General features: G+C 63.6%; 37 protein-coding genes and 1 pseudogene. 17 read left to right on the forward strand and 21 right to left on the reverse strand.

Going from position 1 to position 43,085, the window contains the following annotated elements; all coding sequences use genetic code 11:
- The first annotated feature begins 147 nt into the window (after window positions 1–147).
- The 7 genes from tla1 (at window position 148) to ACWKV7_RS22920 (ending at window position 6,169) form a co-directional block, all read left to right on the forward strand.
- Complete coding sequence (gene tla1, locus ACWKV7_RS22890; RefSeq protein WP_483860014.1) at window positions 148–963, forward strand: toxin Tle1 chaperone Tla1; 816 nt, start codon at window positions 148–150, stop codon at window positions 961–963.
- An 85-nt stretch (window positions 964–1,048) separates the two neighbouring features.
- Window positions 1,049–1,387, forward strand: coding sequence for a putative periplasmic lipoprotein (locus ACWKV7_RS22895; RefSeq protein ID WP_483860015.1), 339 nt, complete (start codon window positions 1,049–1,051; stop codon window positions 1,385–1,387).
- Between the two features lie 501 nt (window positions 1,388–1,888).
- Window positions 1,889–2,275, forward strand: coding sequence for a Tli1a family immunity protein (tli1a, locus tag ACWKV7_RS22900; protein WP_483860016.1), 387 nt, complete (start codon window positions 1,889–1,891; stop codon window positions 2,273–2,275).
- On the forward strand, window positions 2,260–2,403 hold the full coding sequence (locus ACWKV7_RS22905; RefSeq protein ID WP_483860017.1) for a hypothetical protein: 144 nt from the start codon (window positions 2,260–2,262) through the stop codon (window positions 2,401–2,403). The genes tli1a (ACWKV7_RS22900) and ACWKV7_RS22905 overlap by 16 nt, the downstream gene beginning before the upstream one ends.
- Window positions 2,400–2,927: a Tli1a family immunity protein gene (gene tli1a / locus ACWKV7_RS22910; RefSeq protein ID WP_483860018.1), complete on the forward strand. Its 528-nt coding sequence runs from the start codon at window positions 2,400–2,402 to the stop codon at window positions 2,925–2,927. The genes ACWKV7_RS22905 and tli1a (ACWKV7_RS22910) overlap by 4 nt, the downstream gene beginning before the upstream one ends.
- Window positions 2,912–5,542, forward strand: coding sequence for a T6SS phospholipase effector Tle1-like catalytic domain-containing protein (locus ACWKV7_RS22915; protein ID WP_483860019.1), 2,631 nt, complete (start codon window positions 2,912–2,914; stop codon window positions 5,540–5,542). The genes tli1a (ACWKV7_RS22910) and ACWKV7_RS22915 overlap by 16 nt, the downstream gene beginning before the upstream one ends.
- A gap of 81 nt (window positions 5,543–5,623) precedes the next feature.
- The gene (locus ACWKV7_RS22920) at window positions 5,624–6,169 is read left to right on the forward strand and encodes a hypothetical protein (RefSeq protein ID WP_483860020.1); all 546 of its coding nucleotides are present in this window, start codon (window positions 5,624–5,626) and stop codon (window positions 6,167–6,169) included.
- A gap of 48 nt (window positions 6,170–6,217) precedes the next feature.
- Here ACWKV7_RS22920 and ACWKV7_RS22925 read toward each other — a convergent pair whose 3' ends face one another.
- The 11 genes from ACWKV7_RS22925 to ACWKV7_RS22975 form a co-directional block, all read right to left on the reverse strand.
- Entirely contained in the window at window positions 6,218–6,754 is a 537-nt protein-coding gene (locus ACWKV7_RS22925; RefSeq protein WP_483860021.1) for a hypothetical protein, read from the reverse strand.
- A 36-nt stretch (window positions 6,755–6,790) separates the two neighbouring features.
- On the reverse strand, window positions 6,791–7,204 hold the full coding sequence (locus ACWKV7_RS22930) for a hypothetical protein (RefSeq protein WP_483860022.1): 414 nt from the start codon (window positions 7,202–7,204) through the stop codon (window positions 6,791–6,793).
- Between the two features lie 146 nt (window positions 7,205–7,350).
- Entirely contained in the window at window positions 7,351–9,507 is a 2,157-nt protein-coding gene (glgX, locus tag ACWKV7_RS22935; RefSeq protein WP_483860023.1) for a glycogen debranching protein GlgX, read from the reverse strand.
- A gap of 138 nt (window positions 9,508–9,645) precedes the next feature.
- Entirely contained in the window at window positions 9,646–9,915 is a 270-nt protein-coding gene (locus tag ACWKV7_RS22940) for a DUF2934 domain-containing protein (protein ID WP_483860024.1), read from the reverse strand.
- 5 nt (window positions 9,916–9,920) lie between these two features.
- Window positions 9,921–12,725 carry a malto-oligosyltrehalose synthase gene (locus ACWKV7_RS22945; protein ID WP_483860025.1) on the reverse strand — a complete coding sequence of 935 codons (2,805 nt, stop codon included), beginning with the start codon at window positions 12,723–12,725 and terminating at the stop codon, window positions 9,921–9,923.
- A 3-nt stretch (window positions 12,726–12,728) separates the two neighbouring features.
- Window positions 12,729–14,795, reverse strand: coding sequence for a 4-alpha-glucanotransferase (malQ, locus tag ACWKV7_RS22950; protein ID WP_483860026.1), 2,067 nt, complete (start codon window positions 14,793–14,795; stop codon window positions 12,729–12,731).
- Window positions 14,792–16,564 (reverse strand): malto-oligosyltrehalose trehalohydrolase, encoded by a 1,773-nt coding sequence (gene treZ, locus ACWKV7_RS22955; RefSeq protein ID WP_483860027.1) that lies wholly within the window; start codon window positions 16,562–16,564, stop codon window positions 14,792–14,794. Before treZ ends, malQ begins: the two co-directional genes overlap by 4 nt.
- Before the next feature lie 15 nt (window positions 16,565–16,579).
- The gene (gene glgA, locus ACWKV7_RS22960) at window positions 16,580–18,133 is read right to left on the reverse strand and encodes a glycogen synthase GlgA (RefSeq protein ID WP_483860028.1); all 1,554 of its coding nucleotides are present in this window, start codon (window positions 18,131–18,133) and stop codon (window positions 16,580–16,582) included.
- Between the two features lie 313 nt (window positions 18,134–18,446).
- Window positions 18,447–19,172 carry a DUF892 family protein gene (locus ACWKV7_RS22965; RefSeq protein ID WP_483860029.1) on the reverse strand — a complete coding sequence of 242 codons (726 nt, stop codon included), beginning with the start codon at window positions 19,170–19,172 and terminating at the stop codon, window positions 18,447–18,449.
- A 27-nt stretch (window positions 19,173–19,199) separates the two neighbouring features.
- Entirely contained in the window at window positions 19,200–20,369 is a 1,170-nt protein-coding gene (locus ACWKV7_RS22970) for a hypothetical protein (protein WP_483860030.1), read from the reverse strand.
- Between the two features lie 35 nt (window positions 20,370–20,404).
- Window positions 20,405–20,872, reverse strand: coding sequence for a PA2171 family ribosome-binding persister protein (locus ACWKV7_RS22975; protein WP_483860031.1), 468 nt, complete (start codon window positions 20,870–20,872; stop codon window positions 20,405–20,407).
- Between the two features lie 257 nt (window positions 20,873–21,129).
- On the opposite strand from ACWKV7_RS22975, the gene ACWKV7_RS22980 reads away from it, so the two are divergent.
- The 4 genes from ACWKV7_RS22980 to ACWKV7_RS22995 all read left to right on the forward strand — a co-directional run bounded on the left by ACWKV7_RS22980 (window position 21,130) and on the right by ACWKV7_RS22995 (window position 24,301).
- Window positions 21,130–21,642 carry a ferritin-like domain-containing protein gene (locus ACWKV7_RS22980; protein ID WP_483860032.1) on the forward strand — a complete coding sequence of 171 codons (513 nt, stop codon included), beginning with the start codon at window positions 21,130–21,132 and terminating at the stop codon, window positions 21,640–21,642.
- A 138-nt stretch (window positions 21,643–21,780) separates the two neighbouring features.
- Window positions 21,781–23,199: a cytochrome ubiquinol oxidase subunit I gene (locus tag ACWKV7_RS22985; protein ID WP_483860033.1), complete on the forward strand. Its 1,419-nt coding sequence runs from the start codon at window positions 21,781–21,783 to the stop codon at window positions 23,197–23,199.
- Complete coding sequence (gene cydB / locus ACWKV7_RS22990) at window positions 23,196–24,200, forward strand: cytochrome d ubiquinol oxidase subunit II (RefSeq protein ID WP_483860034.1); 1,005 nt, start codon at window positions 23,196–23,198, stop codon at window positions 24,198–24,200. Before ACWKV7_RS22985 ends, cydB begins: the two co-directional genes overlap by 4 nt.
- Window positions 24,200–24,301, forward strand: coding sequence for a DUF2474 domain-containing protein (locus tag ACWKV7_RS22995; protein ID WP_483860035.1), 102 nt, complete (start codon window positions 24,200–24,202; stop codon window positions 24,299–24,301). The genes cydB and ACWKV7_RS22995 overlap by 1 nt, the downstream gene beginning before the upstream one ends.
- A 224-nt stretch (window positions 24,302–24,525) precedes the next feature.
- Here the strand turns inward: ACWKV7_RS22995 and ACWKV7_RS23000 are convergent, their stop codons facing one another.
- The 3 genes from ACWKV7_RS23000 to ftsH form a co-directional block, all read right to left on the reverse strand.
- Window positions 24,526–24,699: a con-10 family general stress protein gene (locus ACWKV7_RS23000; RefSeq protein ID WP_483860036.1), complete on the reverse strand. Its 174-nt coding sequence runs from the start codon at window positions 24,697–24,699 to the stop codon at window positions 24,526–24,528.
- 227 nt (window positions 24,700–24,926) lie between these two features.
- Entirely contained in the window at window positions 24,927–25,253 is a 327-nt protein-coding gene (locus ACWKV7_RS23005; protein ID WP_483860037.1) for a four-helix bundle copper-binding protein, read from the reverse strand.
- 107 nt (window positions 25,254–25,360) lie between these two features.
- Entirely contained in the window at window positions 25,361–27,205 is a 1,845-nt protein-coding gene (gene ftsH / locus ACWKV7_RS23010) for an ATP-dependent zinc metalloprotease FtsH (RefSeq protein WP_483860038.1), read from the reverse strand.
- A 250-nt stretch (window positions 27,206–27,455) separates the two neighbouring features.
- Here ftsH and ACWKV7_RS23015 point away from each other — a divergent pair, with 250 nt between their 5' ends.
- Complete coding sequence (locus ACWKV7_RS23015; RefSeq protein ID WP_483860039.1) at window positions 27,456–28,151, forward strand: phosphoribosyltransferase; 696 nt, start codon at window positions 27,456–27,458, stop codon at window positions 28,149–28,151.
- A gap of 141 nt (window positions 28,152–28,292) precedes the next feature.
- Here ACWKV7_RS23015 and csrA read toward each other — a convergent pair whose 3' ends face one another.
- From csrA to ACWKV7_RS23030, 3 genes and pseudogenes are all read right to left on the reverse strand, one after another.
- Entirely contained in the window at window positions 28,293–28,484 is a 192-nt protein-coding gene (csrA, locus tag ACWKV7_RS23020; RefSeq protein ID WP_483860040.1) for a carbon storage regulator CsrA, read from the reverse strand.
- A gap of 126 nt (window positions 28,485–28,610) precedes the next feature.
- Window positions 28,611–29,175: pseudogene (locus ACWKV7_RS23025) on the reverse strand (phosphoribosyltransferase family protein).
- Between the two features lie 95 nt (window positions 29,176–29,270).
- Entirely contained in the window at window positions 29,271–30,248 is a 978-nt protein-coding gene (locus ACWKV7_RS23030; RefSeq protein ID WP_483860041.1) for a ribose-phosphate diphosphokinase, read from the reverse strand.
- Between the two features lie 233 nt (window positions 30,249–30,481).
- Between ACWKV7_RS23030 and ACWKV7_RS23035 the strand changes: the two genes are divergently transcribed.
- Window positions 30,482–31,387: a universal stress protein gene (locus tag ACWKV7_RS23035; RefSeq protein WP_483860042.1), complete on the forward strand. Its 906-nt coding sequence runs from the start codon at window positions 30,482–30,484 to the stop codon at window positions 31,385–31,387.
- 139 nt (window positions 31,388–31,526) lie between these two features.
- Here ACWKV7_RS23035 and ACWKV7_RS23040 read toward each other — a convergent pair whose 3' ends face one another.
- Window positions 31,527–31,757 (reverse strand): hypothetical protein, encoded by a 231-nt coding sequence (locus ACWKV7_RS23040; RefSeq protein ID WP_483860043.1) that lies wholly within the window; start codon window positions 31,755–31,757, stop codon window positions 31,527–31,529.
- A gap of 113 nt (window positions 31,758–31,870) precedes the next feature.
- Here ACWKV7_RS23040 and ACWKV7_RS23045 point away from each other — a divergent pair, with 113 nt between their 5' ends.
- Complete coding sequence (locus tag ACWKV7_RS23045) at window positions 31,871–33,511, forward strand: SulP family inorganic anion transporter (protein ID WP_483860044.1); 1,641 nt, start codon at window positions 31,871–31,873, stop codon at window positions 33,509–33,511.
- Window positions 33,512–33,556: 45 nt separating this feature from the next.
- Here ACWKV7_RS23045 and ACWKV7_RS23050 read toward each other — a convergent pair whose 3' ends face one another.
- Both ACWKV7_RS23050 and ACWKV7_RS23055 read right to left on the reverse strand, forming a co-directional pair.
- Entirely contained in the window at window positions 33,557–33,742 is a 186-nt protein-coding gene (locus ACWKV7_RS23050; RefSeq protein WP_483860045.1) for a CopG family transcriptional regulator, read from the reverse strand.
- A gap of 434 nt (window positions 33,743–34,176) precedes the next feature.
- Entirely contained in the window at window positions 34,177–36,261 is a 2,085-nt protein-coding gene (locus ACWKV7_RS23055; protein ID WP_483860046.1) for a M14 family zinc carboxypeptidase, read from the reverse strand.
- Window positions 36,262–36,894: 633 nt separating this feature from the next.
- Between ACWKV7_RS23055 and ACWKV7_RS23060 the strand changes: the two genes are divergently transcribed.
- Both ACWKV7_RS23060 and ACWKV7_RS23065 read left to right on the forward strand, forming a co-directional pair.
- Window positions 36,895–37,278: a hypothetical protein gene (locus ACWKV7_RS23060; RefSeq protein ID WP_483860047.1), complete on the forward strand. Its 384-nt coding sequence runs from the start codon at window positions 36,895–36,897 to the stop codon at window positions 37,276–37,278.
- Between the two features lie 74 nt (window positions 37,279–37,352).
- A complete protein-coding gene (locus tag ACWKV7_RS23065; protein WP_483860048.1) occupies window positions 37,353–39,287 on the forward strand; it encodes a glycoside hydrolase family 15 protein in 1,935 nt (644 codons plus the stop codon).
- Here ACWKV7_RS23065 and ACWKV7_RS23070 read toward each other — a convergent pair.
- Window positions 39,187–40,626 carry an SPW repeat domain-containing protein gene (locus ACWKV7_RS23070; RefSeq protein WP_483860049.1) on the reverse strand — a complete coding sequence of 480 codons (1,440 nt, stop codon included), beginning with the start codon at window positions 40,624–40,626 and terminating at the stop codon, window positions 39,187–39,189. The two genes, ACWKV7_RS23065 and ACWKV7_RS23070, sit on opposite strands and share 101 nt — an antisense overlap.
- A 1,686-nt stretch (window positions 40,627–42,312) precedes the next feature.
- On the opposite strand from ACWKV7_RS23070, the gene ACWKV7_RS23075 reads away from it, so the two are divergent.
- Window positions 42,313–42,795, forward strand: coding sequence for a YcxB family protein (locus ACWKV7_RS23075; protein ID WP_483860050.1), 483 nt, complete (start codon window positions 42,313–42,315; stop codon window positions 42,793–42,795).
- Window positions 42,796–43,085: the final 290 nt, after the last annotated feature.

Genomic DNA, 43,085 nt, shown 5'->3' on the forward strand with positions numbered 1-43,085 from the left:
GACAAGGACAAGGCGGGGGAGGTGCTGGAGCAGGCCCTGGCCAACTGCACGGACAAGCCGCAACCGGCGGTCTGCGAGGAGTGTTTGCGCCGTGCGCAGAATGCTACCCAGAGCGTCGTTGCTCGCTAACTCAAGGAAGAAACCGAAATGAGCACCCCCATCGACCACTGGCTGGTCCAGCTTCACGAACAGGCGGAAAACGCCAGCCTGCCATACCTCGACCTGCTGATCGACGCCACCAACCTCGGCTACCCGCTGCTGCCCAGCCTGGCCGCGCTGGAGCCTTCGGCGCTGCTGGCCAAGCTGTTCGACGGCACGCCGGAAGCCGCCCTGGCGGATATCGGCCCCATGCTGCTGCGGCTGGACCGTCAGGCGCATACCCATCAGGACTGGCTGGTCGCCCTGCTGGCCACCGCCGACTGCCGCAACCACCTGCTAGCCCTGACCAGCCCCTGGGAATTCCAGGCCCTGGCCGCACACCTGCGCCATGCCACCCAGGCCGAATGGAACGACGGCAAGGCCAGCGGCCTGCTGCGCTACTACGACACGCGCCTGTTCGAAGGCGCCAGTGACGTGCTCGACCCCACGCAGAGCCACTGGTTTCACGCCCCGGTGATCGCCTGGCACTGGCTGGACCGCGACCACCAGGCTCGCAGCCTGGCCGGCCTCTGGTCGCGACATGCACAGGTGCCACAGCCGCCGCTCATGCGCCTGAGCCATGAACAGCTCGCCGGCCTGCAAGCCTGGAGCGCCGCCGAGGACTACCGCAGCCGGTGGCACGTCTGCCCCCAGCACTACGGCCTGGCCCAAGAGGAAACACTGGTACGCCACCTGTTGCATGCCCAATTGGCGGCCAATCGCGCCGGACTGCGGGAGATAGGGGGGCGGGATGACTTCGTGCGCGAATGGCTGGCGGCCAACTCGCCGGTGGTCAACCCTGCCGAGCCCGAAGCGCTGATATGAAGGCAATGTCCCGGTGTCAATTGGCCATGCGCGGCCGACAACGCCCCATGGGGCCCCCAATCTTTCCCCCAATCAGGGCTTCGAAATGAAAAAGATAGTCATTGCACTGCTTGCCTGTGTCGCTCTCGCCGGATGTAAGCGAGAAGGAGAAGACTTCATTGGTACTTGGGTCAATTCAGAACAAATCTCGAGCTCCCAAGTGATGACGGAAACCATAACCGTCACCAAGAGCAATGGCGGATATCGGGTGACTTCAAGAACCGATCCGGATATTTGGGGAGCGCTTGAATTCATGCTCGCCGCCGAATCCGACAATCTTCTGGTCGAGAGCGACAGCAAGAAAAAGAGGCTGGAACTTTCAGCCGCAAACCAACTGATCAGTTATTTGCGGAATAAGCCAGTGAAACTCTCGAGGGTCGAGTGAACCCGGCTTTCTCGCATCCGACTGATCTCAATATGTAGAAAGGAATGGCTTTGAACGGATTACTACGGATGGGCTTCCTCTGGTTGTTTATGTGCAGCATGACAGGCTGCGGCTCTCTGGGAAGCCGAGCAATGGAAGGCCCTCGGCACTTTTCCTCTTCGGTGTATCGAGGAACGCAATATGATTTTCAGCTGTTGTTGTTTAGCGACAAGATGAACCGTGGATATGTACCGTTTAGTCTGTGGTGCTGGATGTCAGTGATCTGTCCGGTCGCCACCATTTACTCGGTGCCTGTGGATTTAGCGGTAGATACCGTTCTACTTCCTTACGATATATACGAGAGCTATTAGGGCAGCGCAGGTATGAACTACGTTCGTCCGTTCGCCCTGCTGTTCGGCAGCCTGTTGCTTGGCGGCTGCTCGGCGCGGGAATCGGAAATGCTGGCCGCGCCAATCGGCGGTTATAACCACACCTCGGCTGCCATCAACCACTTCACCGTCAATGGCGCCGGCGGACCGAATATCGGGCCGCATCAGGGGGGGCTCGCAGGTTTGCTGCGGCGCGCTACCGCTTCACTGGCGCCCCGGTCTTCGGGCCATCGTCGAGTGGGAAAAAGACCCCAACGTCGGCGCATCCAAGGACTGGCCTGAGCCCTTGTTTTCCGATGCCTGGCACGAGCAAATGGAGGAACATCGCCGCAAATACACTCGGCATAGCGCCACGGTGGAGATTCCGCAGTACGGCGAGGACGTCTGTTCACTGAAGGTTCATTTTTTACCTTGCGATGAAGTCAAGATTTCTACCACCTGCTTTGCCCCCTCGCATCCCGACTATCCCGACAAAGCCTATTTCGCCACCCAGGAGACCAAGGAATGTCCGAAACCCTGACCCAGCCGAGCAACAATGAGAGTGCGCTGATTCCCAAGGCATTTCCCGCCGGCGGCCGGCTGCCGCGCAGCCCGGCGCAGTTGGCGAAGAATATCCGCCGGCAGCAGCGCGCCGAGGTGCGGGCATGAACCTTCACCATCTATTCGTCTTGCTGTTCGGCAGCCTGTTGCTTGGCGGCTGCTCGGCGCGGGAATCGGAAATGCTGGCCGCGCCAGTGGAGGGCTATAACCATACCTCGGCAGGCATCAATCACTTCACCGTCAATGGCGCCGGCGGGCCAAATATCGGCCCGCATCAGGGAGGAGGGAAGCAAGTGTGCTGCGGCGCACTACCCATCCACTGGCGCCCCGGCCTGCGGGCCATCGTCGAGTGGGAAAAAGACCCCAACGTCGGCGCATCCAAGGACTGGCCTGAGCCCTTGTTTTCCGATGCCTGGCACGAGCGAATGGAGGAACATCGCCGCAAATACACTCGGCATAGCGCCACGGTGGAGATTCCGCGCTACGGCGAGAAGGTCTGTGCCCTCCAGGTGCACTTCCTGCCCTGCGATCAGGTGCGGGTATCCACCACCTGCTTTGCCCCCTCGCATCCCGACTATCCCGATAAAGCCTATTTCGCCACCCAGGAGACCAAGGAATGTCTGAAACCCTGACCCCGCCCAGCAATAACGAGAGTGCATTGATTCCTAAGTTTTTTCCTGTCGGCGGTCGGCTGCCGCGCAGCCCGGCACAGTTGGCGAAGAATATCCGCCAACAGCAGCGCGACGAACTGGTCGCCTGGAGCGCCGCCAATCTCGCGGCGGCGGCCAGGGCAGAGGCCGAACCCGGCAAGCCCTGCTGCAAGGTGCTGCACCTCTCTCTGTTCTTCGATGGCACCAACAACCACGAGCCTTCGGACAGTACGGCCGACCCGCGCTGTACCAGCAATGTGGCGCGGCTGTTCCATGCCAGCATCGGTCATGCGGAGCAACAGGACGCCATCGACAAGGGCTTTCATGCCTATTACAGCCCCGGCGTGGGAACGGTCTTTCCGGATATCGAAGAGTACGCCCCCAGCCAGTTCGGCCTGATCGGCGCCAAGGGTGGGGAGGATCGCATCAACTGGATGCTGACCCGTTTGCTCGACGCCTTGCGCTTCACCTTGACCCAGCAGAGGCTGGAGCTGCCTGAAACTCGCACTCTGGTAAAGGCCATGAGCACCAGTTGGACGACCAACGTGCTGAGCGGCGGCCTGCTGGAGGATGGGGCGCGCAAGCGCGAGGCGGCGCTGCGGCCGAAGCTCGCGGAGCTGGAAACCACCCTGGCACAACGCCGGGAGGCCGGGCAGAAGCCGGAGATTCTCGCCCTGCGCCTGTATGTATACGGCTTTTCCCGTGGCGCGGCGGAGGCCCGCGCCTTCGCCAACTGGTTGCTGGCGCTGACCCGCATCCAGAGCACGGAGGGCGGGATCGACTACCGCTTCGCCGGCTTGCCGCTGTCCATCGAGTTCCTCGGTCTGTTCGATACCGTGGCGGCGGTGGGCCTGGCGGACAGCGCACCCTTCGCCGCCGGCCATATGAGCTGGGCCGACGGCAGCATGCGCCTGCCGGACCTGGACACGACGCTGCCCGAGGACCGGCGCTTTCTCAAGCGCTGCGTGCACCTGGTGTCCGCCCACGAGCAACGCGCCAGCTTTCCGCTGGACTCGATCCGCCGCCGGGAGAAGGATGCCGAGGGCCGGCGCGACAGCCAGCGCCCGTCCAGCTACCGGCAGGACAGCGTGGAGTACGTCTATCCAGGCATGCACTCCGACGTCGGCGGCGGCTACCCGCCGAGGGACCAGGGCAAGGCCCAGGGCGGGCAGGGGGAGCTGCTGTCGCAAATTCCGCTGCACCATATGTATGCGGAAGCCTTCGAGGCCGGCGCGCCCCTGCAGGTGCCGCCGCTAGCGGTGGGCAACTACGAGGAGTGGCGAGGGATGGGGGAAGATACCCTCGCAGAGTTTGGAATAAAGGACCTGCTCATCACCCGATTCAACGCCTGGCAAGCCCAGGCCAAGGCCGGGCCGCTGGAGCATATCGTCGAGCGGGAAACCGCGCTGATCACCGGCTGGCGCATCGACCGCTATGCCGAGAACCTGTACAAGCAGCGCTTCTACGCCGAGGTGCGCGGCAAGGATATGAGCAAGGATGAGCGCAAGGCTCGAGAGCGTTTGCATGAGCGCAAACTGGAGGAGTACCAGGCCGCCCAGCAGGGCCAGCCGCCGCACGAGCTGAGCGCCGGCGAGCAGGCGCAGCGCGAGCAGGACCTGGCGCTGATCGGTGAGCAGGAACACGCCAAACTCAATACCAACAAGTGCTTCGAACCGAGCCTGGACGACCGGCAACTGCGCCGCGCCGCCGCCGAATTCCGCCGCGATTACACGCGGAGCTGGGAGATTGGCGAAGACACCTTCGAGTGGGGTGGCATCGTCAATATCCTGCTGGGCGGCACCGTCTATTTGATCAACGAAGAGGACGAGGCCAAGGAGTATGGCTTCCTGTATACCGAGGGCACCCGGCTCTACCAGCGGCTGTTCAGCTCCTCCAACATGCCGGCTGCCGGCCAGGAAGAGCTGGTACGGCTTTTCGACGACCACGTGCACGATTCCCGCGCCTGGTTCATGAACTCGTCGGGCCTTGAAGAACGCGAGCCGTTCACCGATTACTTCCGCATCCGCCTGGTGCACTTCGACAATGAGTCGAACAAGGACCTGTCGGTGCTGGCCACCGCCGGACGGGTAATTGGCGTCGGCATCGCCCTGGCCAGCGTTGGCCTACTCATCAAGAAGGGCGACCCGCGCTACCTGCTGGGGCTGATCCTGCCATCCCTGGGCACGCCGGTGCTGCGCGGCAAGGTCGGCCTGCCGGAACTGCCGGGCGTTGCGAAGATGCCGCAGGTCAGCGCCTACGACCCGCTCACCGGTATCGCCCTGCCGATGGTGCAGGGCGCGCAGGCGCTGCGTGCCTATACCCGCAACCCTGGCGACGTGGTGAGCCTGGTCAGTGCCTTGCCGCTACCGGAACCGCTCAGCGAGAAGACTGCCGATACCCCGGAGTTGGCCGCCATCCTCAAGGCCCATCGGCTCGCCGAGGTGGCCAAAGAGGCGAAGGAGAGCAAGGACGCCAGCGGCCTGCTCGGAGCCATGCTCGGCACGCTCGCGGACAGCCCCATAGCAGCCCCGGAGAGGAAGCCCGGCTGGTGGGAAAAGGCCGGCGAAGCGCTGGAAACCCTGAACGGCGAGAGCTGAACAGCAACTGCAGTTGGCGGGACACGGGCAGCGGCCCCACGCGTCCCGCCGGCAAAACGCAACCGATAGTGAGGAAAGCTCATGGATTCATCCACCGAAACCGGCTGTCCCCAAGCGGCGCTGCCGGAGCGCCTGTATGCACTGCGTCGCATGGAGCCGGGGCGCAATGGCTATTGGGACGTGGCCCTCATGCGTAACCGGCAGCTCTTTACCGCGCAGTTCAGCGATCTCCAGTATGGCGGCAAGGAGGCGGCATTCCGCGCGGCCCTGACCTTTCGCAACCAGACGATCCTGGAGAACCCGCCGCAGAGCAAGCTCGCCCTCAGGCAGCGCAAGCGTCGGGGCTTGCCGGGCATGGCAGGTGTATACCGCACCATGAAAAAAAGCAGAAAGGGCGAAGAGGTCTATTACTGGGAAGCCAAAACCCGAATGTCGGATGGGCGCTATCGCAGACGTTGTTTCAGCGTGAAGCAGCATGGCGAGGAGCGGGCACGACAACTAGCCGAGACGGAACGCCTGAATCAACTGGCCCAAACCGATGACGTCCCTTATCTGCTGAGTTCGGAAGCTCGGCAACTGCATGGAGCCCTCTTCGCGGAACATGCTGGCTCCCCGATCGCAGGCTGACAAGGCAACTGACAGAGCCTCCGGTGCGGTTCTAAATGGTCGCGCGGACTATTTGGCTACCGGAAAATCCTTGCCCCACAGGCGAATGGAGGTACCGCTTTCCACCGGGCCGGCGAAGACGAACTTCTGGCGTACGCCAGTGTTGGCCGGGATGGTGACGTCGTCGGGGTTTTCCAGCCCGGCCAGTAGCGGGTTGGAGTAGCCATCCTGGTCGATGGCCAGCAAGGCGCCGGTCTGCTTCAGGTTGATCAGGCGCAACTGCTCGTCGGACTGGTTCTTCAGGCCCAGGGTGACGTAGAGGTTGTCGCCGCTCGGCTCGACCTTGAGCACGTCGATATGGACGCGTCCTTGCAATTGCTCGAGGTTGGAAACGACCAGCGCGCCGTCCGCCCCCACGGCCGCTTCACGACCATCGACCACGCCCTCGGTGATGCCGCCCAGCAGATTCTTGCCGGCAGCGATGGCCGAGGACACGGCGGTCTTGGTCGTCTCCTTGAGCGAGCTGGTTTCATCCTCGGCCAGTGCGAGGGAGCTGCCCAGCAGGGCGGCCAGGAGAACGGCGATTCGGCGCGAAGCATGATTCATGGAAAAGTCCTTATGAGAAGGGAAGGGAGGCCAGGTTCAGTCGGCGGCGGGATCGTCCTGCGACAGGGCAGGCAGGAAGGTCTGCCGGTCGAAAACGGCCAGCACGATAGCTGCGCCGACGCACGCGGTGAACCAGGAAAGCATGAAGACCCGGAAGAGATTGATGGAAGGCGCATCATGCGGCGAGCCGGTGATGCCGATGGCGAGTAGCTGTAAATAGAGCCGCACCGTCAGCACGAGCGCCAGGATAGCGGTCGGCACGCCCGCGCATATCGCCAGCGATCTCCACCGCTCGCCGCGGAGTTTCCCGCGCCCGGCGGCGAATGCGCAGGCGGTGGCAGCCAGGCAGGACAGAATCAGGATTGCGAAGAAGCTGCCGACGCCGAAGATGAGCGCAGCCAGCACGGTCGAGGCGGTGTACAGCCCGATGAATTTGATCTCTTGCCCCACGGGTGCGACCCCTTCCATGTGTCCCGAAGGGCGGCAGGGTGGCATGCCCGGGGGCCCGGAAAAAGCCGGACGCTGCGGAAATGTGACGCCCTGCGCAGCTCCCGCCGCGGGGCGGCCTTGGCGGGCTCCGGCGAGCCCGATCGGGCTCAGCAGGCGGTCTTGAGCAGCTCGAACAGCAGCAGCGATCGTCCGGTCGCCGGGTAGACGTTGCCGAAGCCGAAGTCCTCGCTGGCCGCGGTGGGCTGGTGGGTATCCACCAGGCGACGCCAGCATGAACCCTCCGGCACTTCGGGCAGATGGAAATCGACCCGGCCATGGTGAGCGTTGACGACCAGCAGCAGGGTGCTGTCGGAGCCGGCGCGGCGGATGCCGGTGGGCTGGGCGCGGCCGTCGAGCAGCATGCCCAGGCAGCGGGCGTGGGGATCTTCCCAGTGCTCGACGGTCATCTCCTCGCCGGCTGGCGACAGCCAGGTGACGTCCTTGACCCCCAGCTCCTCGTTGTAGGCGCCGACCAGGAAGCGCCCACGGCGCAGCATCGGATACTTCTGGCGCAACGCAATGACTTTGCGTGTGAAGGCGAGCAGGGCCTTGCCCTCGTCATCCAGCTCCCAGTTGATCCAGCCAATTTCGCTGTCCTGGCAGTAGGCGTTGTTGTTGCCGTGCTGGGTGCGCGAGAACTCATCGCCGGCTACCAGCATTGGCGTGCCCTGGGAGAACATCAGGGTACCGATGAAGTTGCGCATCTGCTTCAGGCGCAGTGCGCGAATGGTGCGGTCGTTGGTGGGGCCTTCGGCGCCGTGGTTCCAGGACACGTTGTTGTCGGTGCCGTCCTGGTTGCCCTCGTCGTTGTCTTCGTTGTGCTTGTGGTTATAGGAAACCAGGTCGCGCAGGGTGAAGCCGTCATGGGCGGTGATGAAATTGACCGAGGCGAACGGCCGTCGCCCGCGCTGGTTGTAGAGGTCGCCAGAGCCGGTGAGGCGCTTGGCGAATTCCGGCAACTGCCCCTCGTCGCCTTTCCAGAACGCGCGGGCGCAATCGCGGAAGCGGTCGTTCCACTCCATCCAGCCGGGTGGGAAGCCGCCCACCCTGTAGCCGCCGGGGCCGCAGTCCCAGGGTTCGGCGATCAGTTTCAACTGACGCAGCACCGGGTCCTGGCGGCAGGCGACGAGAAAGCCGTGGCGCTCGTCGAAGCCCTCCGGATGGCGACCGAGAATGGTCGCCAGGTCGAAGCGGAAGCCGTCGACGTGCATTTCCGTGGCCCAGTAGCGCACCGAGTCGGTGACCATCTGCAGCACGCAGGGGTGGCTGAGGTCGAGGGTGTTGCCAGTGCCGGAGTCATTGACGTAGTAGCGCTTGTCATCGGGGAACAGGCGGTAGTAGGTGGCGTTGTCGATGCCGCGCATGGACAGGGTCGGCCCCAGTTCGTTGCCCTCGGCGGTGTGGTTGTAGACCACGTCGAGGATCACCTCCAGGCCGGCGTCGTGCAGGTGCGCGACCATCTCCTTGAATTCGCTGATCTTGCCGCTGGCGAGGTAGCGCGGGTGGGGGGCGAAGAAGGCGATGCTGTTGTATCCCCAGTAGTTGTTCAGGCCCTTCTGCAGCAGGTGCTGGTCGTTGACGAAGGCATGAATCGGCAGGAACTCGATGGAGGTCACGCCGAGCTTGCGAATGTAGTCGACCACCTCGCTGGTCATCATGCCGGCGAAGGTACCGCGCGCCGCCTCCGGCACTGCCGGGTGGCGCATGGTGTAGCCGCGCACGTGGGCCTCGTAGACGATGGTCCGGTCCCAGGGCACCCGCACCGGCTGGTCGCGGCCCCAGGTGAAGGCCGGATCGATGATCTTGCACTTGGGCACGTAGGGCGCGCTGTCGCGCTCGTCGAAGCTGAGGTCGGTATCCTTCGAACCGATGGTGTAGCCGAACAGCGATTCCGACCAGCGCAACTGGCCGACCAGTTGCTTGGCATAGGGATCGATCAGCAATTTGTTGGGATTGAAGCGGTGCCCGGCATCGGGTTCGTAGGGCCCGTACACGCGGTAGCCGTAGATCTGCCCGGGATGGGCGTCCGGCAGGTAGCCGTGCCAGATTTCATCGGTGTATTCGGGCAGCTCGATGCGTTCCAGCTCGGTTTCGCCCTTGTCGTCGAACAGGCACAGTTCAACCTTGGTGGCGTGGGCGGAGAAGATCGCGAAATTGACGCCAAGACCGTCCCAGGTGGCCCCCAAGGGGAAGGGCAATCCTTCGCGAATGCGCGACTGGGTCATCAGGTGAGGGGCCTTGGCGGTACTGTGCTTGCGGTCCATCGGTTCCTCGGCTGTCGAAATCGGTGCAGGTCAGGCGTGCACCGGGCGCCTTCGCGGTGGCGTTGTCACCGCGCTCCTGGGTGTCCGGCATGGGGCGGGGCGCAAGGCGCGAAGCCACGTTCGCGCCAGGCTCATCCGTCAGCTATCGCTGGTCTTGCTGGCGCTCTTGCGCGGCGCGCGGGGTTTCTTCTCCGCTGCCGGGGCCGACTTCGCTTCGCTGGAAACGGCTTCCTTGGGCTTGGTCGCGCGGCGCGCGCGCGGCGCGGGCTTGGCTATCGGTGCCGCGGCTTCTGCTTCGGCCAGCTTGCAGGCCATGTCCCAGTGGCGGTCCTCCTGTCCGGCCGGACAGCCTTCGGATTGCCAGATCTGGTAGGCAAATTCGCGGATGCGCTGTTCATCGACGTTCATTTCATTCAACTCTCCATCACTTGGGGCGACTCGCAGTACCAGAGATTCAGGGAGAATGGCGCCAGCGCTTCGGCCAGGGGCAATTCATCCTCTTGCTTTGTGACTGTTGCGCCGGAAAAAAGTCCCCTCAGGGTTTGCTTCGCCGCCTGGGGCGGCAACTGGATGCGCGTATCGCCCCAGGCCTCGGCGGCGATAAGCGGCTGCTCGGCGTCGCCAAGCAGCGCCGAGGGCAGGCACGGCACCACCACCACTGCCAGGTGCTCATCCAGCAGGCGGGCGAAAGCCAGCACGCGCGCGGCGTGTTGCCCGCGTACCTCCAGGGGCAGGTAGGCGCCCTCGGCGAACAGCCGCGGCAGTCGCGCACGCAGGTTCAGCGTGCGGGCGATCAGCCACTGCTTGATGCGGCCGTCATGCCAGTCGGCGAGCAGCTCGGCGGGGTTGGCACCGAGCTTCAGGCTGTGCCTGCGCCGGGCGAAATCCACTGGCCGGCGGTTGTCCGGGTCGACCAGGCTCTGGTCCCAGTATTCGCACCCCTGGTAGAGGTCCGGTACGCCAGGCGTGGTCATGCGCAGCAAGCTCTGGCTCAGCCCGTTGAGGGCGCCGGCAGGACCGATGAGACGGGCGGCGTCGGCGATTTCGCCTCGCAAGGTCGCGGCCCGGTCGCCGAGCAGCACCGTTTCGAGGAACGTCCGGCAGGCGCTTTCGTAGGGCTGGTTGGGGGCATGCCAGCTGCTGTGCAGCTTGGCCTCGCGCAGCGCCTTTTCCTGCCACTGGGCCAGGCGTTCGGCGTAGTCGCGCAGGCCCTGGATGTCGGTCAGCTGCAAGTTCGTCGGCCAACTGGCGAGCAGGATCTGGTAGAGAATCAGCTCGTCGCCCGGGTACGGCGCCACTTCGTCGCTCAGTTGTTGGCGCAGCGGCTCGGCCAGCTTCATCCAGCGCAGCACGCGCTCGCTGAACCAGGCGGCGCGCTCGCTCAGCACCGCCAGCCGCGCCCGGCAATCCTCGCCGCGCTTGTGATCGTGGGTGGCGGTGGTCAGCAGGTTATGCGGAAAACTTGTCGCACGGTCCCGACAGGCTTCGTGGAAGGCCGCGGGCGATGCGCCGAAGTGCTGGGGATCGAAACCGACGTCATTGCGCGACAGCAGCACCGCCGAGCGATAGCAGGCGGTGTCTTCCACGGCCTTGGCGGCGACCGGCGAGGTCAACTGCTGGAAGCGCACGCAGGCATAACGCCGCGCCTTGCGCTGCGCCCGTGGCAGGCCGCGTAGCGGCTCGCCGCCAAGCCAGCGCTGCAGATGCTCCAGCAATGGCAACTCGGCGTCGCTCAGGCTGGCCCGCGCGCCTTCAAGCGCCTGCTGGAAGAACGGCTCGTCCTGGGCGGCACGGCCGGCGCCGGTGATGTAGGTGCGATACACCGGGAAGTGCACGATCAGCTCCAGCAGCGCTCGGCGTATGGCGCCAAGGGTGATATCGCGGGTCATCAGGTCGGCCCGCGCCACCTGCAAGAGCGCCTGGGCGACGGTCTCGAAATCCCCGGCCAGAGGCCCTGTGAGCACCAGTTGCCGGGCCAGGCGGGCCTCTTCGAGGAAGTCGCCCGGACGGCCGCTGATGCTGCTCCACAGGGCGCACAGGGTCGACCAGCCGGCAGGGTCGTGCTGCAACTGGGCCACCTGATTCATGAACTCGTAGCCGGTGGTGCCGTCCACGCCCCAGCCGGGGGCCAGGCGCTCGCCATGGGCAAGGATCTTCTCCAGGTAGATGGGGAAGTGCCGCAGCCGCGCGTCGCCATGACGGCCGGCGAGCAGCCGGTCGACCCGCCGACGCAGCCGCCGGCAATAGCCGCGCGGATCGGCCAGGCCATCGACGTGGTCGATGCGCAGACCATCGATCAGCCCTTCGCCGATCAGTTCGAACAGCTTGGCGTGGGTCTCCTCGAACACCACCGGGCGCTCGACGCGCAAGCCGCCAAGTTCGTTGATGTCGAAGAAGCGCCGCCAGTTGATGTCGTCGGCGGCGGTGCGCCAGCTGGCCAGCCGGTAGTGCTGGATTTCCAGTAGCTCGTGCAGTCGCGCCATGCCGCCGGGGTGGCCGGCGTCGTAGTGATCGAGGGTGCGTTGCAGCGCCTGGCGCACGTCCGCCTGCTCGGCCAGCCGGGCCAGCTCGGCCTTGGCTTCGCGGGCCAGCAGGTAGGCCCGGGGCTCGCCCTTGAGCGCATCGAAACGCTCGGCCAGTTCGGCCAGCAGCGGGTGATCGGCGGCGCGCAGCAGGTCGCCGTAGCTCGGCGGGCTGATGGGGAAGCGGTGGTCGTAATGGCTGACATAGAAGCTGCCGTCTTCGGCGAGGAAGTGCAGCGGCAGCTCGCCGGCCTGCAGTACTTCGCCGTAGTCGCTGCGCAGGAACGGCACCAGGAGCTGGCCCTCCAATAGCGGGTCGGGCGAATTCCACTGGATGTCGAAGAATTCCGCATGGGGGCTGCGACGGCCCCATTCCAGCACGTCGAGCCACCAGGGGTTGGCCGAGCCACCGACGGCCATGTGGTTGGAGACGATATCCAGGATCAGCCCCATGCCGCGCTTGCGCAGCGCGCCGACCAGCCGGCGCAGGGCCGCTTCGCCACCCAGTTCGGGGTTGATCGCTGTCGGGTCGACCATATCGTAGCCGTGCATCGAACCGCTGCGGGCGCGCAGCAGGGGCGAGGCATAGATGTGGCTGATGCCGAGATCGGCGAAGTAGTCCACCAGCGGCAACGCGTCGTCGAGGCTGAAGCCGCGGTGGAATTGCAGACGCACGGTGGCGCGCAACGGTGTCATGGGTTACTCCCGAGCCTGTCGCCGGGCATCGGCAAGGATACGCAGGCGTTCAATCGCGGCAGGGGAGTCCAGCAGTTCGCCGCTGTTGCCGCGCCAGCGCCGTTGCCAGTTGGGGTGCTGCTCGACGATGCCGGGCAGGTTGGCCTGTTCCTCCAGGCCGAGCACATCCTCCATCGGCAGCAAGACCAGTGGGGCTGGCGTATGGCCGAGGAAGGCGGCGCACCCGTCGAGCAGGGTGTCCGCGTCGAGGTCGTGCTCGCGGGCCTGCATGCCATCCCTGGCCAGGGCGTTGCGCAGGCCCTGGCGCTCCTTCTCGCGCGCCTGCCGCGCATTGGCTTGCGCCTGGTCGTCGTACTCGCCCAGGCGTACCCGCCAATCGATGTCGCGACCCTGCCACCAACCGGCGAGGGTTGGCAGGTCGTGGGTGCTGCTGGTGGCCAGGGCATCCGTGGGCCAGGTGCCCGGCGCGTGGAAGTGCCCCTGGGAATCCTGCTCGAACAGCAGAACGCGCATGCCCAGGATGCCCCGTTCGGCCAGCCGCTCGCGGAAGCCCGCAGGTACGGTGCCGAGGTCTTCGCCGAGAACCAGCGCCTGGTGCCGCCAGGATTCCAGGGTCAGCAGCCGCAGCAGATCGTCGAAGGGGTAGTTCAGGTAGGCACCTTCCTTCGGATCGGCGCCCTCGGGCATCACCCATAGCCGCTTGAGGCCCATGACATGGTCGATACGCATGCCGCCGGCATGGGCGAAGTTGGCGCGCAGCATCTCGATGAAGGCTCGGAAACCGTTGCGCTTGAGGCCCTCGGGGGAAAAGGCCGAGATGCCCCAGGCCTGGCCGGAGCGGTTGAGAATGTCCGGCGGCGCACCGACGGTGAGGGTGGAGAGCAATTCGGCCTGGCGGCTCCAGGCCTGGCTGCCGCCACCATCGGCGCCCACTGCCAGATCGCTGATCAGGCCGATGCCCATGCCGGAGCTGCGCGCCGCAGCCTGCGTGCGCTCCAGCCCGCGGCTGATCAGCCACTGGGCGAAGGCATGGAAGCTGACTTCGTCGCTGTGTTCGGCGGCGAAACGCTCCACCGCGGACGAGGCCGGATCGCGCCAATGCTCCGGCCACTGGCGCCAGTCGCGGGGGCCGTCGTGGGCGACCTGATAGGCCTGGATGGCCTCGAACCGGCAATGATTCTCCAGCGCCTCGCCACCGCTCTGGCGGAAGCTGAGGAAATCTTGCCAGAGCGGATTACCGCCCCGGCGAAACTCCCCGAACAGGGCGCGCAGCACACAGAGCCGGGCTTGCGCCGCTGCTGGCCAGTCCACTAGCTCCAGCCGCTCCAGCCGCTGCAGTTCCTCGTCCAGATTGCAGCTGGCGATCGCCTGGCGCAGCTCGCGTTCGCCGAGAATGCTGCCCGGCGCGGCGTAGAGCACGTTGTAGAACAGCCGGCTGGAGGGCGAGTAGGGGCTGTAGTGGCGGGTTTCCGCGCTGTACATGGCGTGCAGCGGACTGATGGCGATGGCATCGGCACCACGCGCGGCCGCGGCATGGACCAAGCTTTCCAGCGCCTGGGTGTCGCCCAGGCCGCCATCGCCACGGCGGCGCAGCGCATAGGTCTGCACGGAAAGGCCCCAGGCACGCGGCGGGCGCTTGCACAGTTCCTCGATACTGGTGCAGCGCGCCGGCGCCACCGCCAACTGTACCTGGCGGTCACCGATCTGCAGGTGCTGATAGCCGACGTTGGCGATGGCGGGCAAATGGCCCTGCTCATCGAGTTGCACGTCCAGACAGTCGCCGTTTTCCAGGCGCAACTGGCCGCGGGTGCCGCCCTCGAAATGCGCCGAGAGATCGAGCGGCTGCCCGTAATCGAGGGTGATCAGGGTCGGCAGCTCCGCCTTGCCGTCATGGGCGAGCCGGGCGAGGCTGTCTTCGATCTGCCGGGGGCTCTCCGCTGGCAATTCCACGGCGGCCAGTATGCGCCGCAGCACCTCGGGGTTGACCCGTTGCGGGCGGTTGTCGGCATCCACCCAGTCGACTTCCAGCCCGGCGGCGCGGGCCAGCTCGGCGAGGCGTTGGTCGCTCATCGTCTTTCCTCCAGGAAAACCAGGGCCAGCCGTGGGCCGAGCAAGCCTTCGCGGCGCATGGCGCTGCCGGACGCGCTTTCGAACAGCAGGCGCGACGGCGAGAGCGTCTCGGGCACCGGCACCGGGCGAGCGCCGAGATTGAGTTCGATACGCAGCTGGGCGCCGTCGCCCAGTTGCCAGCAGGCCAGCAGCGCGCCCTCGGCCAGCACTTCCGCGCCGATGGCGCGGGCCCCGGCCAGGCGCGGCACGATCTGTTCGCGGCGGATGCCAAGCAGCTCTCGGTAGAGCGCCAGCCACTGGGCGTGGCCAGGCTCGCTGGCTTCGCTGAAGTCCGGCCGCGAAGCGTCGAAGGTGCTTTCGGCGTTGGGGTCGGGAATGGCGGCCCGCTTGTCCGGGTCGGCAAAATCGTCGAATTCGGCGAACTCGCCGCGCCGGCCTTGGCACACGGCTTCGGCCAGTTCGCCGTGGTAGTGGGTGAAGTAGAGGAACGGCTGACGCGCCCCCCATTCCTCGCCCATGAACAGCAACGGCACCATCGGCGAGAGCAACAACAGGGTGGTGGCCGCCTTCAGGGCCTGCTCGTCCGCCAGGCTGACCAGCCGTTCGCCGAAGGCACGGTTGCCGATCTGATCATGGTTCTGCAGGAACAGCACGAAGGCACTGGGCGGCAGGTGTGCGCTGGGTTCGCCGCGCGCACGACCGTGGCGATTGCGCTCGCCCTGGTAGATGAAGCCTTCGCTCAGGCAGCGTGCCAGCTTGTCGCTGGGCGCGTTCAGGTAGTCGCCGTAGTAGCCCTGGCTTTCGCCGGTGAGCAGCACATGCAGCACGTTGTGGCCATCGTCGTTCCACTGGGCGTCGAAGCCGCTATCCAGCAGGTCGGCGCGGTTATGTTCGTTCTCCAGCACCAGGTGCACGTGACGCCGCGGCGCGATGGCGGTGCGCACGCGCTGGGCCAGTTCGGTGAGGAAGTCCCGCTCCGGAATGGCGTGCACCGCATCCAGGCGCAGGCCGTCGAAGCGGTATTCGCAGAGCCACATCAGGGCATTGTCGATGAAGAAATCGCGCACTTCACGCCGGCGAAAATCGATAGCGTCGCCCCAGGGCGTGCTGTGATCATGGCGGAAGAAGGCGCTGGCATAGCGGCCAAGGTAGTTGCCCTCCGGCCCGAAATGGTTGTAGACCACATCGAGAAACACCATCAGGCCGAGGCCATGGGCGGTATCGATCAGGTGCTTCAATTCGTCCGGGCTGCCGTAGGAAGACTCCGGCGCATAGGGCAGCACGCCGTCGTAGCCCCAGTTGCGATTGCCGGGAAATTCCGCCAGCGGCATCAGCTCGATGGCGGTCACGCCCAGTTCGGCAAGGGATGGCAGCAAGCGCTCGACGCCAGCGTAGCCGCCGCACAGGCCGACATGTAGCTCGTAGAGCACGGTTTCGTGCCAGGGCCGGCCGCACCAGTCCTCATGACGCCAGTCATAGGCGTGCGGATCGACCACCCGGCTCGGCCCCTGCACGTCGCCGGACTGCGCGCGTGAAGCGGGGTCCGGTACATGCAACTGGTCGTCGATCAGATACCGGTACAGCGTGCCGGCGCCGCACGGCGCCTCGCAGACAAACCAGCCATCGGCGGCGGGTTCCATCGGCAGGCGGGCGCCGTCGCTCGTCTCGACGCACACCCGTTCGGCATCCGGCGCCCACAGCGAAAAACGGGTGCGATGTGGTTCCAGCAGCTGCGCGCCGTGGCGCCGACCCTGGGCTGGCTCTGACATGGCTGCTCTCCTTGGTCAGGCGCTGTGGCGCGCTTCGCCGTAGGCTTCCAACAGGCGCTGATAGAGCCGCAGGTAGGGTTTGATTGTCTCCTGCCAGTGGAACGGCGAGGCCATCGCGCGGCAACGCATGGCATGGAGCAGCGCGGGTTCGGTGTAGATATGCAGCGCGCGGTCGATGGCCTGGCGGTAGCTGTCGACGGTCGGCCGCTCGAAGAGGAAGCCAGTCAGGCCATCCTCGATGGTGTCGGCCAGGCCGCCGGTGCGATGGGCGATCGGCAGCGAACCGAAGCTTTGCGCATACATCTGGCTGAGTCCGCAGGGCTCGTAGCGCGACGGCATCAGCAGGAAGTCGCTCCCGGCGAACATGCGCCGGGCATCGGTCTCGTTGAAGCCGACATTCACCCCGACCTGGCCAGGGAAGCGCTCGGCGAGTGCGCGCAGCTCCGCTTCCACCTTCGGTTCGCCGCGACCGATGACGGCGATCTGGCCGCCGCTCGCGACGATGTGGCCGGCAACCTGGCACGTCAGGTCCAGGCCCTTCTGGTAGACCAGGCGCGACACGACGGCGAACAGCGGCCCTTCGCTCTGCTGCAGGCCGAACCGGCGACGCACGTAGTCGCCGTGAACTGCCTTGCCTTGCCACTCGTGGGCGCGGAATCCGCAGATCAGGTGGGGATCGGTCTCGGGGTTCCAGCTGTCGTCGATGCCGTTGGGAATGCCACCGAGGCGCCCTTGCAGTGCCTTGCTGCGCAGGAAACCCTCCATGCCGCAGCCAAACGCCTCGGTGGTGATCTCACGCGCATAATTGGCGCTCACCGTGGTCACCTGGCTGGCGTAGGCGATACCGGCCTTGAGCATCGAGAGCTTGCCATGGAACTCCATGCGCTCCGGATGGCAGGCGTCCATGGGAATGCCCAGTTCCGGGCGGCACTCCAGGCTGATCAGGCCCTGGTAGGCGAGGTTGTGAATGGTGAATACGCTCGGCGTGCGCTGTCCGCGCCAGCGCATGTAGGCCGGGGCCAGGGCCGCCGGCCAGTCGTGGGCGTGGACCAGCTCGGGACACCAGCTGATGCAGGCGGTACCAGCGGCCAGCTCGGCGGCGGCCAGCCCCAGCCGGGCGAAGCGAATGTGGTTATCCGGCCAGTCCTGCCCGTTGTCGTCGGTATAGGGCGAACCGTCGCGGTCGTAGAGTTCCGGGCACAGCAGCACGTAGACGATCAACCCGTCTTCGAGATCGAGGCGGCCGATCTTGCAGGGCGGCAGGGCAGCATGGCCCGGCAGGCTACCCACTACGCGAATCGGCAGGCCGCTATCGAGCACCTGGCGATAGCCGGGCATCAACACGCGCACATCGTGGTGATCGGCCAGGGCGCGGGGCAGGGCGGCGGAAACATCGCCAAGACCGCCGGTTTTCACCAGGTCGGCCAGCTCCGGCGTGACGAAGAGGATCTTGCGTTTGTTCGGCTGCCCGTCCCGCAACAACAACTGCGGCTTATTGGCGGCGGGCTTGTCAATCAGGGGGTCGAGGCGGTGCTTTGCATACTGGGGCTGCACAGCGGTATAGCTCATGACGTCCTCCAAACAATTGATCCTGGCTGCGAACCGAGCAGTGCTCCGATGGGGGCGACGCATCCCTCGATGCCGGCCTGCGTGACCGGCGTAGAGCCTCTTCCTGGAGCGAGACCCCTCTGTATTCCTGACCGGGGGCATCTGGAGAAGTTTCCCCTTAATCCCGCTCCGCCGCCGAACGGAGCGGTGCGCGAGGGGAGTGCACCTGAGTGCCTGCAAGAAAGGCACGCAGGTGCCACGCAGGCAGGGCGGGCACAGGGAGGGGGGACGGAGAAGCTCCCGGAGGAGGCAGTTGCCGCCTCCGGGATGGGGGCTAGCTCAATTGGGACTTGAGATCGTCACGCAGGCAATCGTGGATGCGCGCCAGGTGCTTTTGCTCCTGTTGCAACGCCGGAACGAACGAGTCGGCGATCTCATTCTGGCCGGCCTGGCGGGCGAGTTCGATGAGCAGCTCCCAGCCGGCATTGTCGGTCAGTTCGGCGGTGAGCAGGGCGGAGAAGCATTGCGCCATGCTGGTTCGCGGATCGCTGATGACTTGCAGCAGGCCCATCGAGGCGACGCCGGTGACGTCGGCGCTTGGTGTCTGCGCGGTGGGGTCGGCGCCGAGTTTGTGCATGGCTTGGGTGACCAGTTCCAGGTGCTCGGCTTCCTCCCGGTGGAAGCGTCGCAAATCGCGCATCAGGTCGTCAGGGAGCTTTTCTTCGCAGGCTTCGGCCTTGGCCAGCAAGGATTCGTACAACCGCGTTCCGGTGCGCTCGAAGGCCAGGCGCTCGCCGAGCTTGTCGATCAATACCTCCGGGCTCTTGCCCACCAGTTTTTCCAGTGCGCTCTTGAGCATGCCCTTGGCGGTGCCTGGCAGCGGCACCGAGCCAATGCGCTCGGACTCCACGACGTAGATGCCGCGTTGCTTGGCCAGGGCATTGGCGCTGCCACGCACGTCCGGCTTGTTCGATTCGGTGGCGTCGATCATGCGCTCGGTATCGAGCGGCGACATCTGCGCGCCGGTCATATTCAGGCCCATCTTCACGGTTTTTGCCATGTTGGTTCTCCTTCGCAGAGTGACCGCTCACGCGCGCTTGCGGGCCAGTTCGGTTCCCGGTGCCCAGGTGTAGCCGGCCGAGACGATATCCGCCGCCACGCCTTCCGAGTTCATCTGCTGGCGATAGGCGATGCTGGCCTTGCTTTCCTGCTTGAGCGGTACGAATTCGGTGCCGTTGGTGCGCATGTCCACTTCCTCTTCGAGGACCTTGCGCACGTAGTCGCGCTGGCTCTTGAACTCGATCATCGAGGGCAGATCGCCGCCGAGCACTTCTTCCGGATCGCGTCGTTCATGCTGCTTGAACAGCTCGCAAACCAGATTCAGCTGCCCTTGTTCGTAGTCCAGGAAGCGCTCCCAGATGGCCTTGACGCGCGGGTTGATTTCCTGTTCGACACAGCTGTGGTAGGCGTAGACCTCCATGGCTTCGTGGATCAGCCATTTTTCCAGGAAGCTTTCGTCCGGGTCCTGCAGCGAGCCGTACTGGGTGACGTGCTGCTCCTCCACTGAGGCGATTTCCGCGTACAGCTGGCGTGCCAGCGGGTCGGCGAACAGCGGGCCGATGTTCATGTAGTAGTCGTGGGTCTGGTATTCGGCCGCGGTGATCATCGCCGCGTGGATCTTGGTGATCAGCTCGGCGTTCTGCTTGTCGTAGGCGTTTCGCAGATCGTCCTCGGGGGCACGGAACTCCTCGGAAGTCTTCCGTCCGGGCACGATGTCGGTATAGCCCTGGAGAATGTTGTTCGCGTCCTTGCCTTCCAGCCGGTCGAGCATGGCGGAGTAGCGATACAGGTGGTCGAAGTCTTCCAGCAGGCCGAAACGGTAGGTCTGGGCCTGGTAGGGGTCGGGCTCGTTCTGCGCCACCGCGGCGGTGACCTCAATGGCCACCTGCTCGTAGGCGATGGTGGTTTCCAGCGGCGAATGGTCGGCCGACAGCAGCCAGTTCACCATGGTCGCCTGGAACTGCTCGACACGACGCACCTGCGCCAGGGGCAGGCGCAGTTCGCGGTTCATGCGCGCGCCGATGTGCTTGAGACGCAGGGCGTCGTTCTCGATGCCGTTCATGAGGATGACGCGTACCCGGGTGAAGGCATCGTCATCCAGCTTGCTGATGGTCTTGCCCACCAGGTCCTTCCAGGTGAATACCTGTTTCTCCAAGGGGCACCCCTTGGCGTCGAGCAGGCTCGATAGCTTTTTCATGGGTCCTCCGATGGCCGGTCAGCCGTGTGGGTGCGTCAGGCGGCGTTCTTCATCAACTCTTGCTTGCGCGCCTTCATGCGCTCGCCCAGCTCTTCCAGTTGCTTCTTGGTCATCAGCTTGCTGGCCTCGGCGAACATTTCCTCTTCTTCTTCCTTGACATGGTGCTCGACCAGTTCCTTGAGCACCTTCACGCGGCCGGCGAACTCGACGGTGGCGGGCTTGGTTTTCTTCAGGTCCGGCATGACCAGGGATTCCACCGCGCGGTGCTCCTCCTTGGCCTCGAAATACATCTTCTGGTCTTCCTTTTTCTTCTCGCCAGCCTCGCGGAAGGCGGGGTAGAAGATTTCCTCTTCGAGGGTGGTGTGCACGCTCAGCTCGAGATCGATCTTCTCCAGCAGTTCGTTGCGTTTCTTCTCGTCCTTCTCACTGGTTTTACTCAGTTCGGTCAGCAATTCGCGAACCTTGCGATGGTCCTGCTCCAACAGCTCGATGGCGTTTGTCATGATGTTTTTCTCCCTCAGGCATTCCCGGTGGGGCCGGGTTTTCAGCGTGCCGGCGAGCCGGCTTGTAAGTAATCGAACCTGCGGCCACGGCAGAGTTCAGGCCGCCGGTCGGCCGCGACGCGCCCGGCTGCGGTCCCGTTTGTCTTCTGCCGCAGCGCTGCCAAGGAACTCCTGGGCAGGCTTTCTCTCCATCTGTAGGGAGGCTGCCTGGCGCGGCTTCTTCATGAATGCCTTACGTTCCCCTTGGGAGAATCGCTATGACCGATGTTCGCAAAGAGCGCCTGCTGGAATGGCTGCGCGATGCACATGCCATGGAGTTGCAGGCGCATTCGTTGTTCAAAGGGCAGGCCGAGCGCATCGAGCATTACCCGCAACTGAAAACGCGCCTGGAGCAGCAGTGCGCCGAGAGCAAGGCCCAGGCCGAACGCCTGGAGGCGTGCATCGAGCAGCTCGGCAGTTCGCCATCGACGGTCAAGGACGCCGGCGGCAAGCTCGTGGCCTTCGGCCAGAACCTGGCAGGCATGCTGACCGAGGACGAGGTGGTCAAGAGCGTGCTCAGCCTCTACACCTTCGCCCATATGGAGATCGCCTCCTACCGTATCCTCATCGCCACCGCCCACGAGGCCGGCGAGCCCCGCATCCACGAGCTGTGCGCGCAGTCGCTGAAGGAACAGACGGCGCTGGCCGACTGGCTAGGCGAGCATCTGGCACCGATCACCCAGCAGTACCTGATCCGGGAAATGGCCGATAACACCGAGGCGAAGCACTGATCAGCGCACGGCGGGCCGGGCGCGCCGTGGCATCGGCGCCCCAGCCGGTCACACTGTGCGGATCCTGGCTGGCAGTCCGCCTGCCAGCGCACAGCCCCATCGACGCGCCCGCCAGTGCGCACCGGGAAAGGAGGCGTCATGTTCGGCCTGGAGGCACTTGAACTGGCCCGTATCCAGTTCGCTTTCACCATTTCCTTCCACATCATCTTTCCGGCGCTGAGCATCGGCCTGGCCAGCTACCTCGCCGTGCTCGAGGCGTTGTTCCTGCGCACCGGCAAGCAGGTCTTCCGCCAGCTCTACCGCTTCTGGCTGCAGATCTTCGCCGTGACCTTTGCCATGGGCGTGGTATCCGGCGTGGTGATGAGCTACCAGTTCGGCACCAACTGGGCGGGGCTCTCCAGCGCCGCCGGCAACATCATGGGGCCGCTTTTGACTTACGAGGTGCTCACCGCGTTTTTCCTAGAGGCGGGCTTCCTCGGCATCATGCTGTTCGGCTTCAACAAGGTGGGGCCGCGCCTGCACTTCATCGCCACGCTGATGGTGGCCATCGGGACGCTGATCTCCACCTTCTGGATCCTGTCGTCCAACAGCTGGATGCATACCCCCCAGGGCCATGAACTGGTCGACGGCGTCTTCGTGCCCCGGGACTGGCTGGCCATCATCTTCAATCCGTCGTTTCCCTATCGCCTGGCGCACATGAGCCTGGCAGCGTTTCTCAGTACCGCCTTCATCGTCGGCGGGACCGCCGCCTGGCACCTGCTCAAGGGCCGCCGCTACCCCGGCCTGCGCATGATGTTTTCCATGTCCATGTGGATGGCGTTGCTGGTTGCGCCGCTGCAGGCGGTGGTCGGCGATCTGCACGGGCTCAATACCCTGGAGCATCAACCGGCGAAGATCGCCGGTATCGAAGGGCTGTGGGAGACCGAGCGCGGCGTGCCGTTGCTGCTGTTCGGCTGGCCGGACATGGAGGCGGAAACCACCCACTATGCCGTGGGCATTCCCAAGCTCGGCAGCCTGATCCTGGCCCATGACCTGGACGGCGAGATCAAGGGGCTGAAGGCCTGGCCGCCGGAGGATCGGCCGATGTCGACGATCATTTTCTTCAGCTTCCGCATCATGGTCGGGCTCGGGCTGCTGATGATTCTCGCCGGGCTGATCGGGTTCTACCTGCGTCTGCGCGGGCGGCTGTACGACGCGCGGCTGTTCCATGGCTTCATCGTGGCGCTGGCACCCTCCGGGTTGCTGGCATTACTGGCCGGCTGGATCACCACCGAGGTCGGCCGCCAGCCCTGGGTAGTCTATGGCCTGCTGCGTACCGCCGATGCGGTATCCAGCCACGGCGCCGGTCAGCTCGGCACCTCGCTGAGCATATTCTTCGTGGCTTATCTGCTGGTATTCGGCGTCGGCATCACCTACCTGCTGCGGCTGATGCGCAAGGGGCCGCAGGTGCTCGGCAAGCTGCCCGTGCCGGAAGACGCCGGCCCCGGGCACACACGCCAACCCATGCGTCCGCTGTCGGGCGCCGAGCCGGGAATCGACGAGGAGGAACGCCCATGAGCATCGACCTGCCGCTGATCTGGGCCGGGGTGATCGCCTTCGGCATCTTCATGTACGTGGTGATGGATGGCTTCGACCTGGGCATCGGTATCCTCTTTCCGTTCATCCCGGAAAAGGACAACCGCGATGTGATGATGAATACCGTGGCGCCGATCTGGGACGGCAACGAGACCTGGCTGGTGCTCGGCGGCGCCGGATTGTTCGCCGCCTTCCCGCTGGCCTATTCGGTGGTGCTGACCGCCCTCTACCTGCCGTTGATCCTGATGCTGGTGGCGCTGATCTTCCGCGGCGTTGCCTTCGAGTTCCGCTTCAAGGCCAAGCGCACCCGCCACCTGTGGGACCTGGCCTTCATCGGCGGCTCGCTCTTGGCGACCTTCAGCCAGGGGGTGGTGCTTGGCGCCTTCATCAACGGCATGCCGGTTGAAAACCGCGCCTATGCCGGCGGCGCCTTCGACTGGCTGGCGCCATTCCCGCTGTTCACCGGAGCCGCCCTGGTGGTGGGCTACGCGATGCTCGGCTGCGGTTGGTTGATCATGAAAACCGAAGGCGACCTGCAGCAGCGCATGTTCAGGCTGATGTTGCCGCTGGCCTGCGCGCTGCTGGTGGCCATCGCCATCGTCAGCCTGTGGACGCCATGGGCGCACCCGGCCATTGCCCAGCGCTGGTTCACGCTGCCAAACCTGTTGTACTTCGGCCCGGTGCCGATCCTGGTGGGGGTGACCATGCTGGCCCTGGTACGGGCGGTGGGGCGCCATCGGGAAATCCAGCCCTTCGTATTGACCCTGGTGCTGATCGTGCTGGCCTACATCGGCCTGGCCATCAGCCTGTGGCCGAACATCGTGCCGCCATCGATCTCCATCTGGCAGGCCGCCGCGGACGAGAGCAGCCAGCGTTTCACGCTGGTGGGCGTGGCGGTGTTGGTGCCGGTCATTCTCGCCTACACGCTGTACAGCTACTGGGTATTCCGCGGCAAGGTGCGGCTCGGCGAGGGTTATCACTGATGTTGCGAAAACTCGCCTGGTTCGTCGTGCTCTGGTGTGCCGGGGTATTGTCGATGGTGACGCTGGCCTACTTGATTCGCCTGGCGATGGGCATCGCATGACGCAAACAGCCGAAGTTTGTTTCTTTATATATTTCTGCTTGATTAAGCGGAGAGTTGAACTACCGCCTGACTGGCGAAAGTTAATGTTGATAGCAGGGGGCTTGCGAGGGGGTTAATTGCAGTAGCTGTTATCGACAACTGCCGTTGCACACTATCGCGGCGAACACTTTGAAGGGGAATCAGGACAAGCACACGGGGGCCATCGGCCCCCGTGTGGCATACGCCTAGGACGAGCGTCCGCCGCGGCTGTGCTGGCCGCCTTTGCGGCCTGCCTCGGAGGCTCTCTCCGGGTCGTTCTTGAAGTTGCCGCCACTGACATGGCCGCCTTTCTTACCCGCTTCGGAAGCGCGTTGCGGATCCTCTGCAAAGTTTCCGCTTCCTCCTCGATGTCCAGCCATTTCAATTCTCCCGTTTCATGCTTGATTTAAAGTGGTGCTTTTCAAAGCACTCAGGTTATCTGAAGGGAGACGGGGAAATTAGTTCTGCCTTTTCTTATGCTGATTTTTCTTTAACAAATAACCAGTTATTGCTCGAATAAATTATCTGGCGGACTGCCATCGCTTTATCTGCATTATTTCAATAGCACGTTGCCATGGAAACCGGCATGAGTTGGCGCTGGCTTCGCTCAGGCGGTCATTCGCTCGCAATGCTCGGCGCAGCGCTGGCATGCCGTGGCACAGGCTTGGCAGTGCTCGGCGGGGTGCTTGCCGCATTCCTCGGCGCAGGCTCGGCAGACCTCGGCGCATAACCGGCAGAAGTCCTTGGCGAATTCGCTCTCGCGAATCATCAGCTTGGCGGCCAGGGTACACATGGCGGCGCAGTCCATATCCAGTTGGATGCAGCGCGCCATTTCCTGTCCCTGTTCCTCCCGCAGGCAAGATGCGGCGCAGCGCTCGCAGGCCGTGGCGCAATCGGTGCAGCTTTGAATGCAGGACGCATACTGGGATGCCATGGTTCTTTCCTCCGGTTTTCGTCGATGCTTGGCGCATGGCTTTTGCCACGCCGTACAGCAACGGACCGGAGCGTCCCGAGGAGGTTTCCCGCCACTGCCGGACGGTATCAGCGCGCCGCGGCCAGCGACGCGGCCATAGGGGGCGGGCCGCTGGGGGCCGTGCCCAGCGGCGGGAACTCCTCGGGGGTGATGGTTTCCTTTTCCAGCAGCAGGCCGGCACCCTGGTCCAGCTCGGCGCGACGAGCACTCAGCAGAGCCTTGGCCCGCTGGTATGCGTGTTCGATCAGTTCCCTGACGCAAAGGTCGATTTCCCGCGCCGTCTGCTCGGAATAGTCCTTCTCGCGCACGCCGATGGCATGGTCGCCCAGGTAGCTGGCGCTCTGTCGTTCCAATACCGCCTGGCCCAGTTGCTCGCTCATGCCGAAACGCGTCACCAGTTGCCGGGCGATATCGGTGACCTTGGCCAGGTCGTCGGCGGCGCCGGTGGAGATCTCGCCGAATACCAGTTGCTCGGCGGCACGGCCAGCCAGCAGGACCACCATGCGGTCCTTCAGCTCCTGGGTGCCGATCAAGAAGCGGTCCTCGGTCGGCCGCTGCAGGGTGTAGCCCAGGGCGCCGATGGAGCGGGGGACAATCGATACCTTGTGCACCGGGTCCATGCCCGGCAGGCAGGAGGCGGCCAGCGCATGGCCCATTTCATGGTAGGCGACCACCTGGCGCTCATGGGGCTGCAACAGGTGCCCCTTGCGCTCCGACCCGGCGACAATGCGCTCGACCGCCGTGGTGAAGTCATCCAGGCTCACCGACTCGGCGCCACGGCGGGTCGCAGCGATGGCAGCCTCGTTGACCAGATTGGCCAGGTCCGCACCGGTGAAACCGGTGGAGATGGCGGCGATCCTCTCGCAGTCGATATCGGCGCTGGCGTTGATGCGCTTGAGGTGCACGCGCAGGATGGCCGCCCGGCCACGGCGATCCGGCCGGTCGATGACCACCTGGCGGTCGAAGCGGCCGGCGCGCATCAGGGCCGGGTCGAGGATTTCCGGCCGGTTGGTGGCCGCCAGCAGCACCACGCCCTCGCGGGGATCGAAGCCATCCAGTTCGGCGAGCAACTGGTTGAGGGTCTGTTCCTTTTCGTCGTTGCCACCGAAGGCGCCGACGCCGCGCATCTTGCCCAGTGCGTCCAGTTCGTCGATGAAGATGATGCACGGCGCCGCCTTGCGCGCCTGCTCGAACAGGTCCCGCACCCGAGCGGCGCCGACGCCAACGAACATCTCGACGAACTCCGAACCGGAAATGGAGAAGAAGGGCACACCGGCCTCGCCGGCGACGGCTTTGGCCACCAGGGTCTTGCCGGTACCGGGCGGGCCGACCAGCAGGATGCCCTTGGGTATGCGGGCGCCGAGCCGGCTGTACTTGGGCTGGTCCTTGAGGAAGGACACCACCTCTTCGAGTTCGGCCTTGGCTTCGTCGATGCCGGCGACGTCGGCGAAGGTGACTCCGGTATCGCGCTGAACGAACACCTTGGCCTTGGACCTGCCCACATTGACCAGCCCGCCGAGTCCCTGCTTCTCCGCCAAGCCGCGGAAAAACAGGCTCCACAGCGCGAAGATCAGGATGAACGGCAACACCCAGCCGAGAATGCTGGCCAGCACGGTGTTCTCCCGCACTCCGGTGAAGCTCGCGCCCGACTGCGCCAGTTCGTTGGCCAGCAGCGGATCGACCCGCTCCGTGGTGAACCGGTTGCGGCCCCGGATCGGTTCGGACAGCGTGCCGCTGATACGCTGCTGCTCGACGCGCAGGTCGCTGACCTGGTCTTCCTTGAGCAGACGCAGGAATTCGCTATAGGGGATCGGCTCGACGCTGCTGCGCGCCGTCCACCACTCCTGGGCCAGCGCCAGCACGCTGAAGGCGATGACGAAGTACCAAAGGTTCCATTGATGCTTCTTTTCCATGGCGTGCTCCCGGTAGCGACTGCGAAAGGACCGTTTCCCTTGTAGGGGAGATGGCGCTTGGCGGTCTTGATCCTCATCAACGCGCCGCCGATTGCCCGCCTGGCCTGGCGATATACAGGGTTTGGGCCGGGGTAGAGCAAAGCGATCTAACTCGCCTGGTCGACGCCGGGAACTGGTTGCGCGAATGTCACTCAGGGTCAGGACCGTGGCAAAAAAATCCTGCAGTACTTCTTTCATCCGAGGTCTGCCTATGCGTGAACAAGACTCCCTGGATGTGCCGATCCAAGACCGAACGGCCGCTGGCCAGGCCCTGGCACGGTTGCTGGCCGACTACCGGCGGCGCAGCGACACGGTCGTGCTGGCGCTGCCGCGTGGCGGTGTGCCGGTCGCCTTCGAGATCGCTACCGAACTGGAACTGCCGTTGGACCTGATGCTGGTCCGCAAGCTCGGCTTGCCCGGTTATTCGGAGCTGGCCATGGGCGCCATCGCCAGTGGCGGCGTGCGGGTGATGAACGCCGATGTGGTGGCCTTCCAGGGAATCCGGCAGGAGGAAATCGAGGCGGTCGCCGAACGGGAGCTGCGCGAACTGCAGCGTCGGGACCACGCCTACCGCGGCGATCGGCCACCACCCGCGCTGCGCGGCACGCAGGTGATCCTGGTCGACGATGGTCTGGCCACCGGCGCCACCATGCAGGCCGCCGTCGCCGCCGTGCGCCAGCAGGAACCGGCATGCATCGTCGTCGCGGTGCCGGTCGGCGCGTCGGAAACCCTCGAAGCCCTGCGCACGCGGGTCGACCGGATCGTCTGCCCGTTGGTGCCGGAACGCCTGATGGCCATCGGCCGCTGGTACCTGGACTTTTCGCAGACCAGCGACCAGGAAGTCCTGGCCCTGCTGCACCAGGCCTGGCAACGCGAGGAGGGACGGCCGGCATGCAAACCGCAATGAGCTTTCCCTGGACGACGCTTGCAACTTCGCAGAGCGCGGCCTGGCAAGCGTGCTGTTCGACCTGCTGACCGAGGAGGAGCACCCCGTCGACGCCGCCACCTGCAACCCCGCGACCTGCACGGCTCGGACGACAAGACGTGATCAGGCCGGGGCTTCCTCGACCAGGTCGATGGGGGCCTGGACAGCCTCGAACTGCTCCTGGCGATGGATCGCTACGCTGATGGGCGCGTCGATGCCGACGCGCACCTGCCGACCCTTGATCGCCACCATCTTCATCTTGATGTTTTCGCCAATGGTCAGGGTTTCGCCGATACGGCGGGTCAGTACCAACATGACAGCCTTCCTTGTCCCAGGGACGGTCGAGGAAATAGGGGATCGCAGCGGGCCTCGCTTGGCAACCGGCTGCCAACAAGGGAGAGGGTAGACCGAACTCTTCGGGCCGCCTTGCCGGTGGTCGGCTCATGAACTGGGCAGGGGCGGCCCCCTGCGTACCACCTCGACTCGGAAATGCTCCTCGTAGGGCGGCACGTTGCATTCGATGATGTCGCCGGGGGCCGCCTGCACGTGAATGCCGACGACGTCGGCCCGTATCGGCTGCCTGGCAATGCAGCGATCCACCAGCACCGCAGTGCGCACTTCGCGGGCGCCGAGGCATGCCAGGTAGGCACAGGTGCGTAGAAGCGAACGACCTTCGTAGAGCACGTCGTCCACTACCAGCAGGACAGTATTGGCGAGGTCCAGCGCGGCCAGTTCGGGACTTTCGGTGAGCGCCGTCTGCGCGTGAAGGAGGCTCAGGTCATCGGCGTAGCGCTGCATGGAGCGGCAGCTCGGGCAAACCGGTGCGCTGAGCGAGCCGCTGCTGCAGCATGCGCGCCAGGGGCTCGCCGCGACGCAGGACGCCGACCAGCACGGCGTTCCGTGGAGGCAGCAGCGCGGCGACTCGCTGCGCCATGGCGTCGATGATGGCATCGAGTTCCGCGGTGTCGTACAGGCAATAGCGCTCGCCGGCTGGTCTTGGCTCCATGGTTCAGCTCCTTGGGATGATCGCGGCGGCCCCGTTGCGGTGCAGTCTCGTCGCGGCGATCAGCTCACCGGCTCGCAAGGGATAGCCGGTCGCGCCTACTCGGTTCCGCCGAGCCGCGCCAGGCCATGCTCCTCGGCCAGGTGGTCGGCGACCAGGGTGCTGGAGTCGAGCACCTGCAGCCGACGAGCGGCGAGGGCCGGCTCGATCCGAAACGGCGGCACGCTGTCGCAGACCACCAGGCGTTCGAAGACGCTGCTTTCGAGCAACTCGCTGCCGCCGGTGAACAGGCCGTGGGCAGCGGCGGCGAACAGCCGCGTGGCGCCGCCCGCCTGGCAGGCCTCGCCTGCGCGCAACAGGGTACCGCCGGTGCTGATCAGGTCATCGAAGATCACGACCGTCTTGCCGCGCACATCGCCCACCAGCGTGCCGCCGGTCAGCGTCTCGTTGCTCCGGTACTTCTCCACGAAGGCACTGCCGACCGGTCGGCCGAGACGGCTCTGCAGTTCGCGGCGAAAGTGCTCGGCGCGCTTGGTCCCGCCGGCGTCAGGAGACACCGCGACCACCTCGGCATCGCCCAACAGACCGGCGAAGTACTTGGCGAAGACACCGGCACACTCCAGTTGCCGGGTCGGGATGCGGAACGCGTTGTCGAAGGCCGCGACGTTGTGCACCTCCAGAGTCAACAGCCGGTCGACGCCACAGGCTTCGAAAAGGCTGGCGACATAGCGGCTGATGATCGGGTCCTGGAATTCCGTGCGGCGTTCCTTGCGGGCATAGCACAGATAGGGCGAGACCACCTGCACCTGGCGGGCGCCGGCATCCTTCAACGCGCCGCAGAAGAACAGCAGGGTGCACAGCTTGTCGTTGACGCTCTGCCCGGCATCGCCATACAGGCCATGGAAGACCACCACCCGCCGCCCATTGACCGAGTCCAGCGCACGGCTCTTGTGCTCGCCATCCTCGAACCGGCGCTCCTCATGCCGGGCCAGCTCCAGGCCAAGCCGCCGGGCGACCCGGCTGGCGTAGCCCTGGCTGCCGTCTAGGGCGAAAAGCAGGGGGATGTCGGTGGTCATGCGGGCAAGCTCCTTGGGCAGGGTAGTGGGGCGGTACCCGGTTGGGCATTCCGCGCCCGTGCAGACTCGCCTGCTTGGCGGCCGGTTTCAAGGACATGATCCCTGGCGACAGTTGGGTTGATGTAAATCAATGCGATAGGAACGCGCCAGACGCAGTCTCAACAGGATGTCGGAAACTGCTAGGGATGCGGTCAGCAGCCGGTGCGTCCTACCCAACGCCCTTGGAGGTGCCCATGAGTCAATACCAACGCCTGCTTCTGATCGCCGATCCGGCCAAGCGTCATTCGCCGGCCATGCAACGGGCCGCCGCGCTGGCCCAGGCCAGCGGCGCTGCGCTGCACATCGCCGCCTTTGTCGAACCGTTCGCCACCTTGCGCTTTCTCGACGAGAGCATCCAGGAGCAGACCCGCGAGCGCTATCTGGACGAGTACCGCGTCTGGCTGCAGGACGAAGCGGCATTGCTGCGCAGCAAGGACATCCCGGTAACCACCGAGGTGGTCTGGAGTCGCGAGACGCTGGAGGAAATTCTCCTGCATGTGAAAGAAATGCAGCCGGACCTGCTGATCAAGGACATCCAGCACGAGCCGCTGCTCAAGCGTGCCTTCATCACACCGCTGGACTGGCACCTGCTGCGCGAATGTCCGGTGCCCGTGCATCTGGTCGGCGAGGAAGGCCGGGCCCTGCCACGCAAGATCATCGCCGCGGTCGACCCGTCGCGTCCGGAAACCAGCGATGCGCAGCTCAACGAGCGCATCATCGAGGCAGCCAACGGGCTAGCGTTGCAATGCAACGCGGAGCTGCACCTGCTGCATGCCTACGACCTGTCGCCGGGCTACCTGGCGGACCCCATCGCCGGCTCCGTGGGTGCTGCGCCGAACCTGGTGGAGGAGCTGCGCAGCGCGCTGCACCACTCCTTCATCGTCCTGGCCGATCGCTTTGGCGTGCCCGGCGAGCGTCGACATTTCATCATGGGGCCACCGATCAAGGCGCTCAGCGACTTCGCCGTGGAGAGCCAGGCCGATGTGATGGTGATGGGCACCGTGCAACGCAAGGGGCTGGAACGGCTGATCGGCAGCACCACCGAGTACGTGCTGAACCAGGCGCCGTGCAGCATCCTGGCGGTGAAGCCGGCTTCCTAGTTGGCAACAGGGCACCGCCTGCCGGCATGAGAGTCTCCTTGGCAATGCTTGCGCTGGGACCCACAGAGCGCAGTCGGCGCAGGGCCGGCCACTGGGTACCCCAGCCGTACAGAGAACGGCCCGGCGAAAAACCGGGCACTCAGAAATGCACTTCCGCCTGCTTGATGCCGAGCTGGCGCAGGACTTCGATCGCCTCATCCAGCAGCGCAAAGGTTTCCACTTCGTCGGCCGCATCGATCAGGAAGTAGCTCTGTCCGCTGTTCTGTTTGAACAGCACGATCCATTCCTTGGTGTTGGCGGGGTTCTGCATCACATGGGTAGTGAACAGGCTGCCTTCCGCGTGCCTGGTCCTGATTTCGTCGCGCCGCATGGCCGGTCTCCGTTCGCTTGCAACGCCGGACGCCAACGCACCGGCGGTTGCTTGAAAGCCAACAAATTAACATCATATGTTAATGGTATGCACATATCCGATCGGAGGCTGCGGTGATCGCGATACGAGAAGCGTGGAAGGCGGGCCTGCTGCGCCGCGAGCACTGGGTCGGCAATCTGGTATCGGGCACCATCGTCGGCGTCGTGGCGTTGCCACTGGCCATGGCATTTGCCATCGCCTCGGGAGCGAAGCCGGAGCAAGGCATCTACACCGCCATCATCGGCGGGTTGCTGGTCTCCCTGCTCGGCGGCAGCCGTCTGCAGATCGCCGGGCCGACGGGGGCCTTCATCGTGATCCTCGCCGGGGTGACGGCCGAACATGGCATCGAGGGACTGCAGATCGCCACGCTGATGGCCGGCGGCATGCTGGTATTGCTCGGCATGGCGCGCCTGGGTTCGGTGATCAAGTTCATCCCGGCGCCGGTGATCGTCGGCTTCACCGCCGGCATCGGCGTGATCATCTTCGTCAGCCAGTGGCAAGACTTCTTCGGCTTACCCAGGGCCAGCGGCGAACACTTCCACCAGAAACTCTGGCACCTGCTGCTCAGCCTGCCGCACCTGCACCCGACGACCACCTTGCTGGCTCTAGGCAGCCTGGCCCTGGTGCTGCTCGGACCGAAGCTGCCGGGTCTGCGCAAAGTGCCGGGGCCGCTGCTGGCCATGGTGGTCGCCACCGTGCTGCAGTCGCTGCTGCAGTTCGACGGCATCGCCACCATCGGCAGCGCGTTCGGCGGCATTCCGCGGGGGCTTCCACTACCGAGCCTGCCGGAAATCACCCTGACGCGGGTGGTCGAGTTGATCGGCCCGGCATTCGCCATCGCCATGCTGGGGGCCATCGAGTCGCTGCTGTCGGCCGTGGTGGCCGATGGCATGGCCGGCACCCGGCACAACTCGAACCAGGAGCTGATCGGCCAGGGCATAGCCAACCTGGCCACGCCGTTGTTCGGCGGGTTCGCCGCCACCGGGGCGATCGCACGCACCGCCACCAACATTCGCAATGGCGCCACCAGCCCGCTGGCGGGCGTGGTGCATGCGCTCACGCTGTTGCTGATCATTCTGTTCCTCGCACCGCTGGCGGAAAACATCCCTCTAGCGACCCTTGCGGCGATCCTGTTCGTGGTGGCCTACAACATGAGCGAACTGCCGCACGTGCTGCGCATGCTGCGACGGGCGCCTCGGGCGGACGTGGCGATCCTGCTGATCACCTTCAGCCTCACGGTGTTCAGCGATCTGGTGATGGCGGTGAATATCGGTGTGATCCTGGCCATGCTGCACTTCGTGCGGCGCATGGCGGATTCGGTGGAAGTACAGCAGGTGCTCGGCCGCGAACTGGAGGCGGAGCTGAAGCAGGGCGGGCAGACCCACCAGGACCCCGGCGTGCTGGTCTACAGCATCGAGGGGCCGCTGTTCTTCGGCGCCGTGGAGAGCCTCGAACGCGCCCTGGCACAGACCCACAGCGACCCGCACCTGCTGGTGATTCGCCTCAAGCGGGTGCCATTCATGGACATTACCGGCCTGCAGACCCTGGAAGAGGCCATCGAGCACCTGCAAAAGCGCAACGTGCGGGTCAAGCTCTGCGAAGCCTCGCCACGGGTACGGTCGAAGCTGGAGAAAGCCGGGCTGGTTGCACTGGTCGGCCAGCAGAACCTGCACGCCGACCTGGCGGAGGCCCTGGCCAGCCCGGCACAACGTTGACGAGACAAGGCATGCAGCCCGGCAGGTGGGCACCGGGCAGGTTGGTCATTGACCGGAAATCGGCGGCTTGCTCTGGGTCGCGTAGCTGACGCCGTGCTGTTCCAGGTAGTCGCGGATCAGCTGGCGGACCACCTGCGAGGGCGTCAGGTCCTGGCTGGCGCAGAGTTCTTCGAAGGCCTTTTTCTTTACCGGGTCGATCAGAACGGTAAGGCGGGCGGTCTTGCTTTCCATAAGGCGGTCCGGTCGGTGAAAGTCAGGCATGGTAATCAAATTGGCATGCCGGTCGCCAATCACCGGCCCGGCTACTGCCGGTGAACGAAGTTCACCGCAGGGCTTCTTGATACTCGACGGGTCAGTTTTCAAAACGCCGCGACGAAGCGCAACAGGGGCGCCGCTTCAACACCAGGACTCTCCGGGGCGCTGCGCGCCCTTGTTGGACTTCGCTCAAAGCCAGTCCCGGCCCAACCTCGTGAGTCAGAGCAAAAATCGTCTTGGCCCTGGGCGCACAGAGGCCGCGAACAGACAAAAAAACGGCGCCCACAAGGGGCGCCGTGCAAGGGCCAGAAGGGAGCAATCGAACGGCCATCTCCGATGCAACCAACTGACTCGGATACAAGCTCCGCGTTACAGCTGGCGACGATGGCCGCTCGAATCCCCGCGCTGGATTAGCGGATGTCGACCGAGTAGTCCTCCACTTCGCCGTAGTTGAAGGTACCGCAGGCGGTCGGCGCGCTGTTGTAGCGCATCGCTACGCGCATGCGGGTCTTGCCGGTGGGGGCACTGGCGGGAACGACCAGTGTGCCGTTCACCGTGGTCGACAAGGCGCGACCGGAGCTGAACACTTCCTCGCCGGCGTCATTGAAGTCGCCGTCCTTGTTCAGATCGATCCAGACTTTCCAGTACTCGTTGTAGGAGCTGCCGGAGAACTGCGGCATCAGGCTCAGGCTGTTGTTGCCACGGACCACCGGCGCGGTGACGCTGGTGAAGTCGGAGTAGCGGCTGGAGCCGGAGGTCTTGCTGGAGCTGCCGAGGGTAACCTTGGCGATCCATTCCTCGCTGGCGTTGCTGCTGGCGGCATCGCAGTAGCTGGTCGGCGGAGTGCCGCCGTCCTCGTCGATCTCCAGGAAGGCGGCGGATACCGCACCCCAGGCCCCGGAAGCATCGCGGCTACGCACGTAGACCATGTGCTTGCCCTCCGACAGACCGTCGGTATACACGGTCCCGGTCAGCGCTTCGGTCTTGCTGTTGAAGCTGCCATCCTGGGCCTGCAGCGGAATCGCCACGGCACCGGACTCCCAGGGTGCCTTGTCGATGTAGTACTCCGCTTCGGCGATGTTCTGCGTCGACTCGGTACCGTTCTTGCTGCTGAAGCGGGTATCGGTGGTGCTGGCACTCAGGGTGACCTGGGTTCCAGCCGGTACGCCGGCGCCGGAGCTCAGGCTGACGCTGGTGACATCCGGGCCGGCCGGAGTGATGTACGGCGTGCGTACCACCTTGGCGGCGTAGATCAGCGCCTGCAGGTTTTCCGGCTTGATCTTGTTCTGGTAGGTCGAGCAGCTCTGGAAGAACTGGGTGCCCAGCTCGAAGGTGAAAGCTGCCACGCCCAGCTCGCCATAGCTGATGCCGTCGCTGGTGCCGTCGGTGGGGTAGAGGCCGATGGACTGTTGCGGGGTATAGCCATTGAAGAAGGCGAACTTGCGACCCAGGGTCTGCATCGCCGGACCGTTGGGCGCTACCTGGCTGGTATCGCCCCAGGGCCACAGCACCAGTTCGCTGTAGCTGTGGATGTCCAGGTGGATGCCGCTGGTGTCGCTGGGAGCCGCGTCATTCTTGCCGGGGCCGCGACGGTCCGGGAAGATGCTGCGCACGTAGTTCTCCAGCGCCTGGATCTCCGGCTCGGAACCGGCGACCGGGCCGCGATAGGTGTCGTTGCACTGGCTGCCGCTGGAGCCTTGGCCGTTGGTGCTGTTCCAGCCGAAGGTGAAGTTGCGGTTGAGGTCCGCGCCACGGCTGTTGCTGTTGGCGCCGCAGTAGTTCTGGTTGGTGTTCTTGCGCCAGGACAGGCCGGTCTCGGCCTTCTTGCGGCCGTCCGGGTTGGTCTGCAGCAGGATGTGCACTTCGTGGTTATCGAGAATCCAGGTGGCGTCGGCATCGGTGCCGTAGCCGTTCACCAGCCAGCGAGCGAACTCAAGGGTCAGGGCCGCGGTGGTGTACTCACGGGCGTGGATGGCACTGTTGATGAACAGCTTTGGCTTGGTGCCGCCAATCGACTTGTTGGTCAGCTTCAGCACGCGCATGTCGTAGCCGCCCAGCCCCTGGGTCTTCTCCCAGGAATTACCGATATCGATCCACTCGGCGATGTTCGGATGGCTTGTGGCCATGCCGGAGGCGACGGCGAAGGATTCTTCCACCGTCTCGTAGCAGGAATAACCCGGGATGCTGGCAATGCTCACGTCCGACATCATGGTCGCCGCGCCGCTGCTGGACTGGGCGCTGAGCATCTTGTTCTGGATTTTCGTCAGGACCTCGTTGCGCTTGGCGATGAACTCGGTGGCCGGCGCGAAGGTAAAGCCGAAGACTTGGAGCTTGTCCATCTCCTCGGCGGTAAGCTCCATGATCAGGTAGCCGTCGTCGTAGTGCGACTCCAACATTTGTTCATGGAAACTGATGGCCGCCTTGCGAGCGATATCCAGGCTCGGAAAGTAGGCCTTGTAGACGGTATCCGCCGCTTTCTCTTGCTCAAGCAACATGAAGTTTTCTTGAGCTTTATTGGTATTGGCGAGAAGCGGGGTAGTTACCAGGGAACAGGCCAGGAGTGCCGTGAAGGGTAATGCTTTTTTTGTAAATTTCATTTCCGATTCCTTGTAACGGATATTATTCCTGACGAACATCCGGAATAAAGGATGCGCGACTATGGCGCCTGCCCTTGTGAGGAGCGCCGGTGGGTACGACAGAATGAAATCCCCGGCCGCAACGATCATCCCTAGAGTGCCTGCCGGCCAGGCGGCCCGCAGGTATCGCAGGAAAACAGCGAGGGAAAAATGAAAGTAGAGAGCGCTTCAATATCTGTCAAACAGCTAAATTGACTCCCTTACAATGCAATATCAAAATGCCAAAAACTGGCACTCTGCCGCACGCTTGGCGGCTCTGATCTTATTGCGACAAGTTTGTTCTCGATTCCGACATTCCGACGAGCGACATGAATTGTTTCCTTTGTCGTCCCCTAACTTTAGTTTGATTATTCGCAGGACATGGAGTGTACGAATATGCACAACCGTCACCGTTATTGGGCGCATTCGAAACGCGCCGCGCTATTTGGGTGCGTTTTATATTTTTTGATTTCGCTGTTTTTTGCGGCAACGCACGTTCTGGCCGACGAGCCGATGGCTGCCGAAGAGGACGAGGTGGCCATGGCCCAGGAGTTCCAGATACTGCGAGCAACCCAGGGCCACTTCTCCGGTGGAACCTGGAACGACGACGTGGACAAATGGCATGGCAAGAAGCACCTGCTGATGCAGCGATTGCTTTCGCACATCCTGCTGGGCTCCCACGATGCGAAAACGGCCCTGGCCTTGCTCGGCGAACCCGACCGCATCTGGCCCGCCCCGGCGAGCAAGCACTCCAGGGTGCTGCAACAGACCGAGTGGCAGGGGCAGCCGGCGGGCGAGCTGTGGGCCTATCACTGGCGCGGCGAGCATGACCAACTGATCCTCGCCGTCGACCAGGGCCAGGTCACCGCCGGCGGTTGGCTGCTGGCCTGGGAGTGAGTTCTGCCCCGTTGCGGAAATAAAGGCGCAACGCGTACTCAAAAGAACCAGTACGCGACGACACGGGGGCAGTAGTGACCGATACGGAGACAAATTACCAGGACGGCTTCCCACCCATTGGCTCGCTGGCGGCAATCGGAGACGGTTGCTCGCTCGCACTGGTCGGGCCCGACGGCGCAATCGAGTGGTTCTGCCCACGGCGATTCGATTGTCCGCCGCTGATCTGGCCATTGCTGGATCGTCAACGCGGCGGTCGGCTGCATGTCCGGCCGGTTACGGCCAGCCAGTGCCGCATGGCCTATCGCGACGAAACGGCAGTGCTCGATCTTGCCTGGCAGGACCAGCAGGGCGAGGCGAGGGCCAGGCTGTGCATGGAGTGGCCCGTATCGGGTGATCGGCAGTGCCTGCTGTGGTCGATCGAAGGTGTTCGCGGCAGCGTCGACTTCGAACTCCTATTCCTGCCCAGCGCCGACTTCGGTCGCACGATGACCACCGCCCAGGCAACGGACGGTGCCTTGCGCCTGCAGGCCGGCGAACAGCGGCTGGCCCTGCAAGCCGGCTGCCCCCTGGCTCAGGATCACCTGGGGTGGCGCGCACGCTTCAGCGTAGCGGCCGGCGAGCGCCAGGCCATCTGCCTGAGCGTCGACTTGGTCGACGGCGATCTGCATGACCTGCCGCCGCTGGCCTCGGTCGACCGACGCTGCGCCGCCACCATCGAAGCCTGGCGCCAATGGAGTGGGGCGCTGCACTGGCGCGGTCGCTACCGGCAGGAGGTGGTGCGCAGCGCGATTTCCCTCAAGCTGCTGATCCACCACGAAACCGGCGCTGTGGTAGCGGCCGGCACCACTTCCTTGCCGGAAACCATCGGCGGCATTCGCAACTGGGACTATCGCTATACCTGGTTCCGCGACGCCGGCCTCACCCTGGGAGCGCTGTTCGCCCTTGGTTGCCGCCAGGAGGCCCACCGCTGGGCCGAGTGGATGCAGGCGACCATCGAACGCCATGGCACGCCGCTGCAGGTCCTCTATGACCTGGACGGCGCGCTGACCAAGCAGGAATACATCATCGACCAGGCCCATGGCTATCGCGGGTCGAGACCTGTGCGGGTCGGCAATGCGGCCAAGGACCAACTACAGCTGGACATCTACGGCGAACTGCTCGAATGCGTGCGCATCTGCGACAGCATGGCCGACGACACCATGCATCGACACTGGATGCACATGCGGCAGGCCGCCGATTTCATCGCCGCCAACTGGCAGGAGCCCGACAGCGGCATCTGGGAGGTGCGCGGCCCGCCCCGGCACTACGTGCACTCCAAGGTGATGGCCTGGGCCGGCATGCAGCGCGCGCTATGGCTGCTACGCCGGCACGGGCTGGAAGGCGATGCCGAAGCCTGGGAACGGGAAAGCGCCACGCTGCGCGAACAGGTGTTGCGCCGGGGCATCAGTCGGGACGGCAAGCACTTCGTGCGCGCCTATGAAGAAGAAACCCTGGACGCCAGCCTGCTGCTACTGGCCCGGCCGGGTTTCATCGATGGCCGCAGCGCGTTGTTCAGGAACACTGTCGACGCGGTGCGCCGCAGCTTGAGCGTAGGGCCACACGGCTTGATCCGCCGCTACCATCCGAGCGACCCCGACGGCTTGGCGGGAGAGGAGGGTGCCTTCGTCATCTGCAATTTTTGGCTGGTCGAAGCGCTGGTCATGTCCGGCCGGCACAGCGAAGCCCAGTCGATGTACGAAAAGCTGCTCAGCCTGCGGGGCGAGCACGGGCTCTATGGGGAAGAACTGGACCCCTGGAGCGGCGAGCACCTGGGCAACACTCCCCAGGCCTTTTCCCATATCGGCCTGATCAACTCGGCGCTACGCCTGCGCCACTGCTCCAGTTGCGGCCCGGCACACGAACCGGCGATCAACGCAGCAGTTGGTTCCAGCCGGCATAACGGTGACGGATCGGCCCCTTCGGCAGACTCAGCAGAATCGCCAGCACACCGACGATCACACTCCCGATAGCCGCGCCGCCGCTGGCGCCGTCCAGTACCCAGGGCGACGCCAGCAGCCATACACCAATCGCAATGTTGAGCCAGCGCAGGGGACGTGCGACTTCCGCCATCGCCAGCACCGCGATGGTGATCAGCAATGAGCCCATCAAGTGGTCACTGTCGGCCATGACCCCCTCGGTGCCATAGATCAGGCGAGTACACATCAGCCACACGCCGATGACGCAGGTCAGCACCAGGTTCCAGGGCAGGTTGACGCCGAACAGCCCCTTGAAGGTCATGTGGCGGACGCTGCCTTCGAATTCCGGAGTCTGGTCCTCCCGCGCGCCGTCCATCGCATCGCCCATGAAGAAACTGCGCCAGAACGGCTTACCGCGGCGCAGCGCATCCTTGAGAAACTGCCCCATGGCCACCAGCTCGTCGAGGGCGTAGGGCATCATCACCAGCATCGCCAGGGCCTGGAGCAGGCACAGGGTGCACCAGGTACCGATGAAGATCGGCTGGGCGATGATGAAGAAGATACTCACCGCGCCCAACGGCACCACCACGATACCGAAGCCCGCCACCATCCAGGGCATGGTGCGCCAGCGACGCGCATCGCCCATGACCGCCATCAGCAACTCCAGCATATAAGCGACCACCCCAACGCCCGCGTCCGGCACCGGCCAGGCCTTGGACATGCTCGAGGTGATGATGGTCTCGGTGCCGTTGGGCCGGGTGCCGAAGAACGGGTCCCAGGCGCTGGCGGTGTGGCCCAGTTGATAGGCCGTCAGATAGCGAGCCAACAGGATGCCGATCACCGCCAGCACGGCAATCGGCATGCGCTGCAGCCAAGTCGACGGATTGTAGTCCCAGCCTGGGGGAACCGAGGCCTTCTGCATCATCCCGGACATGCTCATGCCCGGCATCATCGGTACCAGCACGGAAAAGGCGATGACGAAGCCACCGACCAACAGGCCGTTGCTGTAGCCGGCGGGAGAAGGCGTCCAGAACACCAGCGGCGCACTCATCGCCCACAACCCCATCACCGCGTTGGCCCACTGCGCCCAACTCAGGCGCTTGAGTGACAGAAAGGCAAACAGCACGATCAGCGCCCCGCTGATCACATCGCTCCAGGTCATCATCAGAGCCCGCGTTTCCACGGGAGGAATCGAACGCTCGGCGGCGACCCGCGCCAGATCGAAATCATCCGGGCCGATGGTCAAGTAGCCGAACATGAACGGCGCACTGAGCAGCCAGATGCCCAGCAGCATATTGACGAAGTGGCACCAGAGCGTCGCCATGTGCCGCCGCTCCATCATCTGCATGTGCTGGTCCATGCTCATATCGGACTGCATGGCGTCCTTACGCATATATTCGCCTTGGTGTTCCATCGACGGAGGTTCCCAGGTGAGTTCGCAGGATGCGCGCCAACCAAGCCCGACGCGACGCAGCCTTGCGGCTGCTTCTGGAAATACCGACAGAGGGGCGGGCAGGGGAGTTCCGGCATGCAAAGAGGACAAGCAGTTCGCGCCGCCGCGTTGCGCGGCCGATTACCAGGCAGTTGCATGCATGACCGACGTCCAACCCGACGTATTGATGTGGTTATTGCAGAGAGCGGCTGAAATCCGCCAGGAGCGGCCAGAAAAGACCCAACGCTGCCCACGTCCCTTGCCGAAACGTAGGAAAACTTCTTCAGATGACAGATCGCCACCTGATCGGCTACTGTCCTTCAGTAAGCATAATATTCCCTACACAGCACATGGCGTATAACCCCTTATACGGTCGGCATCCTGCGAAAACACTCGGTTTAGACAGAGGGAGCAACAATGACAAAGGGATTTTATCCGTCAGACGCTTCCAGTGTCTTATACGTCAGTTGACGTCTAATTATAGTTATGATCCAGTCATGAGATAATGTTATGCCAGCCATGTTTTTTATATACATCACCAGCACTGTTTATACCTATCTTGGCTTTGAAGCATTATTTTATCTTCAGCGAGGCAAGACAGAGCTTCAGGTAGTAAGAATTTTCAGAATACTAACTTTGTTTTTTACTGTTTCAGTTCTGGCTATCCCAATATTTATCATGAAAAATACTGAAGAAAAATTCGACACAGAATTATTCAAGAACCTCTACCCTCTCCACATAATACTTATAATAATTTATTTATTTTCCCGCTACTTTAGGACGCAAGCCTATCCATCCTCCGATAAATCATAACAAATGGTCAAACCGTTCGCTCTCTCACTGGGGCCGTCTAAAGCCGGCCTCTTAAGCAATGTTAGGTATATGGAAGAAAAATTTTCGCTCTACCTTATAAAGCCTGGCTCAAGGCCACCGTTTCCAGCTGTCGCTCATTACCTGTGGGGCAAGGAAGACTTTGACTCTGATGGTAATAGTCGGCACCCTAACGATAATCAATGGACGGAGCTTACAATCATACGTCGCTCCGCAAAGAGCGAGCGCCTGGATATAGACCAAGTTTCAGCAAGTCCGTTGGTGCTAAAGATTTCGTCTACGTCTTCTTCACTTGTCCGTGAAGGCGCGCAGTTTCTGGCGGCAAACAGTGGCGGCAATATATGTACCGAGTGGCCACACACCCAACTAGCATATATGGACTCTCCCCGCAAGCTGTAAGCTATTTATCGAACAACTCCATCAAGTGCTCCGCCATAAAAATCAACTCTGCCGGGGTAGTGCGGCAAAATTCAGACAAGCAAAACATAATTCGAGAGTAAAGATCGGCATGAATTATACCGAATAGTGCGGAGCGTATTAAATCCACTCAAGGGTACAGCTTTATGGCAACTGGTTAAATCGTTCGCTTCGCTTACTGGGACGGGCTAAAGCTAGCCCCTTAACCAAACATTGAGGTTGTAGAAAAATTTTAAGGCTAATTCAAGAGCCTTGCTGTACGCAAAATCTGGAGGAGTCGAGCGAGATGAATAAGTTGGACTCGAAGAGAGATTCTGTTTTTTGCTAAAAAACAGCCAGACTCACAGATGCGAATTTTGCCATTCAGTTTTTCTACAGCCTCGTCAGCAGGTATCAAAAATGAACAAAGCAACCATAAAAATATCTGAAAAAGACTACCTCAGATCTCAATGGCTCCACTATAAATTCAACATCAAGAGCATATTGGTGATCTTGGTGGTCTTCTCGTTTTTTGGATATTTCCTCCATGATCAAGCAGGGGTTTCAACACTAAGCATCACAGGAGGTATCGCAGGATTTTTAATTTGGTATACATCTTACTTTTTTCTATTTCTCAGGTGGCGCTGCAAAAAAATCCATAAGCAACAAAAGATGCTACACACTCCCACAGAGATACTGTGGGATGAAGGCGGCATCGAATTCAGCCATGCAAGCGGTCACGCAAAAATGAAATGGTCAGACTTTTCAAAATATAAGGAAAATAAAGAACTTTTCCTCCTCTATCATTCCGATGTGATTTTCAACATCCTCCCTAAATCAGCCTTCGACTCAACTGCGCAAATTGAAAATTTCAAATCGCACATCTCAGCCATAGGCTGCTAACAATGTATATGGACTACTATCCACAAGCAGTAAGGACAGCTTTTTTCGATCCTGCCGTCAGCGCGGTTGCATTCGTATATCCGGCCTGTCACTGGGCATTGCCCTGGCCATTCTGTAGTTCGCGCAGCGGGACCAAGCGTTCAAGCGATCGCGAAGATCATCATTGTTATCGGCCTTGCCCCGCTGCAGAACTCGTCTGTTCCGAGCAGATGTATGATCTTGCCCAGCAATCGTGGACACCCCGTTAAGCGATAAACTCTAACGAGGTGAACCATGGCAAGACCAGCAAC

The sequence above is a fragment of the Zestomonas ipomoeae genome, assembly GCF_057128665.1.

Coding starts and splice junctions, on each gene's coding strand:
- ACWKV7_RS23005 (WP_483860037.1), bottom strand. CDS start 25,253: ATGGCATCCCAGTATGCGTCCTGCATTCAAAGCTGCACCGATTGCGCC.
- ACWKV7_RS23040 (WP_483860043.1), bottom strand. CDS start 31,757: ATGCGGCGCGACGAAATCAGGACCAGGCACGCGGAAGGCAGCCTGTTC.
- tli1a (WP_483860016.1), top strand. CDS start 1,889: ATGGCGCCGGCGGACCGAATATCGGGCCGCATCAGGGGGGGCTCGCAG.
- cydB (WP_483860034.1), top strand. CDS start 23,196: ATGAGCATCGACCTGCCGCTGATCTGGGCCGGGGTGATCGCCTTCGGC.
- ACWKV7_RS22975 (WP_483860031.1), bottom strand. CDS start 20,872: ATGACAAACGCCATCGAGCTGTTGGAGCAGGACCATCGCAAGGTTCGC.
- ACWKV7_RS22905 (WP_483860017.1), top strand. CDS start 2,260: ATGTCCGAAACCCTGACCCAGCCGAGCAACAATGAGAGTGCGCTGATT.
- malQ (WP_483860026.1), bottom strand. CDS start 14,795: ATGAGCGACCAACGCCTCGCCGAGCTGGCCCGCGCCGCCGGGCTGGAA.
- ACWKV7_RS22965 (WP_483860029.1), bottom strand. CDS start 19,172: ATGGCAAAAACCGTGAAGATGGGCCTGAATATGACCGGCGCGCAGATG.
- ACWKV7_RS22940 (WP_483860024.1), bottom strand. CDS start 9,915: ATGAACGTCGATGAACAGCGCATCCGCGAATTTGCCTACCAGATCTGG.
- ACWKV7_RS22985 (WP_483860033.1), top strand. CDS start 21,781: ATGTTCGGCCTGGAGGCACTTGAACTGGCCCGTATCCAGTTCGCTTTC.
- tla1 (WP_483860014.1), top strand. CDS start 148: ATGAGCACCCCCATCGACCACTGGCTGGTCCAGCTTCACGAACAGGCG.
- ACWKV7_RS23075 (WP_483860050.1), top strand. CDS start 42,313: ATGAACAAAGCAACCATAAAAATATCTGAAAAAGACTACCTCAGATCT.
- ACWKV7_RS22915 (WP_483860019.1), top strand. CDS start 2,912: ATGTCTGAAACCCTGACCCCGCCCAGCAATAACGAGAGTGCATTGATT.
- ACWKV7_RS22970 (WP_483860030.1), bottom strand. CDS start 20,369: ATGAAAAAGCTATCGAGCCTGCTCGACGCCAAGGGGTGCCCCTTGGAG.
- glgA (WP_483860028.1), bottom strand. CDS start 18,133: ATGAGCTATACCGCTGTGCAGCCCCAGTATGCAAAGCACCGCCTCGAC.
- glgX (WP_483860023.1), bottom strand. CDS start 9,507: ATGGACCGCAAGCACAGTACCGCCAAGGCCCCTCACCTGATGACCCAG.
- treZ (WP_483860027.1), bottom strand. CDS start 16,564: ATGTCAGAGCCAGCCCAGGGTCGGCGCCACGGCGCGCAGCTGCTGGAA.
- csrA (WP_483860040.1), bottom strand. CDS start 28,484: ATGTTGGTACTGACCCGCCGTATCGGCGAAACCCTGACCATTGGCGAA.
- ACWKV7_RS22945 (WP_483860025.1), bottom strand. CDS start 12,725: ATGACACCGTTGCGCGCCACCGTGCGTCTGCAATTCCACCGCGGCTTC.
- ACWKV7_RS22980 (WP_483860032.1), top strand. CDS start 21,130: ATGACCGATGTTCGCAAAGAGCGCCTGCTGGAATGGCTGCGCGATGCA.
- ftsH (WP_483860038.1), bottom strand. CDS start 27,205: ATGGAAAAGAAGCATCAATGGAACCTTTGGTACTTCGTCATCGCCTTC.
- ACWKV7_RS23050 (WP_483860045.1), bottom strand. CDS start 33,742: ATGGAAAGCAAGACCGCCCGCCTTACCGTTCTGATCGACCCGGTAAAG.
- ACWKV7_RS23035 (WP_483860042.1), top strand. CDS start 30,482: ATGAGTCAATACCAACGCCTGCTTCTGATCGCCGATCCGGCCAAGCGT.
- ACWKV7_RS23030 (WP_483860041.1), bottom strand. CDS start 30,248: ATGACCACCGACATCCCCCTGCTTTTCGCCCTAGACGGCAGCCAGGGC.
- ACWKV7_RS22925 (WP_483860021.1), bottom strand. CDS start 6,754: ATGAATCATGCTTCGCGCCGAATCGCCGTTCTCCTGGCCGCCCTGCTG.
- ACWKV7_RS22920 (WP_483860020.1), top strand. CDS start 5,624: ATGGATTCATCCACCGAAACCGGCTGTCCCCAAGCGGCGCTGCCGGAG.
- ACWKV7_RS22995 (WP_483860035.1), top strand. CDS start 24,200: ATGTTGCGAAAACTCGCCTGGTTCGTCGTGCTCTGGTGTGCCGGGGTA.
- ACWKV7_RS23000 (WP_483860036.1), bottom strand. CDS start 24,699: ATGGCTGGACATCGAGGAGGAAGCGGAAACTTTGCAGAGGATCCGCAA.
- ACWKV7_RS23060 (WP_483860047.1), top strand. CDS start 36,895: ATGGCTGCCGAAGAGGACGAGGTGGCCATGGCCCAGGAGTTCCAGATA.
- ACWKV7_RS23015 (WP_483860039.1), top strand. CDS start 27,456: ATGCGTGAACAAGACTCCCTGGATGTGCCGATCCAAGACCGAACGGCC.
- ACWKV7_RS22895 (WP_483860015.1), top strand. CDS start 1,049: ATGAAAAAGATAGTCATTGCACTGCTTGCCTGTGTCGCTCTCGCCGGA.
- tli1a (WP_483860018.1), top strand. CDS start 2,400: ATGAACCTTCACCATCTATTCGTCTTGCTGTTCGGCAGCCTGTTGCTT.
- ACWKV7_RS23070 (WP_483860049.1), bottom strand. CDS start 40,626: ATGCGTAAGGACGCCATGCAGTCCGATATGAGCATGGACCAGCACATG.
- ACWKV7_RS23055 (WP_483860046.1), bottom strand. CDS start 36,261: ATGTTGCTTGAGCAAGAGAAAGCGGCGGATACCGTCTACAAGGCCTAC.